The organism is Sphingobacterium sp. UBA5996 (assembly GCF_002429765.1).
Taxonomy (GTDB): Bacteria; Bacteroidota; Bacteroidia; order Sphingobacteriales; family Sphingobacteriaceae; genus Sphingobacterium.
In genome coordinates this window covers 57,672-108,676 of the sequence record NZ_DJAS01000025.1, presented here as the reverse complement: position 1 = coordinate 108,676, position 51,005 = coordinate 57,672, and the positions used below count along the sequence as shown (strand labels likewise).

General features: G+C 39.5%; 43 protein-coding genes and 1 tRNA gene (1 of these 44 only partly in view). 16 read left to right on the top strand and 28 right to left on the bottom strand.

The genetic code is table 11. The features are described 5' to 3' along the window. Window positions 1-61 precede the first annotated feature (61 nt). Window positions 62-967 (top strand): CorA family divalent cation transporter, encoded by a 906-nt coding sequence (locus B3E00_RS19885; RefSeq protein WP_293884315.1) that lies wholly within the window; start codon window positions 62-64, stop codon window positions 965-967. Here B3E00_RS19885 and tsaB read toward each other — a convergent pair. The 5 genes from tsaB to mscL form a co-directional block, all read right to left on the bottom strand. Further along, window positions 962-1,669, bottom strand: coding sequence for a tRNA (adenosine(37)-N6)-threonylcarbamoyltransferase complex dimerization subunit type 1 TsaB (tsaB, locus tag B3E00_RS19880; RefSeq protein ID WP_293939788.1), 708 nt, complete (start codon window positions 1,667-1,669; stop codon window positions 962-964). The genes B3E00_RS19885 and tsaB overlap by 6 nt on opposite strands. A gap of 14 nt (window positions 1,670-1,683) precedes the next feature. Next, window positions 1,684-1,938, bottom strand: a complete 255-nt coding sequence (gene yidD / locus B3E00_RS19875) for a membrane protein insertion efficiency factor YidD (RefSeq protein ID WP_209576635.1) — start codon at window positions 1,936-1,938, stop codon at window positions 1,684-1,686. Then, window positions 1,901-2,317, bottom strand: a complete 417-nt coding sequence (locus B3E00_RS19870; protein WP_293939786.1) for a ribonuclease P protein component — start codon at window positions 2,315-2,317, stop codon at window positions 1,901-1,903. The genes yidD and B3E00_RS19870 overlap by 38 nt, the downstream gene beginning before the upstream one ends. Window positions 2,318-2,378: 61 nt before the next feature. After that, window positions 2,379-2,537: a 50S ribosomal protein L34 gene (rpmH, locus tag B3E00_RS19865; protein WP_075991291.1), complete on the bottom strand. Its 159-nt coding sequence runs from the start codon at window positions 2,535-2,537 to the stop codon at window positions 2,379-2,381. A gap of 229 nt (window positions 2,538-2,766) precedes the next feature. Next, a complete protein-coding gene (gene mscL / locus B3E00_RS19860) occupies window positions 2,767-3,174 on the bottom strand; it encodes a large-conductance mechanosensitive channel protein MscL (RefSeq protein WP_293939784.1) in 408 nt (135 codons plus the stop codon). Between the two features lie 278 nt (window positions 3,175-3,452). On the opposite strand from mscL, the gene B3E00_RS19855 reads away from it, so the two are divergent. Next, window positions 3,453-4,094 (top strand): response regulator transcription factor, encoded by a 642-nt coding sequence (locus tag B3E00_RS19855; RefSeq protein ID WP_209576641.1) that lies wholly within the window; start codon window positions 3,453-3,455, stop codon window positions 4,092-4,094. Between the two features lie 29 nt (window positions 4,095-4,123). On the opposite strand, the gene B3E00_RS19850 is transcribed toward B3E00_RS19855, so the two are convergent. From B3E00_RS19850 to mraZ, 14 genes are all read right to left on the bottom strand, one after another. Beyond that, entirely contained in the window at window positions 4,124-5,266 is a 1,143-nt protein-coding gene (locus B3E00_RS19850) for a sugar phosphate isomerase/epimerase family protein (protein WP_293939783.1), read from the bottom strand. An 85-nt stretch (window positions 5,267-5,351) separates the two neighbouring features. Beyond that, window positions 5,352-7,052: a cell division protein FtsZ gene (ftsZ, locus tag B3E00_RS19845; RefSeq protein WP_293886351.1), complete on the bottom strand. Its 1,701-nt coding sequence runs from the start codon at window positions 7,050-7,052 to the stop codon at window positions 5,352-5,354. A 140-nt stretch (window positions 7,053-7,192) separates the two neighbouring features. After that, entirely contained in the window at window positions 7,193-8,569 is a 1,377-nt protein-coding gene (gene ftsA / locus B3E00_RS19840) for a cell division protein FtsA (RefSeq protein ID WP_293939781.1), read from the bottom strand. Between the two features lie 25 nt (window positions 8,570-8,594). After that, entirely contained in the window at window positions 8,595-9,431 is an 837-nt protein-coding gene (locus tag B3E00_RS19835; protein ID WP_293939779.1) for a cell division protein FtsQ/DivIB, read from the bottom strand. Continuing rightward, on the bottom strand, window positions 9,424-10,779 hold the full coding sequence (murC, locus tag B3E00_RS19830) for a UDP-N-acetylmuramate--L-alanine ligase (protein WP_293939778.1): 1,356 nt from the start codon (window positions 10,777-10,779) through the stop codon (window positions 9,424-9,426). The genes B3E00_RS19835 and murC overlap by 8 nt, the downstream gene beginning before the upstream one ends. 9 nt (window positions 10,780-10,788) lie before the next feature. Continuing rightward, window positions 10,789-11,892, bottom strand: coding sequence for an undecaprenyldiphospho-muramoylpentapeptide beta-N-acetylglucosaminyltransferase (gene murG / locus B3E00_RS19825; RefSeq protein WP_293939777.1), 1,104 nt, complete (start codon window positions 11,890-11,892; stop codon window positions 10,789-10,791). 10 nt (window positions 11,893-11,902) lie between these two features. Next, window positions 11,903-13,105: an FtsW/RodA/SpoVE family cell cycle protein gene (locus tag B3E00_RS19820; protein WP_209576655.1), complete on the bottom strand. Its 1,203-nt coding sequence runs from the start codon at window positions 13,103-13,105 to the stop codon at window positions 11,903-11,905. 30 nt (window positions 13,106-13,135) lie between these two features. After that, complete coding sequence (gene murD / locus B3E00_RS19815) at window positions 13,136-14,509, bottom strand: UDP-N-acetylmuramoyl-L-alanine--D-glutamate ligase (RefSeq protein WP_209576832.1); 1,374 nt, start codon at window positions 14,507-14,509, stop codon at window positions 13,136-13,138. 2 nt (window positions 14,510-14,511) lie between these two features. Further along, window positions 14,512-15,756, bottom strand: coding sequence for a phospho-N-acetylmuramoyl-pentapeptide-transferase (mraY, locus tag B3E00_RS19810; protein ID WP_209576658.1), 1,245 nt, complete (start codon window positions 15,754-15,756; stop codon window positions 14,512-14,514). Between the two features lie 4 nt (window positions 15,757-15,760). Beyond that, window positions 15,761-17,221 (bottom strand): UDP-N-acetylmuramoyl-L-alanyl-D-glutamate--2,6-diaminopimelate ligase, encoded by a 1,461-nt coding sequence (locus tag B3E00_RS19805; protein WP_293884338.1) that lies wholly within the window; start codon window positions 17,219-17,221, stop codon window positions 15,761-15,763. Next, a complete protein-coding gene (locus tag B3E00_RS19800) occupies window positions 17,221-19,338 on the bottom strand; it encodes a penicillin-binding protein (protein WP_293884340.1) in 2,118 nt (705 codons plus the stop codon). Before B3E00_RS19800 ends, B3E00_RS19805 begins: the two co-directional genes overlap by 1 nt. 8 nt (window positions 19,339-19,346) lie before the next feature. Next, complete coding sequence (locus tag B3E00_RS19795; RefSeq protein ID WP_209576664.1) at window positions 19,347-19,760, bottom strand: FtsL-like putative cell division protein; 414 nt, start codon at window positions 19,758-19,760, stop codon at window positions 19,347-19,349. 15 nt (window positions 19,761-19,775) lie between these two features. Continuing rightward, a complete protein-coding gene (gene rsmH / locus B3E00_RS19790) occupies window positions 19,776-20,690 on the bottom strand; it encodes a 16S rRNA (cytosine(1402)-N(4))-methyltransferase RsmH (protein WP_293939775.1) in 915 nt (304 codons plus the stop codon). A gap of 4 nt (window positions 20,691-20,694) precedes the next feature. After that, on the bottom strand, window positions 20,695-21,156 hold the full coding sequence (gene mraZ, locus B3E00_RS19785; protein ID WP_293886343.1) for a division/cell wall cluster transcriptional repressor MraZ: 462 nt from the start codon (window positions 21,154-21,156) through the stop codon (window positions 20,695-20,697). A gap of 434 nt (window positions 21,157-21,590) precedes the next feature. Here mraZ and aspS point away from each other — a divergent pair, with 434 nt between their 5' ends. Both aspS and B3E00_RS19775 read left to right on the top strand, forming a co-directional pair. Continuing rightward, complete coding sequence (aspS, locus tag B3E00_RS19780; protein ID WP_293939773.1) at window positions 21,591-23,342, top strand: aspartate--tRNA ligase; 1,752 nt, start codon at window positions 21,591-21,593, stop codon at window positions 23,340-23,342. A 96-nt stretch (window positions 23,343-23,438) separates the two neighbouring features. Next, window positions 23,439-24,827, top strand: a complete 1,389-nt coding sequence (locus tag B3E00_RS19775; RefSeq protein WP_293939772.1) for a LutB/LldF family L-lactate oxidation iron-sulfur protein — start codon at window positions 23,439-23,441, stop codon at window positions 24,825-24,827. Window positions 24,828-24,909: 82 nt separating this feature from the next. Here the strand turns inward: B3E00_RS19775 and B3E00_RS19770 are convergent, their stop codons facing one another. Continuing rightward, window positions 24,910-25,416, bottom strand: coding sequence for a hypothetical protein (locus tag B3E00_RS19770; protein WP_293939770.1), 507 nt, complete (start codon window positions 25,414-25,416; stop codon window positions 24,910-24,912). A gap of 128 nt (window positions 25,417-25,544) precedes the next feature. Further along, window positions 25,545-26,453: an energy transducer TonB gene (locus B3E00_RS19765; protein WP_293939768.1), complete on the bottom strand. Its 909-nt coding sequence runs from the start codon at window positions 26,451-26,453 to the stop codon at window positions 25,545-25,547. A gap of 72 nt (window positions 26,454-26,525) precedes the next feature. On the opposite strand from B3E00_RS19765, the gene B3E00_RS19760 reads away from it, so the two are divergent. Then, window positions 26,526-27,347, top strand: a complete 822-nt coding sequence (locus B3E00_RS19760; protein ID WP_293886338.1) for a hypothetical protein — start codon at window positions 26,526-26,528, stop codon at window positions 27,345-27,347. A gap of 69 nt (window positions 27,348-27,416) precedes the next feature. Here B3E00_RS19760 and tsaD read toward each other — a convergent pair whose 3' ends face one another. After that, window positions 27,417-28,418 (bottom strand): tRNA (adenosine(37)-N6)-threonylcarbamoyltransferase complex transferase subunit TsaD, encoded by a 1,002-nt coding sequence (gene tsaD / locus B3E00_RS19755; RefSeq protein WP_293939766.1) that lies wholly within the window; start codon window positions 28,416-28,418, stop codon window positions 27,417-27,419. 52 nt (window positions 28,419-28,470) lie between these two features. On the opposite strand from tsaD, the gene B3E00_RS19750 reads away from it, so the two are divergent. Beyond that, the gene (locus B3E00_RS19750; protein WP_293939765.1) at window positions 28,471-32,850 is read left to right on the top strand and encodes a translocation/assembly module TamB domain-containing protein; all 4,380 of its coding nucleotides are present in this window, start codon (window positions 28,471-28,473) and stop codon (window positions 32,848-32,850) included. A gap of 27 nt (window positions 32,851-32,877) precedes the next feature. Here B3E00_RS19750 and B3E00_RS19745 read toward each other — a convergent pair whose 3' ends face one another. From B3E00_RS19745 to B3E00_RS19735, 3 genes are all read right to left on the bottom strand, one after another. Further along, window positions 32,878-33,030, bottom strand: a complete 153-nt coding sequence (locus B3E00_RS19745; protein ID WP_293939763.1) for a hypothetical protein — start codon at window positions 33,028-33,030, stop codon at window positions 32,878-32,880. Window positions 33,031-33,205: 175 nt separating this feature from the next. After that, window positions 33,206-34,531 (bottom strand): trigger factor, encoded by a 1,326-nt coding sequence (locus B3E00_RS19740; protein WP_293939762.1) that lies wholly within the window; start codon window positions 34,529-34,531, stop codon window positions 33,206-33,208. 68 nt (window positions 34,532-34,599) lie between these two features. Further along, window positions 34,600-34,681, bottom strand: a tRNA-Leu gene (locus B3E00_RS19735). A gap of 149 nt (window positions 34,682-34,830) precedes the next feature. Here B3E00_RS19735 and B3E00_RS19730 point away from each other — a divergent pair. The 5 genes from B3E00_RS19730 to B3E00_RS19710 all read left to right on the top strand — a co-directional run bounded on the left by B3E00_RS19730 (window position 34,831) and on the right by B3E00_RS19710 (window position 39,968). Then, entirely contained in the window at window positions 34,831-35,442 is a 612-nt protein-coding gene (locus tag B3E00_RS19730; protein ID WP_293939760.1) for a hypothetical protein, read from the top strand. Next, complete coding sequence (locus tag B3E00_RS19725; RefSeq protein ID WP_293884368.1) at window positions 35,439-35,741, top strand: winged helix-turn-helix domain-containing protein; 303 nt, start codon at window positions 35,439-35,441, stop codon at window positions 35,739-35,741. The genes B3E00_RS19730 and B3E00_RS19725 overlap by 4 nt, the downstream gene beginning before the upstream one ends. Window positions 35,742-35,792: 51 nt before the next feature. Further along, entirely contained in the window at window positions 35,793-36,284 is a 492-nt protein-coding gene (locus B3E00_RS19720) for a hypothetical protein (RefSeq protein ID WP_293939758.1), read from the top strand. A 4-nt stretch (window positions 36,285-36,288) separates the two neighbouring features. After that, window positions 36,289-37,764 (top strand): cell envelope integrity protein CreD, encoded by a 1,476-nt coding sequence (creD, locus tag B3E00_RS19715; RefSeq protein ID WP_293939756.1) that lies wholly within the window; start codon window positions 36,289-36,291, stop codon window positions 37,762-37,764. A gap of 161 nt (window positions 37,765-37,925) precedes the next feature. Next, window positions 37,926-39,968 (top strand): S9 family peptidase, encoded by a 2,043-nt coding sequence (locus B3E00_RS19710; RefSeq protein WP_293884374.1) that lies wholly within the window; start codon window positions 37,926-37,928, stop codon window positions 39,966-39,968. A 426-nt stretch (window positions 39,969-40,394) separates the two neighbouring features. Here the strand turns inward: B3E00_RS19710 and B3E00_RS19705 are convergent, their stop codons facing one another. Beyond that, window positions 40,395-41,342: an MlaD family protein gene (locus B3E00_RS19705; protein ID WP_209576696.1), complete on the bottom strand. Its 948-nt coding sequence runs from the start codon at window positions 41,340-41,342 to the stop codon at window positions 40,395-40,397. 61 nt (window positions 41,343-41,403) lie between these two features. Beyond that, the gene (locus B3E00_RS19700; RefSeq protein WP_293884378.1) at window positions 41,404-42,204 is read right to left on the bottom strand and encodes an N-acetylmuramoyl-L-alanine amidase family protein; all 801 of its coding nucleotides are present in this window, start codon (window positions 42,202-42,204) and stop codon (window positions 41,404-41,406) included. A 156-nt stretch (window positions 42,205-42,360) separates the two neighbouring features. Here B3E00_RS19700 and B3E00_RS19695 point away from each other — a divergent pair, with 156 nt between their 5' ends. The 3 genes from B3E00_RS19695 to B3E00_RS19685 all read left to right on the top strand — a co-directional run bounded on the left by B3E00_RS19695 (window position 42,361) and on the right by B3E00_RS19685 (window position 48,090). Further along, window positions 42,361-45,036: a putative LPS assembly protein LptD gene (locus B3E00_RS19695; RefSeq protein ID WP_293939755.1), complete on the top strand. Its 2,676-nt coding sequence runs from the start codon at window positions 42,361-42,363 to the stop codon at window positions 45,034-45,036. A gap of 332 nt (window positions 45,037-45,368) precedes the next feature. Next, a complete protein-coding gene (locus B3E00_RS19690; RefSeq protein ID WP_293888061.1) occupies window positions 45,369-46,628 on the top strand; it encodes a competence/damage-inducible protein A in 1,260 nt (419 codons plus the stop codon). Window positions 46,629-46,740: 112 nt separating this feature from the next. Beyond that, window positions 46,741-48,090, top strand: coding sequence for a dihydrolipoamide acetyltransferase family protein (locus tag B3E00_RS19685; RefSeq protein ID WP_293939753.1), 1,350 nt, complete (start codon window positions 46,741-46,743; stop codon window positions 48,088-48,090). A gap of 76 nt (window positions 48,091-48,166) precedes the next feature. Here the strand turns inward: B3E00_RS19685 and B3E00_RS19680 are convergent, their stop codons facing one another. Then, window positions 48,167-49,543, bottom strand: coding sequence for an MATE family efflux transporter (locus B3E00_RS19680; protein WP_209576702.1), 1,377 nt, complete (start codon window positions 49,541-49,543; stop codon window positions 48,167-48,169). A gap of 240 nt (window positions 49,544-49,783) precedes the next feature. On the opposite strand from B3E00_RS19680, the gene B3E00_RS19675 reads away from it, so the two are divergent. Further along, a complete protein-coding gene (locus B3E00_RS19675; protein ID WP_209576704.1) occupies window positions 49,784-50,305 on the top strand; it encodes a Sec-independent protein translocase subunit TatA/TatB in 522 nt (173 codons plus the stop codon). Between the two features lie 85 nt (window positions 50,306-50,390). Beyond that, window positions 50,391-51,005 carry the start of a Tex family protein gene (locus tag B3E00_RS19670; RefSeq protein WP_293939751.1) on the top strand. Its footprint extends 1,623 nt past the window's final position, so only the first 615 of its 2,238 coding nucleotides appear in the window; the start codon lies at window positions 50,391-50,393; its stop codon lies beyond the right edge, outside the window.

The window sequence follows — 51,005 nt, the reverse complement described above, 5'->3', positions numbered from 1 at the left end:
TTTTGAGACAGCCTCTTTTTTTTATTTTCTTTCTTATCTTGTCTTTCATAAAATTAGATGTATGATCAGAACGATTGTTGAAAAAGAAATCGCAAACTACGAATGGATAGATATAGCTGAGCCAACGTCAGAAGACTTCACTTTTATTAAACAGCGTTTTAATTTAAATGAAGCTTCGATTAAGGACTCCAAAGAACCAGAACATCTGCCTAAAATTGAAGAATTTGAGAATTATACCTTTGTGATCCTCCGCGTCATGTCAGACAATTTCAAAGAGAATTCAGACAGTATCGGAGAAATCACCGACCGCCTCACCATCTTCTACGGAAGTGATTTTGTCGTTACTGTACACAAACGTCGCATCGAATTTCTAGAAAAGCTCAAGAATATTGAATTCACATCCATCAAAACAAAAAACAGCCGTAAACTGGCCGTATTTATCACGACGGCGGCTGTATTTACCTTTAGCCAAACCCTGGAGCAACTTTCAACACGCATCGATGCATACGAAGAATTGATATTCCTGAAACGTATGAGACAACAGCCAGTACTGAAAAATCTTTATTTTATCAAAAGACAGATTGATGTCGCACGTAAAGTGATCTTTCTCTACAAAGAGGTTGTTGAGCATTTTCATTCATCTTCAAAAAAGGATGTATACACACGGGATCTTAAAGATCTACAGATTCGAACAGCGACATTATATGAAAACTTATCTGAAAATGTAGCTCAGCTACTGAATGTTTATTTCAATATCTCGTCCAATCACACCAACGAAATCATGCGCATCCTCACAATTTTCTCTGTATTTTTTATGCCCATTACTTTTGTTGCAGGAATTTATGGCATGAATTTCAAAAATATGCCCGAACTCGAATGGTACTATGGATATCCGGTCGCCATAGCGATCATGATCGCCATATCCCTTGCGATTTATCTCTGGTTCAAAAGAAAAGGTTGGTTATGATAAGCCAACCTTTTTCTTTGCAGTAGTCACTACAAAATCTTTAAGATAGAATGGCTCAAAATAAGCAACATCCTCAAATAGCTTTCGTTCAAATTTTTCAAATGCCAATGGTGATAAAAAAGCCGCAGAATCTTTGAAACCACTCAAGATATTGACTCGCTCCGTTGAACTGAACAAAGTTTCGAATTTATCAGCTCCCGAACCAAACAATTGGACACGATCGTAGTCTAACAACAATCCATTGAAATATTCTATATCTATAATCTCCGCTGAGGTTGCCCTTACCAAGGCAGCATCGTGATTGTAAACAGCTGTATAGACTTCCATACGGCGTGCATCGAGCATCGGAAGATAGGCCTCACCTACTGTAACACCAAATTGACTTTTATACCCGAGAAATAAAGCCTCCAATGTATTAATAGCAATTAACGGAATATCTAATGCATAGCAGAGCCCCTTGGCGGTAGACACTCCTATACGCAGTCCAGTATAAGAACCCGGCCCCATACTCACCGCCACCGCGCTCAAATCCTGCATCTTTCGACCTGTTTGTTTGAGAATTTCCTCGATCAAAATAGTTAGTTTGGCTGCGTGTGCATTCGGTTCATCGAGATTGATAACGTGTAATGTTTGACCGTTTTCACTCAGGCCAACCGAACATACAGTGGTTGATGTATCTATCTGTAAAATTAAATTATTCATCGTCTTTATAGAAATCAAGGTACAGGATCATGCCCGTGACCACCCCAAGGGTTGCAACGTGCTATTCGTTTCAAAGCCATCCAACCACCTTTAAAAGGACCGTATTTTATAATAGCTTCCTTACCGTACTGAGAACAGGTAGGCGTATATCGACAACTGGCGCCTAAAAATGGCGAAATAAAAACTTGGTAGAAACGAATAATAATTAAGAAAATAAAACTAAACAGGGGGCTAATCCCCTTTTTCCAAATAAGCTTCAGCACATTCATCCTGCAATTTTTTCAGCATTTTATTCATTGCGACACGAAACACATCATATGCCAAGATCTCCTTGCCCACATATTGAATAGCTAAATACAAAGTTACATTATGTTTCAACAAAAATGGAATCAAATCATTCGATTTTTGCAAACGGTAACTTTCACGCATCATCCGCTTAATTGAATTGCGGTCAACTGCTCTTTTAAACCTACGTTTGGATACAGAAATTATAGACTGACAAGAAGGGGTATGGTCAGCTATATTGTTTTTATCAAAAATAAAAACAACTCTAAAGGGATACAAAACAAAAGAAGAACCGTTTTTAAAAAGCGTATCAATACGCCTTTTCGCACATAACCGTTCTTCTTTTGTAAATGTATTTTTCATACGATGACTTAATCTTATTTAGAAAAAGCTCTTATAAGTAGCCACCGATCTTGGTCAAAGATTAACCTTTGTGACGGTATTCGTCAGACACTGTAAGACGTTTTCTACCTTTGGCTCTACGTGAAGCTAATACTCTTCTACCGTTTGCAGAGCTCATACGCTCTCTAAAACCGTGTTTGTTTCTTCTTTTTCTTTGCGATGGCTGAAATGTTCTTTTCATGACGCTATTATGCTAATTTGTTCTTACTTCAATTAATACAAAACTCCCCAAGAGGAATGCAAAAGTAAAGTTTATTTTAGACAAAAACAAACAATATTCAGAACATTTAAAGTTAATATGCAGTAAGCAGGCTAATCTATTCAGCTACAGCTAAAAAAAACAACTTTCAATGTTCACAAAATAAAAAAACACCAAGGTCCGAATGCGCTGCTTTTTAGAATACCTGACACTATTTATTTTTTAGAATATCTCTGATCTCTGTCAACAGTGTTTCTTCCTTAGTTGGCGCCGCTGGTGCCGCAGGCTTTGCTTCTTCCTTACGTTTTAACGAATTTAAAGCCTTAACAACACAAAAAATACAGAATGCTACAATTAAAAATTGAATAACTACGTTGATAAAATTTCCGTAATTAATAGATACCTCTGCTTGTTTTGTAGCCTCATCAGCGGCCTTCAAAATCAATTTTTTAGATGAAAAATCAACACCACCTGTTAAGTACCCTATCGGTGGCATGATGATATCTTCGACCAATGAGGTAACGATCTTACCAAAAGCTCCACCTATAATAACACCGACAGCCAAATCGACTACACTGCCGCGCATTGCAAACTCTTTAAACTCTTTTAGAAATCCCATATTCAATTTTTTTAGTGTATAAATATTAACAAAACTAGTAATTGTCACATAAATCTAATTAAAATATGCTAATTTTTTATCGTTAAACTAACATTGACCCGTATTAATTGAGTTTATATCCATTTTTCATAAAAATGCGCTCAACTTGCCGCTATCTAATTTTTATTAACTTAATTTCTTATATTTGCACGTTAACTAGTAAAATATCAAGATATATTGTATATTGTTAGTACTTTATTTCATACGGTAATTAAAGCCCAGCATCAGATAGCAAATCTATGAAAAAGATTCTTATAGCAGACGACCATGGCATTGTACGGTTAGGAGCCTCCGTTATTATTAAAGAAACTCTTCAGAAAGCAGAAATATTCCAAGCCGAAACCTTTGACGAGGTTCTCGACAAGATAAAGGTAGAAGATTTCGACCTACTATTGCTGGATATTAATATGCCTGGAGGAAATAATATACGCGTTGTTGAGGAAATCCTTCAAATTCGTCCAAGCATCAAGATTTTAATTTTTTCGTCTTATGACGAATCGCTATATGCCTTACGCTATATCGAAGCTGGGGCAGTAGGCTATCTCAATAAAACAACAGCAATGGCTGAACTTTCGAATGCTATTTTGGCTATTCAGGATAGAGGAAAGTATATGTCGAGCAACGTACAGGATTTATATATTCAGAAACTGACACAAAGTAAATCTGAACTGACGAAATTAAACCCTTTGGCACGTTTGTCAAATAGAGAAGTAGATGTCGCTAAGCAATTGATCAAAGGGCTTGGTATCATTGAAGTATCTGGTTTATTGGAGTTAAGTCCATCAACCGTAAGTACTTATAAAAGCAGAATATTCGAAAAACTCAATGTCTCCAATATCCCAGAATTGATCGAACTTTTTAGAATACACTCCAACAATTAGTGATGTTGTTGGAGTGCTTTTTTAGTATATTAGCTCAATTTGTCGATCGTAACAACCGGAATATCTTTTACATTCAAATCTTTTAAAGGCTCACATTTCTTGAAAGAATACCCCACTTCCGCTTCTAAATCCCACAACATCGGTGCTAAGAAATTGAGGCAGGTAGTGAATCCTTGAACCGTAGCTGAGAAATCACCCGTATCTTTCGAATTCTTAGCTTCATTTTCTATCTCAAAAGGACCACTGAAACCACGTTCTTGCAATAGGTCGACAAATCCTCGCCAATCCATACTGTCAGAACCGCCAAAGCCAGGTAACATCGCTTCGTAGTGATGTCTATCCCAGTCATGCCCTGGAATACTTACATTGGCTTTTTTAGCCAATTCCATATCAACATGTTGCATTGGATACATACCGCCCCAATCAATACGTGCGGCTGTCTGTAAATTACGTGTGGTCTTCACATGGATACGCTGCAGACGCGCAATATCCGTATTACGGATTACCTCAATTGGATTTGTATTTTGCCAGACATCATGTGAAGGATCATAGATCTCGCCATGAGCCTTACTTGGTATCATCGCATACATTAATTTTCGTGCGGCCAACACAGCTGGCAGATTATTGTAGGTTGAGCTATAACGTGACGATCGCCATCCCTCCATGGGGCAATTCTCGTAAAGAATGGTTACGCCTAAACTCTCTGCATAGTCAACAATGGGAGCAAATACACGCTTGTATTCTTCAAGATTCTTTTGAAATCCATCAATTTGATTACCCAATTCATGATTGTAGCCCACAAATGTTCCCACTTTGATATTATTTTCGTCGCCGCCAAGCAGATGGGCAATACGAATTAATTTTAATAAATGATTTTGATTTTTCACCCGCTGCTCAGGATCCCCACCAATCATATTTTCAAAAGCACCAAGCGAAAGCTTTAAGTCAGCTTGATTGAACAGATCGATAACTTCCCTCGCTTTTGCGGGAGTAAAATCGTCATAATCCAAGTGAGTCGCTGTATGGTCTTCACGGGTACCATCTTTTCTAAAGACACAAAGGTCTATACCACCGGCTCCAATTCTCTTGGTTGTCTGAATCAACTCCGGTAAGGATAATTTATCAAATGCAGAACTCATCACCCATACAGGGTTATTTAATTTTGTCGTCATAGCTTATATAGTTGTCTTTCGATATTTAAAGATACTAAAAAAGCCGTCTTTGTGGACGGCTTTCTATTATTTAATAGCGAATCAATTAATCTACATTATCATGTAGAAAAGAATTATTCGGTCGAATTTCCGTATTTCCATCTTCAAAAGAAAGTGTGAAACGAGACACCTGAGACTGTGAAGAATGTGGTGTATCCTCCAGTGACATTTGCTTTCTTTTATAAGCCGGCTCATTTTCTAACTCATGAAGACCATTAGAAGATTTTAGCTTCATACTTAACTCCTTTAAACGTAGAATTCGTTCTTTAGTGCGCACCAATTGATCTTCAAATGAAACCTGCTCTTCTTCAACCTGAGGAACTTCAACCTGTTCATTTGTCGTACTTGATGAAAATGTCGGCTTCTCCTCATACGCTGACGCTGAAGGGGTAGTATAGGAATCAAAAACTGTTGGCATCTGGAATTGAAAGACAGATGGTGAAGTTTTCAATTGAAAATCCGTATCTCCAAATGACGTCTCTTCTTCATAATCATTATCAAATCCTAAGTCATGACGTATAACCTGTGGTTCTTCAACAGCAACATGCTGTTGTTGTGCGGCATTTCTTGGCGAAGTAAACAAGTCGGATTGCAAATTATTCGGAGTTGTAGTACTTGAAGAAGGCGCCGGTGTATCCACACGTTGAACCGGAGTTACAAAGCTATTCGTAGCTGGAACTTCTCTAGGCGCTACCTGAGAAACAGGCTTGATAAAAGAATTTGAAGGCTCAGATGTTAAAGGCAGAGACACTTTTGTATTTTCACGCTCTTTATCACGTTCCTCTGATGTCTGAAAACCTGTTGCAATAATTGTTACTGACAACTCATCCTCAAAATTTTCATCAATACAGTTACCCCAGATCAAATCAGCTGACAAGCCAGCTTTTTCCTGAATATAATCCGTAATGATTGCAACCTCATCCATCGTTACCTCTTTGGTACCAGAAGTAATATTCAACAAAATATAGCGAGCTCCCTCAATTTCATTATCTTTCAATAGCGGTGACGCCAAAGCACCCTCAACGGCGCGCAATGCACGGTCTTCACCTTCAGCAACAGCATTTCCCATAATGGCAACACCACTATCATTCATTACTGTGCGTACATCTTTAAAATCCACGTTTACATAACCAGGGATTGTGATAATTTCGGCAATACCTTTTGCAGCTGTTGTTAAGATATCATCGGCTTTCGCGAAAGCCGCAGTCATTGTTAAATTACCAAAAATCTCACGAAGGCGATCATTCGAGATGACAAGATAAGAATCGACATACTTACGTAACTCAGACAACCCTTCTTCAGCTTGTGAACGACGACGTTTACCTTCAAAAGTAAATGGCGTAGTGACGATAGCAACAGTTAAAATACCCAACTCTTTAGCTGCTTTGGCCAACACAGGACTAGCGCCTGTACCGGTACCACCACCCATACCAGCTGTAATAAATAGCATCTTTGTATTGGTGCCAAGCATACGCTTGATATCCTCAATACTTTCGATTGCCGAATTTTCTCCGACATCAGGATCTGCCCCAGCTCCCATACCTTCGGTTAGACTTATCCCCAATTGAACTTTATTTGGAATCGGGCTCAATTCTAATGCTTGTGCATCAGTATTACACACGATAAAATCCACACCACTAATTCCTTGTTTATACATGTGGTTTACGGCATTGCCGCCACCGCCACCAACCCCAATAACCTTGATTATTGAAGATTGTTCTTTTAACATTTCAAACTGTATTGACATAACTTATCCCTATTTAACTTACAATGAAGATGATATCAAAATGAACCAAACCCACTATATGTAATGTAATAATAATATAATTTCAACAAAAGTTTTCCACATCTGTTAAATTGTGGAAAACTTCAACTATTGTGGAAAACTTACTTTTTGTCTAAAAAAGTTGCATCATCGATTTCGTTACCATCTTTGATAAAACGTTTAAACCATGATAGCAATCCTTGCTCTTTTTGTTGTTGTTCTGAAACCTCTTTTGTTGTCATCGTAGCTGCCTGCACTTTTTTCGATGGGGCGTGCATTTCTCTACGGCTGTCTTCTTCATCCTCATGGGATTGGATTCCTTTAATTAACAAACCGATACTTGTCGCATATAGCGGGCTTTTCAATTCTTCAAATAGCGGTTTCGGTAAAACCTCATTCTTAGAAAGATATTCATTCGGAAAGCCAATACGACAATCTATTCCGGTAATATATTCAACAAGTTGTACTAAATGCTTTAATTGAGCACCACCACCGGTGATAACAATACCACCAATCAGTTTATTCTCGTATCCAGAAGATTTGATTTCATAGTATACATGTTCAATAATTTCCTCCATTCTAGCTTGAATAATATAAGCCAAATTTTTAACCGAAATCTCTTTGGGTTCACGACCTTTTAATCCTGGCACACAGATCACTTCGTTTTCTTTGTTTTCATCAGCCAAAGCCGATCCGAAACGAGTTTTCAATAATTCAGCCTGCGAGCGCAAAACAGAACATCCCTGACGAATATCTTCCGTCACAATATTACCGCCTAAAGGAATTACAGCAGTATGACGAATAATCCCCTCATGGAAGATGGCAACATCTGTGGTTCCACCACCGATATCTACTAATACAACACCAGCATTTTTTTCGTCTTCATCCAATACAGCTTCAGAAGACGCTAGAGGCTCGAGAATCAATTCTGCAACTTCAAGATTGGAATTATCAATACATTTTTTGATGTTTTTAATATCAGTTACCCGACCCGATATAATATGGAAATTCGCTTCAATACGACGACCAGCCATGCCAATTGGTTCGCGAATACCGGGTTCGTTATCTACCGTAAACTCTTGAGGTAGAACATGTATAATTTCTTCTCCTGGAGGCAGTACCAGTTTATACATATCCGAAATCAATCGTTCAATATCGCGTCGAACGATTTCATCATCACCATCAGTTTTGGTAAATATTCCACGGTGTTGAATACTTTTGATGTGTTGGCCAGCAATTCCCACATTCACTACTTTAATATCCACATTAGACTGTGCTTCGGCTATCTCGACAGCCTCTAAAATACTTCCCACAGTTTTCTGGATATTAGCCACCACTCCACGGCTTACACCAGCAGAATCAGCTTTCCCCACACCTAATAATTCAATTTTGTTTCCTGAGCTACGTCTCCCAACCGTAACACAAATTTTGGTAGTACCAATATCGAGTCCCACGATAATTGGGTTTTCTCTTTCAATTTCTGCTGCCTTTGAGTTCATAATTTCCTGTATTGTTGCTGTATTACTATAATGTATTATTTGCTATTTTTTTTGTTTGATCATCCGAAAAACTCCAGTTCCCACGCTTTTCACAGATAATCTGACCGCTATATTTTACGTTGACAACACCATAAGCGTTTATACCCACCTTTGGCATGATCTGCGTATAAAAGGTCTTTAATAATTCAAATTTTTGTGCTAAAGAATCTGCCGATCCAACAATCAACTGTTGCGTCCCTATGCGTGGTACAAGTTCAATATCCTTATCTCCATTAACATATATCTGCACCACTTGATTAGTCCATAACTCATCGCTTTTTATAAATTCAACAACCTTCACCAAATCCTTAACCAATGGGGTTGAGATGGTATCCAGTGCTTCATTATATCCTTCAGCGATGTTGCCGGTAGCAACCATAATGTGTGGGATATATTTCAATGTTGTCGGTATCTTTAAACCATTAGGATCGACATAAAACTCCTTTCCATTTTTATTGATGACCCGCATTACAGCCTCGCGCTGACTAATGTTAATTCTGATCGTACCATCCATATCAGCATGTATACTGGCATTGGAAACATAAGGTAGTTTACGCAAGGTTTTTTCAACCTTATGAAAAGGGATTCCATTTACTTTCTTTCCAACGAAACTACCGTAGTTCTGTTCGATCAATTTGGAGATATCTGCCTGATCTATAAAAGCCTCGGTTCCTTCAATAACAATTTTTATATCTTTGCAAAGCTGTTGTTCATCACGTTTACCAACAATATTCATAATCACGACGACGACTATTACACCGATAAAAAAAAGCGTAAAGTACAGTACACGATTCCATTGTATGTCACGTAATCTTTTAAGCATACTCCAAAATTGTCTGTAACGGTTTAACCAATTTGTCAATATCACCCGCCCCCACTGTAACTATCAGCTCTGGCTTTTCATTCCGTGCAAATTCCAAGACCTCTTCGGGAGTCACAATGCGCTTTTTCTCAGCCGTAATTTTATCCAATAACCAACTGGAGTTTATGCCTTCAATCGGAAGCTCCCGTGCTGGATAGATTTCCATTAACAACAGATTGTCTGCCATGGATAACACCTCTGCAAAACCGTCGACAAAGTCGCGCGTACGCGTAAATAAGTGCGGCTGAAAGACCACATTTAACGTTTGAGTCGGATACAATTTTCGCATCGAAGTCAAAAATGCACGCAGTTCTTCTGGATGATGTGCATAGTCATCAATATACACAGCTCCAGGTCGACGAACAATATATTCAAACCTTCTTTTCACGCCTCTAAATGTCGTCAATGCTTTCTTAATAGCCCCGTCTGCAATCCCAAGTAAACGTGCTACTGCAATCGCAGCTACTGCATTTTCAACATTGTGGATACCAGGGATACCCAGATGAATATCATCTATCCGTCCATTGGTATCTTGGTAGTCAAAAAAGAACTCTCCATCGCGTACATGCACATTGGAAGCATATGCATCAGCGACTTCATGGCCTGAATAACTGATTTGCCCCGCAAACTCGAGGCCTTTTTTTATAATACGTGTTCCCCCTTCAACGATTTTATTCAAGAACAATCGAAACGATTCAAGCAAATGACTCCGATCGCCATAAATGTCCAAATGATCAGCATCAGAAGAAGTTACGATTGCGATATTGGGGTGAAGTGTCAAAAATGAACGATCAAATTCATCAGCCTCAACCACAACTGTATTGTTATCACCGTAAAGCACATTGGTACCATAGTTAGAACTGATCCCGCCTAAAAATGCAGAACAATCGTAACCCGAATCCTTCAATACGTGTGCCACCATTGTAGAGGTAGTCGTCTTACCATGTGTACCGGCGACGGCTACCGTAAATCGACTTTCGCTGATGATCCCAAGCACCTGAGACCGCTTATAAAGAATGTGTCCCTGCGATTCCATAAAAGCCTTGATCTTCGAATCTTTCGGAATTGCCGGTGTAAAAATGACCAATGTCTCTGTTTTAGGAGCATGAAAAATAGTATCAATCGTATCGACATCATCTTGATATGATATCGCAATACCTTCATTGACCAATGTTTTAGTCAATTCGGTTTCTGTTCGATCATAGCCATTCACCTCACAGCCCAAATGCTTGAAATAGCGCGCAAGACCACTCATCCCTATCCCACCTATTCCAATCAAGTATACTTGTTTTATTGCATCTAGATTCATACGCTTCCTCTATTTTTTATTAATCAATTTATACACCTCCTCGGCAATCTGTACATCAGCATTCAACTTACCGAGTTTTTTTATATTTTCACTTAATCGCGCAACACGATCGGCTTCATTTAATAAATCTAAAGCAGCGGGTATCAAATCCTTTTTTGCCTCACTGTCCTTAACCAAAAGTGCTGCTTCTTTATTGACCAATGCCATCGCATTCTTAGTCTGATGATCTTCAGCAACATTGGGAGACGGCACAAGAATAACAGGTTTTCCGACCACACAAAGTTCCGAGATAGTTCCTGCACCGGCCCGACTAATAATTAAATCAGCCGCAGCATAAGCATAATCCATGCGCTGGAGAAAAGCCATCATCCTAACATTTTCTGGAAGTCCCCCTGCAAGGTCCTCTGTTAACTTTTCTACATAGAAACTACCACATTGCCAGATCAGTTGAACTTCTTGTTTCTTTAACTCACTGAGATAGGCCAGCACACTTTCGTTTAATGTTTTAGCGCCCAGACTACCTCCGAGTACCAAAACTGTTTTCTTGTGCGGATCCAACTCAAAGAAGGCCAATGCCTCCTCCCTTTTACCCGCTATCGCAATAGACTCGCGTCTTATCGGATTTCCCGTGATCAATACTTTGTCAGCAGGAAAAAACTGCTCCATCCCTTCATAAGCGACACAGATCTTTGCGGCTTTTGCTCCAACTTTTTTATTGGTCACCCCTGCATAGGAATTTTGTTCCTGCACAACTGTTGGTATACCCAATTTATTAGCCATCATTAACAATGGACCCGAAGCAAAACCTCCTACGCCCACAGCTACATCAGGTCTAAATTCTTTAATTACACTTTTCGCCTTATTCAAACTTTTCATCAGCTTAAACGGCAAAAAAATATTCTTCCACAGTTGCTTTCTATTGATCCCTTGGATATCAAGTCCAACAATACGATATCCAGCAGCTGGTACTTTATCCATTTCCATCCGGCCATTAGCACCCACAAATAATATTTCATTTGAAGGATCCATTGCCTTCAAAGCATTTGCAATCGAAATCGCCGGAAAAATATGTCCGCCGGTCCCCCCTCCACTAATAATTACGCGAATCGCCATGCTCAATTTATTATAATGCTGGAATAGATCCTACCACCACCTTTTTGGGCTTAGGTCTTTCATCCAATTGTTCTTTACCTTTTAACTCTTCAATATTTCTACTCACGCTGAGAATGATTCCCAGCGCCACACTCGTAAATAAAATAGATGTTCCTCCCATACTAACCAATGGAAGCGGAACTCCTGTAACCGGACCTAAACCTACAGCAACAGCCATATTCGCTAAAGCTTGGATAGTCAAACTAAATCCTAAACCAGCAGCTAGAAAGGTACCAAACGCCTTAGGACTCATCGTTACAATACGGATACATCGATACATAAATGCCAAATACAGAAATAGCAAGATTACTCCTCCTACAGTCCCATACTCCTCAATGATGATCGCATAAATAAAATCGGAATAAGGATGTGGCAACACGTTGCGCTGTACACTATTTCCCGGCCCTTTTCCAAAAAGCCCCCCTGTTGCTATCGCAATTTTTGCATTGTTTGCCTGATAGTTTTTATCATCCTGGAAGGATACCGTTTTATCAACCTTCTCGGTATGGAAAAATGACTTTACCCGGCTGATATACGTCGCCCTTCGGGGACCAAAGAAGATCACCATCATTAAAAGCACTCCCCCACCACAACACACAATGGCGATTTGCTTAAAACTAATCCGACCGATCAAGAGCAATAAAACACTCACGCCAAACAGCATCAATGCGGTGGATAAATTAGCCAAAGCGATCAGAATAAAAACGCCACATACAGATCCCATAATGGGTAAGAATGATTTTTTTACATCTTTGATCTCTTCCTGTTTCCGCGATAACATCCTTGCCAAAAAGACGATGAGTGACAGCTTCGCCAAATCTGAAGTTTGAAAGGTTAAACCTATACCCGGAATGGTCAACCAACGACTGGCCTCATTAACTTTACTACCAAATAAGAGCGTAAACAACAATAAAGGGATCGTAATACCCATCATTATTTTTGATATCCCGGCATAATACCTATAATCCAGCTTATGAGAAAGATACATTAGAATAAACCCAACAGCGATGATAGAAAAGTGCTTTAGCAAATACATTTCGGTACCCTTTCCCTCTTTGTAAGCCAAGGTGCCCACCGAACTATATACAGCCAAAAGTGACCATCCCGATAAGATAATCACAATGATCCATATCCATCGATCACCCTTCAATTTAGACATTATAGTCTGTAGCATATACTTCCTCCTTTTATTGGGTTATACCTTTTATAATTCCATGACAGCAGCCTTAAATTTATCGCCACGGTCTTCATAGTTCTTGAACCAATCAAAACTAGCACATGCGGGAGATAGCAATACCGTATCCCCTTTTTGAGCTAAATGCGAAGACAACACAACCGCATCTTGCATGGATGTACTATTTACAATAATCTCCACATCATGTTCAAATGCCTTATGAATCGCAGCTGTATCTTTTCCCAAACAAACAATAGCGCGTACTTTGTCTTTAACCAAATCAGCGAGCATACCGTAATCATTTCCTTTATCTACCCCACCCAATAACAACACGATTGGTGTAGAGAAACTTTCCAGCGCATACCAGACTGAATTGACATTCGTTGCCTTTGAATCGTTAATGTAATTTATACCGCCGATACAGGCCACATGCTCAAGCCGATGTGGAATGTTCACATACGATCCCATACTCTCCTTCATCACTTGATTTCTCAATTCCTGCACTTTCGCGATTAGCCCGGAAGCCATGCTATTATAAATATTATGCTTCCCCTGCAATGACAATTCCTCAGCTCTCATAGTGAATGTATCGTTATTTGGTGTATTGATAATTATTGTCTTATTGGCATTCAAATAAGCGCCCAATTCGACAAGTTGCTCTTGCGTAAAAGGTAAGTAAGTCCCTTTACTATGATGTCTTTCCAATCCTTTAATAGTTTCCGGATCGTCCAGACAGTATATAAAATAATCTTTCTCTGTTTGATTTTGAATCATCCTGAATTTTGAATCCACATAATTCTCCATTTTATGATCGTATCGATCCAAATGATCAGGAGTAATATTCAGTATAACAGCAACATCGGCCCTAAAGTGGTACATATCGTCTAACATAAAGCTCGATATTTCCAGTACATAGCAATCAAACTTTTCTTTAGCTACTTGTAATGCAAAACTTTTCCCGATGTTACCCGCCAATCCAACATTTAAGCCCCCACGTTTAAGGATCTCATAGGTTAACATGGTGGTCGTCGATTTCCCATTTGATCCAGTAATACAAATTAACTTTGCATCTGTATATTGTGCTGCAAACTCGATTTCAGCAATTACAGGGGTATTCTTTGCTTTCAATGCGACCACCAAAGGCACATGCTCCGGAATACCAGGACTCTTCACAACTAAAGCAGCTTTCAATATACGCTCCTCATCATGATTACCTTCTTCAAATGCTATTCCCTCAGCTTTCAACTGTTCCTTATAATGATCCGCTATAAGCCCTTTATCTGACACAAATACATCAAATCCCTTTTCTTTTCCGAGAATCGCCGTTCCAACGCCACTTTCGCCTGCGCCTAAAATGACCAAACTTCCAGATTGAGGATAATATGTTGTTGCAATATTTGACATCATTATCTAATTTTCAATGTTACGATAGTAAGAATAGCCAATATAATTCCTACAATGACAAAACGTGTTACTATTTTCGCTTCGTGATAGCCCTTCTTCTGAAAATGGTGATGCAATGGCGACATCAGGAAGATTCTTCTCCCCTCACCATATTTCTTTTTTGTGTATTTGAAATACGACACCTGAAGAATAACCGAAACATTCTCTAAAAGAAATACACCGCATAAAATCGGAATCAACAATTCTTTCCGGATCAGGATAGCAAAAGCAGCAATAATACCACCGATCGCCAAACTGCCTGTATCCCCCATAAAAACCTGAGCTGGGTACGTATTATACCACAAGAATCCGACACAGGCCCCTACGAATGCCCCAGCAAAAATGACGAGCTCACCCGAATTGGGGATATACATAATATTGAGGTAATCTGAAAAAATCACGTTACCAGACACATACGCTAGAATCGCTAGCGTGACACCAATTATAGCTGAAGTACTCGTGGCCAGACCATCAATGCCATCCGTGATATTTGCACCGTTTGATACTGCCGTTACGATGAAGATTACCACAACTAAAAAAACAAAAAAAGTTAAATAGTCACTTTGCAATCCAAACATCTTAAACACTTTGGCATAATCAAACTCGTTGTTTTTATAAAACGGAATATTTGTCTTCGAAGATTTAACGTTTTCTGCATAGGTCTTCTCCCCAGTGCCTTCGTTGATAACCACCTCAACGGGTTTGGTGGACGTAGGTTTATCTACCCCTTTTCGAACAACAATATCAGGATGAAAGTACATCGTACAAGCAATAATCGCTCCCAATCCAACTTGTCCAACGACCTTAAACTTACCAGCCAGACCTTCTTTATTATTTCTAAAAACCTTGATATAATCATCCAAAAAACCAATTGCTCCCATCCATAATGTAGTTACTATCATGATAATCACATAGATATTCGTCAATTTTGCAAATAACAAAGTGGGAATAAGAATACCTGCGATAATAATAATTCCCCCCATAGTCGGTGTACCAGCTTTCTTTTTTTCTCCCTCCAGTCCCAAATCACGAATTGTCTCTCCAACTTGCTTATTGTGTAAGAATTGAATCAATTTCCCCCCAAAAACCGTGGTAATGATCAATGAAACAATGACAGCCATAGATGTACGGAAGGAGATGTACTGAAACAAACCTCCTCCTGGTATATGAATGTATTCACTAAGCCACGTAAAAAGATGGTACAACATATTTCTATTTTTCGTTAAATGTATTCTCTAAAACTTCCTTATCATCGAAATGATGCTTCACACCATTTATATCCTGATACTTTTCATGTCCTTTTCCCGCCACCAGGATAATATCGCCCGGGTTCGCCAGCTGATAAGCCACCCTTATCGCTTCCTTACGATCGGCTATTGAGAGCGTCTTCGACTTTTGATCCTCCAGCACGCCCGCTTCAATATCTTTAATAATCTGGTATGGATCCTCGGTGCGCGGATTATCGGATGTAATCAAAAAGCGATCACTGTAACGTAAGGCCGCCTCCGCCATTTCAGGCCTTTTGGTCTTATCCCGATCGCCTCCACACCCTAAGACTGTAATGATTTTTTGTTCTGGCCGTCTCAGAGCGCTGATCGTTTTGAGTACATTTTCCACAGCATCAGGCGTGTGTGCATAGTCTACAATTCCAAAAATGCCCGTAGCCGATTTCAGTGTTTCAAACCTTCCTTCTGCACCTTTCAACGTGCTGAGTGCAGTCAACACTTTCACAGTTTCCTGTTCAAGTAAGATAGCAGCAGTATATACCGCCAAAAGATTGTATGCATTAAAATCACCGGTCAATTTTACCCACACTTCCTGTCCGTCAACACTCATCAGCATACCATCGAAATGGCTTTCAATAACCTTTGCTTTAAAATCTGCCCCCGAACGTAAGCCATAGCTTTTCCGATGTGCCACCGTATTTTGAAGCATGACCTGACCGTTTCGATCGTCCGCATTGGTCAAAGCAAAAGCATTTGCATCTAAATCGTCAAAGAACTTCTTTTTTGCCTTAATATAATTATCGAACGTTCCATGAAAATCCAGGTGATCATGCGTAATATTCGTGAATATAGCACCCGCAAACACTAAACCTGCGATACGTTCCTGAACTACAGCGTGTGAGCTAACTTCCATAAAGGCATAATCACAGCCATCATTAACCATATCATGCAGCAACTGATTCAGTTGAATAGGATCTGGGGTCGTATGCGTAGCCGGTATAATCTTCGTTCCGATCTGATTTTGCACGGTAGATAACAGCCCCACATGGTACCCCAATTCAGTAAACAACTGAAACAACAATGTAGCAACTGTCGTTTTACCATTCGTTCCTGTAACACCGACCAACTTAAGTTTTTCCGAAGGATTTCCGTAAAAATTAGCTGCGGCTACACCTAGTGCATAAGCAGAATCGGCGACTAAAATATACGCTACAGAGTCCAATATATCTTCTGGCAACTGCTCTACAATAACTGCTCTTGCTCCCGAAGTAATTGCCCTCTCTACAAATAGATGACCATCCGTTTGCACACCTCTCACAGCGATAAACAGACTTCCCAACGTTACTTTTCTGGAATCAAAGCACAAAGAGTGCACATCAACCTCTTCAAGGTTACCCACAACCTGCTGAACAGGGATGGCATGCAATACTTTTTTTAAATCCATCATTACTTAAGTTCTAAATTTATCCCCGTCCCAAAAGGCAGTTTCTGTCCAGCTACGAGTGACTGCATCGCCACTCTCCCTTTTCCAGTCACGCGCGCTTTAAAGCCTGCATTTTCTACCACATATAAGGCATCCATCAATCCCATTCCAACAACATTCGGAACAATTCCTTCTCTATATTTCAAATCTACAAATGGCACTCCCCGCGTAGACGTATCCACTTCTCCCCGTGCAATTGTATCCCAATTGACCGTATTAATCCCCAATCTATCGTACACTTTTTTACTCGCTTCTCTCGACCCCTGTAAAGTCAACGGCATTCTTCCACCTACATTGACCGCTTTAAACGTCTTTTTTCCTTTCATCTCCATATCGTTCGCGTACACCATATCGGCAAGCTCTTTAAAGACAGGCCCCGCAACTGATCCGCCATAATATCCATTTCTCGGGTTACGGATCACCACAATGATGGAATATTTCGGATCCTCAGCTGGAAAATATCCTGCAAAGGAAGATTGGTAGCGTCTCGCACCATATCCTCTCGAACCATCTGCCATCTGCGCCGTACCAGTTTTTCCACCAGAACTATACAGCGGGCTAGCTACGCTTTTACCCGTCCCTTCAATCATCACCCCTTCCATCATTCCCCTCACTTCTGATAAAGCATGGTCCGACGCTATCTTTTCGTTGAGGACTTTAGCCTTAAACGTTTGAATCGTATTCCCCAAATGCCTAATTTCCTTAACAAAGAGTGGCGCTATCAATTTACCGTTATTCGCAACAGCATTATAAAACGTCAACGTTTGCAACGGGGTAATCTTCATTTCATAGCCATAAGCCATCTGTACCAAAGACAATCCACTCCAGCTCTTACTCTTCGACGATTTTACCAGAGGCACCCCTTCTCCCGGAATCTGTAGACCTAATGTTTTCCCGAAACCGAAAGAATGCAGCTTCGAGGTAAATTGATCTGGATTATCTTTATAGGCTTGGTAAACAAATTTAGTAACGCCCACATTCGACGATTCCTCAAAAGCCCTTTTAGCCGAAATTATCGACTTCTTGGGCGCATGTGAATCCCGAATGGTATGTTTGTAAATTGGCCAATTACCATTACCAATATTCACAGTTGTGCTCGAATCTATTTTTTTATCATCAATCAAAGCTAAATAAGAAGCTAACTTAAATGTTGACCCCGGATCCGCACTCTGCGCAATGGCAAGATTGAACTTTTCACGATAGACTCCATCCTTATCACGCATAAAGTTGGCCACCGCTCGCACTTCCCCTGTTTTCACCTCCATCATCACAACACAGCCCTCATCCGCATTACTCGTAATCATCTGCTTCTCTAGCGCCCTTTGCGCCATATCCTGCATATTTACATCAATGGTAGAGATAATATCAGACCCATCAACTGGAGCAACCTCGATATCTTTGTTGACAGGAATCCATACACCTCCTGCGATGCGCTGCATCAATCTTTTCCCACTTTTTCCGTCGATATATTCTCCATATGCACCTTCCAGTCCAACATGAATATTTTCTTTCACATTTTTATAACCGATGGTTCTTGCAGCAAGATTGACAAAAGGCAAAATACGTTTGTTTTGGCGATCTGTAATCAAACAACTTGGAAAACGCTCCTTATTGACGCGAGCAGATTTAAGCAGAGGAAATTGCTTTACACGTTTCAAATCCTGATGCGACACATTACGTTTAAGCAACAAATAGCGCTGCTTTTTATTCCGTGCTTGCTTTAATAATGTCAAATACTGCCGAGATGATTTATCTTTAAAGAAATCAGCAAGCTTAATCGCCAAGGAGTCAACTTTTAAGTTGAAATACTCTTCATCCTCCTCCGGAATAGCCATAGCATCAAAACGAAGTTCATATTCAGGCACTGAAGTAGCCAGCAAACTCCCGTCATTCGAATAAATATTCCCACGAGCAGCTTCCACCTCCCGTTCCTGAATAGAAAGGCTATCCGCTAAAGCTTTCCAATGCTGTCCATCGACATACTGCAACTTTGCCATTTTTCCAAACACCAAAAACGCAAGCAACACGATAAGCCCAAAAGCAAAGTAGACACGAACAAGAATCGTATTTCTGATACTCATAACTCTTCCTATTTATCTTCTTTATTCTCTATAACTTCGATCTTGATTGGTGGTTCCACTCGCTCTTTCAAACCCAAAGAATCTACACGCTTAGCAATTTCCGTTTGTGTAGACATTTTCATCAGTTCAGCAGATAGAGACTTATGATCCCACCCCAATTCTTTTACCTCTTTACTCACTTTATCGATACTCCGAATAGTTCGCTCGGCAAAATGACGATTGGAAATATACAATAGCATCAGAAAGGCTATAAATGCTCCAAATGGCAAGTAATGCAATATTCTGTTTAACGAAAGGTCTCCAACGGTAAAAAGCGTTTTAATAAACGCTTCTGTTTGTTCGGCCTTTTCTTCGACAGTTTCTTGCAGTTCCTCTTGAACTTCTTCACTCAACTCTTTCTGTCTTATCGTATTTCTGCTCATCCTCTCGCTCCATTTTTAAGACACACCCAACTTTTCAGCAATGCGCAGTTTCGCACTGCGCGATCTATTATTTGAAGCCAGTTCCTCTGCAGAAGCCGTAATCGCTTTACGGCTAAGCACAAGAAATGGCTTAATTTCATTTCCAAAAAAATCTTTCTCAACCTCTCCTTTGAACTTACCTTTGGCCATAAAATTTTTAACCAAACGATCTTCCAAAGAATGATAGGACATAACAACCAATCGCCCACCCACGTTGAGCACGTCCACCGTCTGCAACAAAAATTCCTGTAAAGCATCCAACTCACGATTCACCTCGATACGAAGCGCCTGAAACACCTGCGCATGATACTTATGTTCCTTACCCTTCGGAACCATCCGTTGAATCACCTCTTTTAATTCTGAAACAGTTTGAATCGGTTGAACCAAACGCGCCGTAACAATTGTTTTCGCAAGCGACTTAGCGTTCATGATCTCTCCGTACATACCAAAAATGCGATGGAGATCTTCCTCTGCATAGGTGGCTAAGAGTGACTTCGCGTCTAGATCACCAACCTGATCCATACGCATATCCAGATCAGCATCAAAGCGAATAGAAAAACCACGGTCCGCAGCATCAAATTGATGTGAAGAAACTCCTAAATCTGCCAAAATCCCATCTACTGCACGCACACCTTCCAAACGAAGACTATTCTTTAAAAACCTAAAGTTCTGATGTATCAATGTAAAGCGAGGATCGTCGATCGCATTCTTCAATGCATCCGGATCCTGATCAAAAGCAAACAGCTTCCCTTCTGGCCCCAATCTCTTTAAAATCTCGCGAGAATGACCACCACCACCAAAAGTCACATCCACATAGACGCCATTCGGCTTAATCGCCAACGAATCCATGCATTCTTGTAACATGACCGGAACATGATAGACATTTTCCATACGCTTATAGTCCAAAATTAATATCTCCCATTACCTCTGCCGCCAAAGATGATATATCCTCCACACCACCGTCGCTCATCAACTCCTCATACCCTTCCTTAGACCAAACCTCAATCTTATTAAACTGACAGGCCAAAACCAATTCGGCCTGTATACCCGCAAACTCCAACAAGCTTTTCGGCAACAAAACACGACCTGCAGCATCCAAAGTTAATTCGGTTGCACCGCGTGTAAAAGCACGCACAAACGCACGAACCTTGGGATCGAATTGATTTAATTTCGCCAGTTTAGCTGTCATCAAATCCCATTCTTCCCGTGGATAAAAAACCAGATGTTTCTCAAAACCGCGATTCACAACAAGACCATCCCGCTCTACATGAGGCATTTGCCTCTTGAGCGCAGCTGGCAACACCATTCTTCCTTTGGCGTCTAACTTGCATTCAAATTCACCGATTAACTGAGTCATATCGTCAATTATCCTATTCTAATTTAAATGTAAAAGTATACACTTTCTCCCACTTTCCCCCACTTTATAACATAAAAAAGTTTTCCACATCGATAAATAGCTACAACAAACAAAATATCCTTTAAATAAAAAATCCTGCAAAACCTAATTTACAAGCAGTTAAACCCCTATCAACTTATAAAATCCCATGCGATAGAACAGTTTATTTTCCATACTTTTCGCCAAAAAATTAGAAATGAATTGTAAAAATTCTAGACCTATCAACTTAATTTCAACCACTTTTTTAGTAAAAAGGGGATAAAGTGGGAGCCATAAAAAAGACCATAGAGTATTGTGGAAGAAAGTGGGAGAAGGTCGTTCAAATAACCAAAGTAGAATTCGTTATTGTCGAGTAAAACCAATAATTTTGCGTCAAATATAATTTTCATAACGATATGCACAGAACACACACTTGTGGAGAATTAACACTAGCTGACTTAGGGAAGACGGTTACCCTAAGTGGATGGGTTCAAAAATCCCGCGATTTAGGCGGTATGACTTTCATCGATGTTAGAGACCGATATGGTATCACACAATTAACGTTCAATGCAGATGATGATGCGTCTTTACGCGCCAGTGCCCGTGAACTCGGAAGAGAATATGTCATCAAGGTAACTGGAGAGGTTATCGAACGCTCGAATAAAAATGCTAAAATCCCCACTGGAGATATTGAAATCAAGGTTTTAAATCTTGAAATACTAAATGCCGCTAAATTACCTCCTTTTACCATAGAAGATGAAACAGATGGTGGCGATGATATTCGAATGAAGTTCAGATACCTGGATTTACGCCGTAACCCAGTACGCGAAAACCTTATTTTACGCCATAAAACTTCACAAGAGATCCGCCGTTATCTTGACTCCCAAAATTTTCTGGAAGTTGAGACCCCTTATCTAATTAAATCAACTCCCGAGGGAGCACGTGACTTTGTCGTCCCTTCTCGGATGAATCCTGGAGAATTTTATGCCTTACCGCAATCACCTCAAACCTTCAAGCAACTCTTGATGGTCTCAGGTTTCGACCGCTATTTTCAAATTGTAAAATGTTTTCGTGATGAGGATTTGCGCGCAGATCGCCAACCCGAATTCACGCAAATAGACTGTGAAATGTCTTTTGTAGAACAGGAAGATGTCTTAAATATCTTTGAAGGTCTTGCAAAACACATCTTCAAAATAATCAAGGGGATTGATCTGGGTACCGTTCCACGTATGACTTACGCAGATGCGATGCGCCTTTACGGATCAGACAAACCAGATATTCGCTTTGGAATGCAGTTTTTTGAACTAAATGACGTTGCCAAAGGAAAAGGTTTCCCTGTATTTGATGCCGCAGAATTAGTGGTAGGGATAAATGCTGAAAACTGTGCCCATTACACCAGGAAACAATTGGATGCACTGACAGAATTCATCAAACGTCCACAGATCGGTGCAACGGGATTGGTCTATGCTCGTGTTAATGAAGATGGCTCAGTAAAGTCCTCTGTGGATAAATTTTTCACGCCAGAACAGCTGTCAGCAATTGCAGATGCGTTCCACGCGAAACCTGGCGACCTATTGTTAATTATGGCTGGGGGAACAGACAAAGTGCGCAAACAGCTCAATGAACTACGCCTTGAAGTTGCTGCACAATTGGGTTTCCGCAACAAAGAAACCTTTGCACCATTATGGGTCGTTGATTTCCCACTATTGGAATGGGACGAAGAAAGTGGCCGTTACCACGCCATGCACCACCCATTCACTTCACCAAAACCGGAGGATATCCCGCTTTTAGATACCAATCCTGGAGAAGTGAGAGCAAATGCCTATGACTTTGTTTTAAACGGGGTAGAAGTAGGTGGTGGATCAATCCGTATCCATGACAGAGATCTCCAATCGCTCATGTTCAAACATTTAGGATTCAGCCCTGAAGAAGCAAAAAAACAGTTCGGATTCCTGATGGAAGCTTTTACCTATGGCGCCCCTCCACATGGCGGATTGGCTTTTGGTTTTGACCGCCTGGTATCTTTATTGGCTGGCTTAGACACCATCCGCGATGTCATCGCCTTCCCAAAAAACAACTCGGGAAGAGATGTTATGATTGACGCACCGTCAACCATCCACCAAGAACAGTTGGACGAGCTCAGCTTAAATATTGCGATAAAAGCATAAATTTTTACCTCGATTTTCGAGAAACAATTTATTAACAGTATATTTAAAAGTTGGTAATTTTTACCAACTTTTTTTTGTGAAAAACCAGCAGATTAGATGGCAGAGAGTACCGCTAATGCATTTATAAAGGAAAGTGCGCAAAAAGCATTTGACACCAAACACCGCGATATTATCAATTACAATATCGACAAATACAGCATGGCTTTCGAAAAAGGCAAGAGTAAATTTGCAGATCTTGAAAATAGCAAGATAAAAGCCAATTTGATTAAGTGGAAGGTCATGGAAAATCTCGACCGCTACCTGTTGCAGTTTGAAGCCAATTTCACTGCCCGAGGTGGAAAAGTCATCTGGGCAAACGACGCCACTGAAGCGTTGGAAGAGATCTATGCAATCATTCAGCGTAAAAAGGCAAAGTCTGTAGTCAAGTCTAAATCGATGGCAACAGAAGAGATTGAGCTCAACCATTTTCTGGCTTCCAAAAATATTGATGCAATAGAAACCGATCTGGGCGAATATATTATACAGCTGCTCGATCAAAAACCCTATCACTTTGTTACCCCAGCCATGCACTTGAGCCTGGAAGATATTGCTAAGCTTTTCCATGAAAAATTTGACACTGCATTGGATGCTTCCGCAGAGCAACTGACAATGAAGGCGCGTGAACTACTTCGTGATCGCTACTTATCAGCAGAAGTCGGAATTACAGGAGCTAATTTTCTGATCGCTGAAACTGGTAGCCTAGCGATTACTGAAAATGAAGGAAATGCCCGATTGACATCGACGTTCCCGAAAACACATATCGCTGTAGTTGGAATAGAAAAAATAATTCCCAACCTACAAGATTTAGAGATCTTTTGGCCGCTTTTATCTACGCACGGTACTGGTCAGAATTTAACGGTTTACAATACACTACTTACCGGGCCTAAACAGGCTTACGAATCTGACGGTCCCGAAGAGATGTATGTCATTCTGCTAGACAATGGCCGCAGCAAACTTCTCGCTCAGAAAGAACAGCGTCAGGGCTTATATTGCATCCGTTGCGGTGCCTGTCTGAATGTATGCCCAATCTATCAGAACATCGGTGGCCATACTTATGAAACAACTTATCAAGGCCCAATTGGATCACTCATATCACCTCATTTAAATGGGATGAAGGAATTTAAACACCTGAGCTACGCCTCTACACTCTGTGGAAAATGTACTGAGGTCTGTCCGGTAGGTATTGACATACAACGCATGCTTCTTGTGAACAGAAAAGATTCAGTTGATCAAGGTCTAGCTTCAAAAACGGAACAAAAAGCCTGGCAATGGTTCACTTATGGAATTATGCGAAGAAAATTGGTCGATTTTTTCGGTGGAAAATTCAAAAATTTTTTCATCCGAAAATTCTTTCAGAAAACATGGGGGCATCAGCGTGAATTACCTAAGTTGTCAGAAAAATCATTCTCCAAACAGTGGAAAGAACAACAAAAAAATAAAGAGTAAAAAAAAGAAAGAGGGAACCAACGGTTCCCTCCTCTACTAACACTCACCAATATTTAATATGAAAACTATCCTTGTTTAATGTTTATGATGCTTTTATGTCGGCGTCATTTGTTTTATTCAGTTCTCCTTTTTTAACGTCTTTTCTTTTGAGCTGTCTGTCTTTTTTCCAATGCTCTTTGTGCATTTTTCGATTTTCAGCGTAAGAATCTTTTAACGTTTTTTGTTGCTCTGGGGTTAACATTCCCATCATTTTTTCATGTTCCGCCACACGTTGCTTTTTCATTTTTGCACGATGTTCCTTTCGTTCAGCGGCCATTTTTTGATGATCCTGTGCTTGCTTCAAATGAAATGCATAGATATCCTTACGCTGTTTATCCGTAAATTTCAGCTTTTGATCCATGCGATCAGTTTTCATCTTAGCTACTTCCTTAGGAGTTTTATTTTTAAAACCATCTTGCATCCTTCCGCTTTTATGTTTATGCATGGAAGTTTGCATTTCTTTCAATTCTGGTTTAACATCTTTTTTTTCTTGAGCGAAACCGGCTAACATCAATCCAGATAAAGCCAAACTTAACATCAATTTTTTCATTTCTTTATTTTTTTAAAACCAACAATCATTTTTTTAATAAGTACTCTTTTTCAACTTATTTATTAGTAAGAGCCGTATCGGCTATCAAAAGTTTAATTGATGATTTGTTAAATAAAGTTAAGAAGAGCTTATTGGCTTACAGCACTTAAACGGATCGGTAACGTATATGCCACACGCACTTTAAGTCCATTCTGTACACCAGGTTTCCATTTTTTCGCTTTCTTCAATAAGTTTATAGCAGCCTCCCCGGTACCAAATTTCATATCACGTTTGACAGCAATATCTGTCAATGACCCATCTTTCTCAACGACAAAAGAAACCTCTATAACACCAGAAACCCCTTGATCTAAAGCCTGTTGCGGAAAGTTATAATTCTCGGCAATCCATTTCATAAACGCGGGCAGCCCTCCTACAGGTATTGGCATAATCTCCACCGATGTAAATGTATTGTTAGCATCACCATCAGTTCCACCGCCGGATACCGAACCAATCCCGGAGCCAGTAATATCACCATCTCTTTTCGAAGAACCAAATTCACCGCGCGCAATATATGTACCCGATGGACTTGCCTTCAATGTAATCCTTGAAGTCATCGTATTGGGATTCTTCAGTTCATCCTGACTCACAAGTTCTTCCGTAACTTGATTTGCTTTGGCCACTTTTATATCAGGCATTCTAACCAGATCAAATTTGGATACATCTTGGGCAACTTGCTGCGGGGCCTTCTCCTGCATCATGACAGGTTCTTCAGGAACCTCTTCTTTCTCCTCTACCTTCTTTTGAATTTCTTCCAGCATGTCGGGTCCCATATCTTGTACTTTATAAATCACGGTCGGAACAGTTTGCTTAAAATATGTATTATATGCATAGGATCCTGCGATCAGCAAAACTGCAAAAGAAACCACAATTCCCAAACCCACATTCGTTGCTTTATCAGAGAGATTTCGCAACTCGTAAGCGCCGTACATTTTGTTACGACCAGCAAAAATAACATCCAGCCATTCTTTGCGGTAAATATTCAATTTGGAGTTCATCATAATATTAAAGTTTAAATCTTTTCATTATGATGCACGAAAGCCTTATATTTCACAAAAAAAATATAGATGCTTATGAAGTCATTTTTTTCAGCTATTATTCTACTTACAGTATATGCTTGTGGCAACAATCAACATCAATCCAAGACTGCAATTAAGCATGAAAATACGGAAGAAACAATTTCACCATACTTTGGCTTTTTGAACCAGCAAATGGACTCACTTATTGCTCTTCCGATGGATCAGGCAATGGAAAGTCCCGAAAAATATAATTATGTTATCGTAGAAGACCAAGTCAGCCCCCTTGAGTTTGTTGAGAATAAAACAGATAGTAAGGGGAGCAACGGTAGACAGACCGCACAGAACTTTGCAAATAGTGAAGGTTCATTATTTAAAATTAGCGCTGCAATTAAATCCGGTGAATTTGGTATGCTGGTCAACAAGGCTTTTATAGATCAGTATAAAATCGAGAAGTTTACACAAGTTCAAAGAGAAACTTCCACAAATATTAGGGAGCAACTTGAAAAAAAATACAACAGAAAGATTAACAAAAGTACAACCATAGCGATACTCAGCGATGAGTCGGAGTTTAATCTTACGGTTTTTGAAAATCAACAAGACTCTGCCTTAGCCGTATTTTCGTACGCCAAGGACGAAGAGTTGATCAATTTGGATTTTCCAGCCTTGTATGATGACATCAGTACCTGGCGTGTTGATGACGGCGGCCAATTTGACAACGATGCTTTTCACATACTAACAGTATTACGATCAGCACAAGGGATCAGTTTTATCAGTATCTTTTGGGGAGCTGAAGGTTATGAACTGAATTTCTACCAGCCTAAGAAAAACGTATTTACCTCGGCAGCACAAGCCTATGGATATAGTTCGCCATTATAAGATAGTAACTATACTAAGTTTCCCATGACCAATGAAATTGCCGTGGGAAACTTGAAACACCCTACTTGATTATAGATGCATTCTAGCCATAGGAGCCACATCCTGACCCACAAAATCTTTCTTTAAAAATTTATGGTAACCCGCAATCGCAATCATCGCTGCATTATCCGTACAATATTCAAATTTTGGTATGAATACCCTCCAATTGTATTTTTCACCCATTTCAATCAAGCTCTGTCGGAGACCAGAATTAGCCGAAACACCCCCTGCGATAGCGATATCCATTACACCAGTTTCCTTTGCCGCTTTCTTTAATTTATTCAACAGAATAGATACAATACGCGATTGCACACTGGCACACAGGTCGGCCATATTGTCTGTCAGAAAATCTGGATTCAGCTTCAATTGGTCTTGAACCAAATAGAGTATTGCCGTTTTCAATCCTGAAAAACTGAAATTTAAACCTGGGATTTGTGGCTCAGGAAGCCTATAAGCGGTCGGATTTCCATCTTTGGAATATTTATCTATAAGCGGTCCACCCGGATAAGGAAGATTTAAGATTTTAGCGGTCTTATCAAAAGCCTCCCCCGCTGCGTCATCCAATGTCTCCCCCAAAAGTTCCATTTCAAAATAATCTTTCACCAATACAATTTGTGTATGACCACCGGAAACTGTAAGACATAAAAAAGGAAAGTTTGGCTTCGGATCTTCAATAAAATGAGCTAAAATATGCGCCTGCATATGGTTTATATCAATTAAAGGAATATTTTGCGCTAGTGCAAATGACTTAGCAAAAGACGTTCCTACCAAAAGTGCACCTAATAATCCCGGCCCCCGTGTAAAACTCACTGCATCTATTTGATTTTTGCTTACTTTTGCTTGGCGAATGGCTTCGTCCACTGTTGGAATAATATTTTGTTGATGAGCGCGAGAAGCCAACTCGGGAACTACTCCACCATATTTCGCGTGGATTGCCTGAGTGGCGATAACATTTGAGCGAATTTCACCGTTTATACAGATAGAAGCGGAGGTTTCATCACAAGAGGATTCGATCCCTAAAATAATAGCCATAGCTGGAGGTAATAAATTTTAATACAAAAGTATCAAAAAAATAATTAAAATAGTGTCAATAGTCCTGGGTAGTATAGTCATTATACTGCTTGCATTGGCATTGTCCCTGCAGTTGAAGCCCGTACAAAACTATGTTGCACAAAAAGCTGTAGACTATTTATCAAAGGAACTAAATACCAAAATAAGTCTCAAGAGCATCTATTTTAAGCCCTTCAAATCTATTGTAGTAGAAGATTTTCAACTCTATAGTCCGCAAGGAAAAAAAATAGTACATTCAGGCAAGCTAGAAGCTAATGTCAACCTCTCTGAGTTCATTGAGTCGAACAAGATTGTAATCAATAAATTAACAATTGAAGATACTGAAGCTTCCTTTGAACAATTTCAGGATAGCAGTAATATTTCATTCTTAATTCGGTATTTCAACCCACCAAAAAAAGAAAAAAAGAAAAGTTCAAAAAAACTCATCTTTGCGATCAAAGAAGTTATCATCAAAAACAATGCGTTCAACTACACTGACCACAAACGCAAGCATTACAATAAAGTGGTCGATTTTGGAGATTTAGGAATCTCCAAATTAAACGCTCATCTTGATAATATTAAAATGGATTCCAATCAATTTTCAGCAGATATTAAGACCTTTAATCTGCATGAAAAGAAAGGATTGGTTATTAAAGGTCTTCTTGCACGTACGACGATAAGCAATACGGCTATTGAACTCAGTGAACTGATGTTGGCAACCAACCGTTCTACATTTAAGAATTATATCAAACTTAGTTATAAAAGCTTTGACGACTTTTCAGACTTCATCAATAAGGTTCACATACAACTTCGAGCGCGAGATTCACGTATTCATTCCGAAGACATTGCTTTCTTCTCCTCCCCCATGCACCAGGTCCAGTTTGATGTCCATATTAAAAAAGCAAATTTGGAAGGTACGGTATCGGCAATCAACGCCAGTCAGGTCGATTTAACAATCGGTAAGAAGACAAGCTTAGCAGGTGATCTACAAATTATTGGACTACCTGACATCGATAAAACAGATTTCATCATTCCACAGGTAGCAATTTCATCCGAATATCAAGACTTAAATCGGGTTATTGCCGATTTAGGAAATCTAAAAAACTTTAAACTCCCGGAAATTGTTCAGCTTTTCAATAGATTTTCTTTCAAAGGAAGTCTACATGGACTGTACAATAAATTTAAAACAAAGGGAATTTTCACGACCGATATTGGTGATGTTACAGCGGATGGATTGCTGGATATCCAGAAAGAAACCAAATATGCAGGTAGCTTCCAATCGAAAAAATTCGATGTAGGAGCGATTACAAAAGTAAAAGATTTAGGAACAACAGGGTTCAATCTACAAGTAGACGGAGCAGGTACTGATCCCAAAATGCTAGCTTTGATGATAAAAGGTAATTTGACAAATTTCAACTTTAAGAATTACAGCTATCAAGATGTACAGATTGAGGGAAAAACAGAAAAGAAACTTTTCGTCGGATCCGGAAGTATATCCGATCCAAATTTAAAATTACAGTTTACAACAGATATTGATTGGTCCGCCAAACCCAATTATCATCTAGATGCTGATATTCAGCAAGCTAATCTAAAAAAAATCAACTTCTTTCAAGGGGATTCCATCAACATTAAGAACACAAAATTCCATACCAGCTTAATTGGGGACAATATCAATAATATTACCGGTGAGTTTAAATCAGACAGTGTAAGCTTCAGTTCTTCGAAAGGGCAATTTGTTATACGAAACATCAATTTTCTAGCAGAAGGAGATGAAAATGCACGCTCGTTAACCTTGCAGTCGGCTATCGGACATATTGATCTCAAAGGAAGAATAGACCTCAATACGATAGTTCCTTATTTTAAAGCTTTAGCGATGCGCTATGCCCCCGCTATTGGTTTTGAGAAGGACATGTTTAACCGCCAAGACTTTGACCTCAATATTAATATTACTTATTTCAAGCCTATCGCAACGTTCTTTAAAAAAGATATTGCGCTGGACAGTGGTGCAACATTGAACGCCAAATTTGAAAGTGAAAAACAAACGGCTAATTTTAATTTTTACGCGCCTGAATTGAAGTACAATGGTATCCGACTCACTCACCTGATTATCGATCAAAATGCCAATTTGAAAAATATGGAACTGCAAACCTCCATTGATCGAATTAACTTTACCGACAGTACCTATATTAAAAACGTCAATATTTCAAACACGCTGGCAAACGATAGTTTACAATTCAACATCAAAATGTCGGAACTAGAGGCAAGCAACAGTCTAGATCTGAATGGAGTCATCCGTTTTGCTCATGCCAAACCTGCCTATATCAATTTCTATCCGTCGAATATCTTGATCAATAGAGAGAGCTGGCTAGTCAATAATGATGCACAGCTGAAAATATCGAAAGGCAAATGGTACTTTGAAAAACTAACGCTAAGTCATGATAACCAAAAGGTCCACATTGACGGTATACTTTCCAATGAAGAAAGTGATCAGATCAATCTTAAATTTCAGGACTTTAACCTCACCTCCTTAAATGGTATAACCAAGCCTTACGGCATCAATCTCTCCGGAAATATGAACGGAAATATTGAAGTTAACGCTGTGTTTAAATCTCCCTTTGTTGTAGCCAATATAAAGACTTCTCCTATCCTCTATAACAATATTCCCATCGGTTCACTGGCGCTTAGTGCTAATTACGACCCCGAAAATCAACACGTAAAACTAGAGAGCAAAATCGAAGAAGGTAATAAATTGATTCAGCTACAAGGTTCTTATAATCACTTAAATGAAAATAATAAGCTTAATCTTAAAGCCAAACTCGCAAATACAGATGTATTCATTTTTCAGCCATTTTTAAGAAGCTTAGTATCCAATATTCAGGGAAAAGTGAACGCAGATCTTACGATTGAAGGTGACATTCTAAATCCCAAAATTACAGGCGAGGGCAAATTAGAAAATGCTTCTATGGTTATCAATTATCTAAAAACCCCCTATCGGCTTTCTGATAAAATTGAGCTTACCAACAATCGAATCTTTCTAAAAGGATTAAAAGTATATGATCCCAAAAACAATGTAGCGACCATTGATGGGGTTGTCGACCTCAACAAATTAAGTGACCCTGATATAGATATTACTGCAGAAGCCAAGAATTTTTTAGTATTAAATACCACAATTAAGGACAATGACATATATTACGGAACGGCTTACGCCTCGGGCAATTTCAAGTTTAAGGGACTTACCTCAGCAATGAATATCAATATCCGTGCTAAATCCGAAGAAAATACTGTTATCAATATCCCTTTCAACAACGCGAGCACCATATCAGATACCGACTTTATTTACTTTATCGAGAAAGACTCCACAAAAATCAAGAAAAACACAAAAAAACGAGATTTCAACGGTCTGACTATGAATATGGATCTCCTAATCAACCCCAATGCAGAGATCAATTTATTCTCCAGTATGGGCGAATTATCGGGACGTGGAAATAGCAATCTTAATATGCGAATATCCTCTTTGGGCGATTTTGAAATGTTTGGGGATTTTATCATCAACAGTGGAAAATTTAATTTCACAGCCCAAGATTATATCAATAAAATCTTTGATCTCAAAGAAGGTGGAACAGTGCGATGGGCTGGAAATCCCACAGAAGCCAATATCAATATCAACGCCATCTATCAACAAAGAACGAGCTTAGCACCGCTTTATAATGCAGCCGGACGTGAAGAAAATCCCGAACGCGTATTGGCACAGGCCGACATGATCTTAAAAGGTCAATTAAGTCAGCCTGAGATCACCTTCGACATCAATTTCCCACAGAACCCCGGCGTTAAGGATGAGTTGCAAGGTTATTTTTCAGATGCCAACAATGTCAATCAACAAGCACTTAGTCTGATTGTTCGAAGGAGTTTTACCCCTGGCACACAAACTGACTTCGGTAAAGAAGTGAACAATACTTTGTTATCTGCGGGAACTGAGATAGCATTCAACCAAATCAACAACATTATAGCCCAATCGCTCAACATCAATTTCTTTGATATTAATATTAAGTCTTTAAATGATGCTTCCGCCTCGCTACGCTTATTTAATGACAGACTTGTCTTGACCGGAGGGATCTCGGATCGCAGAAGTCAGGCCCTTACGGATTTAAATGTTTTTTCAGATCGGGTCTCTACAGATGCTGAAGCGATGTTTTATTTAAGAAAAGATGGGCGTTTAGTCCTCAGGGCCTCAAACAGATTAAACACCCGAAATTTTCTTCTTAGCCCCAATGATGGCGAGTATATAAGCGCTTTCGGATTACTGTATCGACAGGAATTCAACAGCTTCTCCGAGTTCTTAAAACGGCTATTTCCATTTGGCAAGAAAACGATTACGACAACTCCTTCTGAAACAAATAAAGGCAAGGTCAATTAACCCTTTCCGTCTAATTCTTTGGGTAGTTCAACCAGTCTCTTCAAACTCAAGAAAACCTCTTTCAATTCCGGAATACCTCTTTAAGCTAAGACAGACCTCGTCCATCTCAATCGGACCCTTTTCATCTCCTAATAGCCCAACTCCCGTTCCAACGGCATTGTCCCCATTCCATGAATTCATGTCGATTTCAACAGCAGCGCTTTTGTATTTCAGCTCCATATAACTGCCGAGTCAAGCGATTTGTGGAAGATCTGAACAACAAAAAAATAGTTTAAAAGCTGCGGCCACGCTGCGATGAAAATAAAAAAAGTCCCTTCAGTAGATTGAAGGGACTTCCTTTTTATTTAAAAATCGCTTAGGATAATTTCTCGAATTCTTTGTATTCGATTTCTTCCGAATTCAATTTAACTAAACCCTTCAAGTGATCAAATACCTTCAAAGCTTTAGCTTCTTCAAACAAACGATTACCTTGTTCGCGGTCTTGCAATAATTGAATTGCAAATTGGTTCAACTGCTCATCAGAAGGCTCTTCATTGATGTTATACATCTTGATTTGTGCATAAATGCGTTCCTTCGCTAAATTGATCACTTCATCATATTTAACTTCAAGACCGTTTTCTGTAACCACACGATTTTCAATGATCGTCCATTTCAAGTTGTTTAAGAAATCGGCAAATCCTTCGTTTAATTCTTCTTCAGCAATACTTGGATTAGTTGCTTTCAACCATCTTTTTAAGAACTCTTCAGGGAAAGCTACATCAACCTTTTCCATACCAAAAGTATACATGTCATTACGTAACTTTTGATCAGAATTTTGTTTGAATAAGTTTTCAACTTCTTCTCTCACTTTTTCTGTGAATTGAGCTTCTTCCGTCACTTCACCTTCAGTGAATAACTTATCGAAAAATTCCTGATTAAGATCAGCTTCCTCTAAACGGTTGATATTCTTAACAGTCAATTCAAATTTAGTTACGTCTAAAGCAGTTGCTTCCTCTTCGGTAATACCTAATATCCGTGCTAAATCTTCCGTTTTAAATGCTTTTTTAACGTCAATCTTAACAACATCGTCCTTCTTAAGACCAACCAATGATTTTTTGACCTTAGCATCTTCTACGATATCAGTACGTATAGAAGTCGTTTTCTCTAAACCATCCTCTTTATCTTGCTTCAATGTTGCATACAATACATCACCTTCTTCAGAAACTTCTGGATTAGTCATTTTTCCATAGCTACGACGCAAGTTCTTGATACGATCTGCCAATGTTTCTTCATCAGCTTTGATTTCGTAAGAAGTAAATTCAGTCTCAGCAGTGAAAGGCAATTCAAACGCCGGAGCAAGACCAATTTCATATTTAAAGTTGAAATTGTCTTTATAATCCCAGCTGTACTGCGCGTCATCTTCCAAAGGAAGTGGCTGACCTAAAACTTCTAATTTATTTTCAGTAATGTAATTGGTGATTTTTTCATTCACTAATTTATTGACCTCATCAAATAAAATAGACTTACCATAAGTACGTCTGATATGTCCAACAGGAACTTGACCTGGACGGAACCCTGGCAATTTTGCTTTTTTAGCTTGCGCTTTAATCTCTTTGTCGACTTGAGGATTATAATCTTCAGGTGCTAATGCGACGTTGACTACCGCATTGATTGCATCTACATTCTCGTGTGAAATATTCATACTCTTTTTAGCTATATCGCATTCATAAAAAAATCCTCCCGAGGTTTTAAGTTCGGGAGGACATCAAGTGCGGAAGAAGGGACTCGAACCCCCACGCCTTGCGGCGCCAGATCCTAAGTCTGGTGCGGCTACCAATTACGCCACTTCCGCATTAGGATTTCTTTTGATGCCACAAAGATAGAAACCAAACGTATATCCTGCAAGTATTTTCTACTCTTTTTTTTATTTTTTTTCAATACTCGCCTAGGCTCTTGCATAATTCATTATTATTCATTTACTTTGAATATCAAAGTACTTTTATGGAACAGAAAGATTTATATAAAGAGCTTGGGCAGATCAGATCATTAATGGAAAAATCGTCCAAATTTGTTTCAATTAGCGGATTATCGGGCGTCCTTATGGGTTGCTATGCGCTCGTGGGAACACTATTAGGATACTATATTATATATCAACCTCAAAGTGCCGTGCTATTAGGGGGCAATAATTTGGAAAGATCCCAAGTGCTTTTGATCATTGCGCTGACCATTTTATTCTTATCCTTAGTGACTGGTTTTGTCATGGCGCGTAGAAAGGCGAGAAAAAATAAACAGTCCATTTGGAACATGACAAGCAAATCACTTTTATTTGCAGTTTCAATTCCATTGCTTGCAGGTGGCTTCGTATCGGCGCTGTTTTTTATCCAAGGATACTACCAGCTGGTTGCCGCTATGCTGCTCATATTTTATGGACTAGCACTGACCGCAGGGAGTATTTATACATTTGCCGAAGTAAAAGCACTAGGCATAATAGAAATCTGCCTAGGCCTGATCGTGCTAGCTTTTCCGGATAAAGGATTACTTTTGTGGGGATTGGGATTTGGTGTGTTACACATCATCTATGGTTTTATCGTTTACAAAAAATACGAATCGTGAAATTAGATCTTTCTCTATATGACAAAATATTTGAAAACAGAGTACGACTCCAGATAATGAGTGTTCTCGCGGCAAATGAGCAGTACGATTTCAATTCTTTGAAAGAATTGTTGGAGGTAACGGATGGTAACCTTGCCTCCAATCTGAAAACGTTGGAAAAAGAAGAATATATTGTTGTCGAGAAAAGCTTTGTCGAACGAAAGCCAAATACCCGATATAAAAGAACTGCTAAAGGACTAAAAGCATTTGAAAATCACCTTGCTGCACTCGAAAATTTAATAAAACAACAATACAAATAATTTTTTTATCCACATACTTTGAAAACCAAAGTACTTTTAAAAAAAATAAATATGAAAAAAATCCGATTAAAACTCATGTTGCACCTCTACGACTGGTCCTCCAAAATCTATGCGACAGTCTTTAAATGGAATAAAAAGGCTTGGGGAATTCGCAAGGAAGAATTTCTAAATTATCCTGTCAGAAGCATTGGTCACTCGCTTGGCCTTTTTTACGAAAGTAAGGGCTTCGAAGTGATGCCTAAATTAGAAAACCATGACGTTTTTCACATTCTGACCGAAACTGGAACAGAAATCCAAGACGAAATTGCGATGCAGTATTTGTTGTTGGGTAATGGAAAGATCAGCTTATACCTTTTTGGGATGGTCCTCATTGGCGGAATACTGTTCCCAGAATACTTCAGTTATTACAAAAAGAACTTTCAAAAAGGCCGAACACTTCAGCGATTTCATCATTTAGAATTTAAGGACATGTTACAGTTACAGCTCACCGAACTTCAAATCGCACTGTATAGCAAAAACATTCAAATAAACCTAAACAGCTAAAACCATGGACAACAACAATTCATCTCCAATGGAGCCCTCTTCATTGTTTGAGAAAATCAGCAATTCCACTGTACTAAAACTATTCGTCATCTTATTTCTTTCTTTAATCTTGCTTATCCCTCTTGCATTAATTCGTGATTTAATTGAAGAAAGAAAATCAAGGGAACAGGGAGTGTCCGGAGGCATCGCCCTCAATTGGGGAAAAGACCAAGTAGTGTCCAGTCCAGTACTTGCCATCCCCTATCGCGAAACGGTCCCTTTATCGGCCGAAAAAACTGAAAAATCTAACCTGAGAGAAGAGACTAAATGGATATTTGTCTTACCTAAAACTTCCAATATCGTTACAGCTATTTCTCCCCAACATCTTTCAAGAGGAATTTATACTTCTGTAGTTTACAGCAGCAACATTACCGTGGAAGGAAATTTTGGCAAATTAAACCCAGAAAAACTGGAGATTCCAGTCGAAAATATTGACTGGAAAGGCAGTAAGCTTATTTTTGGCATCCAAGATTTTAAAGGACTCGGAAAGCGCCCAACATTGAACTGGGATGGTCAGGATATAGTTTTCGATCCAGATTTCAATAATCTCAATCTGTTTAATCAAAATTTGGTTTGTGCTGTACCATTAACCCCTCAGGACGATAATAATCATTTCAAGATCAAACTGGATTTAAAAGGATCGAAGTCCCTCAACTTTTTGCCCCTTAGCGACCAAACAAATATCCAAGCAAAAGGAAACTGGGCTAATCCAAGTTTTACAGGTGCGTTTCTACCAAGCAAACGAAATACGGAAGCTTCAAATTTTTCCGCATCCTGGGAAATTCCATCTTTCAGCCGCAAACTTCCACAACAATGGGTCGGTGACGCTCACAACATCTATCGCTTTGACGCCAACATAGAAAACGCCAACGATACCAACGATACCAACGAACCAACAACGCCACAAACTACCACTCCGCCGGGCACTTCCGCAAACAATTTATTGGACAATACAGATATGATTACCATTCATTTTTTACCCGACATCAACAACTATCAAAAGACAACCAGAGTTGCCAAATACGGCATTTTGATCATTATCCTCACCTTTACTTCACTCCTATTTACGGAAGTAATCAAGAAAAAAAGAGTTCATATCATTCAATACATACTAATCGGCGCAGCCATGGTGCTTTTCTACACTTTGCTGTTGGCCTTATCAGAACATATCGGCTTTAATTTGGCTTATGTGACAGCAACAATGGCGACAGTCTTACTTATTGGCAGTTTTATCAAAGCTATTACCAAGGATGCGAAGACCGCAGCGCTTCTCAGTTCGATATTAGGCATATTTTATCTCTTTATTTATGTATTGATGCAGCTCAGAGATTATTCGTTAATCGCCGGAACTATTGGAATCTTTATTATTCTGGCCATTCTCATGCGTGTTTCGACAAAAATAAATTGGTATCAATTTGACAATGACCATGCAGATCAATAGACAACATTTTAAAATATACTGGGTACTTATCGAAGTATTTCTAAAAAAATAAAAATTTCCCTTTATAGCCATTAACATACAGATTGATGGCTATTTTTTGCTTTCCTTAAGTTTTATTGGCAAAATCTGTAACTTGCAAAGATATTTTTCAGCATAACAATATGAAAAAACTTACAATATTTGCATTAGCAATGATAACATGCAATTTAAGCAACGCCCAAACCTCCAAACAACCCATGAACCCAACTACACTTTGGGAACTTGGACGTGTATCAGCAGAGGGACTTTCAGCAGACGGCAAAACACTGGTGTATGGTGTTTCCAATTATAACCTGGAAAGTAATTCAAGTGAAAAAAATCTATATACGGTTTCACTTACAAATGGAGCCGTTAATCAGTTCACCGATCAGAAAGGTGGCGAGTCTGTGGTTCAAATCGAAAAAAATGGCGATGTTATCTACTTGTCCAAAGGTCAACTCTGGAAAAAAAATCTGTCAAAAGGAGAAGCAGTACAATTGACGTCTGGTGACATGGAATTGGAAAATGTTAAGTTTTCACCCGACGGAAAACAAATACTCTTCAGCCAGTCCGTTCTTGTAAAAAAATACCACAGCACAGACAAATATCCCGAATTACCAAAATCAGACGCTTATATCTATGACAACTTAGACTATAGACATTGGGACACCTTCAATGATGGCAAGTTCAGTCATCCTTTTGTAGCGAGTTTTGTTGATGGTAAAGTTGGTGAGCCGGTAGACCTGTTGAAGGACCAACCCTTCTATAGCCCGCAAGCACCATTTGGTGGCGCCGAAGATTTTGCCTGGTCTCCAGATAGCAAGGCCGTGCTGTATGTCTGTAAAAAGAAATTCGGAACAGACTATGCCGTTAGTACCAATACCGATATTTATCGCTATGATATCGCCAGCGGAACGACTTCCAACCTGACAGAAGGAATGAATGGGTATGATACAGCCCCAACCTATTCTCCCGATGGAAAGAGCCTAACTTGGCTCAGCATGAAGACCGATGGTTATGAATCGGACAAAAATAACATCATCTTATTCGATAAAAACAGTTCAATCCGTCTTAACTTAACGGCGCATTGGGATGGTACAGTCAATAGCTTTATTTGGAGCAATGACAATCGAAAAATCTATTTCACCGCTGCTACGAAAGGCACCGTACAATTATTTGAACTTGAAGTCCCTACAAATATCAAAACAAAAGGCTTACCTAAGATCCATCAAATTTCGGAAGGCGACTTTGATATTACGGGCATTATTGGTCAGGTAAATGATAAATTGATCGTCAGTTCAACAAAATTTACCCGCGCAACCGAAATCTTTAGTTTTGATCTGAAAAGCAAGTCCTTAACTCCGGTCACCAAAGTCAATGATGCTAAGTATGCAAATATTAGCGAAAACAAAATTGAGAAACGTACCACCAAGGCATCCGATGGAGCAGATCTATTTTCATGGGTCATCTATCCCCCAAACTTTAACCCCGAAAAAAAATATCCAACTATACTTTACTGTGAAGGTGGCCCTCAGTCTGCCCTTACTCAATTTTATTCATTCCGCTGGAACCTACAGTTAATTGCATCGCAAGGTTATATTGTGATCGCGCCAAACCGTAGAGGGATGCCTGGTTGGGGTGTAAAATGGAATGAGGCTATTTCTCAAGACTGGGGCGGTCAGCCTATCCGGGATTACTTAGCAGCCATAGACGATATCTCCAAAGAATCTTACGTGGATACCGCACGTCGTGCGGCTATTGGAGCCAGTTACGGTGGCTATTCTGTTTACCAATTAGCGGGCGTACACCAAAACCGTTTCAAGACCTTCATTGCCCACAATGGTTTGTTCGATATGAGAAGTTGGTATGGAACCACAGAAGAACTATTTTTTGCTAACCATGAATTAGGGGGGGGATACTGGGATAGCAAAAATGAAAAATCCTACACAGCGTTCAATCCGATTGAAAAAGCAAATAATTGGCACACCCCGATTTTAATCTTTCAAGGTGGAAGAGATTACCGTGTTCCAATCGGACAGGGGCTGGCGGCATTCCAATTAGCTCAGCTCAAAAAGATTAAGAGCCGTCTAGTCTACCTTCCTGATGAAAATCACTGGGTACTGTCCGGGCAAAATGCACAGGTCTGGCAAAACGAATTTTTTAACTGGCTGAAAGAAACGCTATAGATAGGAAAGTGAAATCGTCAATCAACTTCTGATTTTGTTACCAAAAATGCCACGCCATGCGTGGCGTTTTTGTTTCGATTCCTAATTGACCGTATCTAGTCCTATTAACCATGGATTAATGTCACCTTGTACATTAGCTAGGGGTTAACAGGGGGTTAACAGGGGTATAACAGGGGGTCTACAGGGGTTTACCCCTATTAATCCAGTGTTAACCCTCTGTAAAAATGGAGTTAAAACGGTCTTAATGGAGAACGTGGTGAAAGCTTGTTAACAAGAAAGCATGGATCAGCAAGCACACAATGCAAGGGAGCAAATTTAGGACATTGAGTCGGCCGACGGATTACCATACCAAAAGTAAACCTCCTGAAAACAGAAAAGCCTGCAATATGCAGGCTTTTTCTATAAGACTATTGTATTTTCTAAACACTACTTTTCTCCCTTTTTTCCAAAAATAGAAAGCTTGATATATTTTCCAGGATTCTCTTTAACATCCTTCATCAAATAATCCATTTCTTTTGAAGCGTTATTCAGATTATTATATAAAGCTTCATCATTAAGCAATAATCCGATAGAGCCCTTACCGCTGTTAATCTTCCCGGTAATCTCCTGAAAATCATTAACGGCGGTATTTACTTTGTTCATGGTGTGTTCAAAATCCAATCTGGCCGCTTTGTCCGTTATATTATTTAAATTGGACATAATCGAATTGATCTTCTCTCCATTTTGTGAAAAGTTGGATGTAATTGACTCCATGTTGGCCATGATGCGATTGAGTCTTCCCTTTTCGTTTCCAACTAGACCTTCTACATCTTTTGTGATTCCTTCCACATTTTTCAATGAGGTAGATATACTATGAATACTGTTTTTAAAGTCGTCCTGAAACTGCTTATCTAAAACATTATTCACAACGGACAATGTTGAATCCAGTTTAATGGTAATGGTTTCGATTCTCTTTTGAATAGGCTCAACCTTATCCATAATATTCGGTTGGACACCCGAAGCTAAAAAATCGCCGTCCTTTGCCAATTCCTTACTGTTGCCCATTTCAAAGACAATCGCTTTACTCCCCAGCAAATCTGTACTTGAAATTCTAGCAATTGTGTTTTTCGGCACGGCGTAATCAGCGTGAATTTTAAACTCAGTTTTAATTTTGCCATCAGGTTGAAGAATCATCTTCGATACACGTCCGATTTGATACCCATTCACTAAAACAGGCTTGGAGGGAGTTAATCCATCAACAGTCTCGTAGGTTGTGTAATAGGTGTTATCGCTACTAAAAACATCATTCCCTTTTAGAAAGCTATAACCAATAAATAATAAAACTATTGCAACCGTTGCTAATATGCCGACCTTTGTCTCGTTTGATATTTTCACGAATAATCTATTTAGTAATGATCATTAATTTAAGTTTAAAACAGCACAAAAGCAAATCTGTTTAGCGTTCTACGGAATTTTTATAGATTTTTATAGCAGAAACCAGATTATCAACAATCTCTTGTTGTCCCGCATCAGACAATAAGTAGCTCTCCTCTTCTCTATTACTAATAAATCCAATCTCGGTCAATACTGCTGGCATACCCGCTTCCGCAAGTACAGCTAACCCTTTCTCCCAGAAACCTCTACTGTATCGGCCAGCTTTCACGTACTCGCCCTCTATCATTTGCGCAAGACGTATACTTTTTTCACGAAATCGATTTTTCATCAACGAGAAGATGATCGCACTTTCGGGATCTTTAGGATCAAATCCCTGATAGTTCTCTTTATAATTGGATTCCAGTAATAAGGATGCATTTTCACGAACAGCAGCATCCTGTTGGCCTAAACGATGCGAACCAGAAACCAATGTTTCGGTACCATGTGCACTCGAACCACTGGAATTACAGTGAATTGATATAAATAAATCTGCTTTATTAGCATTCGCTAAACGTATACGTTTATAAAGCTCCACAAATTCATCGGTCGTTCTCGTGTAGATGATCTTAATACCTGGAATATCTTTCTGAATCTGCTTTCCTAATTTTAAAGCGACATCTAAAGCGACATTTTTTTCCAAAGATCGTCTTCCTTGTGCACCAGTATCCTTACCGCCATGGCCAGCATCAATTACGATTGTCCTTATTTGGTAGTCCGGAGGCTCGGGCTGCCCATTGTTTAATTTGAAAGAATTCAATAAAAAAAATCCCAAAGTAGCTAACATGACGCTACACCATTTTCTAATTCTTAAATCTGATTTCATTGAATAATTATTTGCTCTACTATAAACGAATCAAAATGAGTCAATATTATTTGTTGAATAGATAACGATATTTAACATATTTTCTATTGCTTTTTTGACTAATTTTGTCTCTCGAAGTTTAACATTATTTCACAAAAATAACATTTGTCTTTAATTTTGAAGTCGTTAATCAACATTTTAACACTATTTATCATTCTTGCGGTGAGCACTGCTAGTCATGCTCAAAGTAGTATTCCATTAAAACAGAACGGACTTCAAGGTAAGAATCCTATTTCTGCGACCAATAAGTTGCAAGATACCAGTAAGACTAAAGCGGGCGATACGACAAAATCTGTCCGGGATACCACCAAGAAAAAAGGAAGTGGCCTACAGGCAGAAGTCAGCATTATTGCTGTGGATTCGCAAAAATCTGAAGTTGCAAAAAACATCAGTCACCTTTATCGTGGTGCAAAGGTTAAATATCAGGATTTTGAACTTTCTGCTGATTATATCCGTCTTGACCGAAACAAGAAAAAGATTTTTGCTTCCGGAATTTATGACAAAACCGGCAAATATGTAGGACGTCCTATCGTGATTATGGGAAATGGCGAATCACCTAAAACTGTGGATTCACTCTATTATGATTACGAGAAACAGGAAGGAAACACTTATGGTATTATGACCGAGGTGGATGGTGGATATATCCAGGCCAATATTGTTAGAAAGAACATTTACGACGAAATGTCTATCTATAAGGGGCTTTACAGTACTTGTAATCTGCCCTACCCACATACCCATTTTGGTATCCATATTACCAAGGGTATTGTCACTAAAAACCAAATTATTTCAGGACCAGCTTATCTAGTGGTTATGGGCGTACCAATGCCAGTGGCATTTCCCTTCGCATTCTTTCCAAAACCGGATAAAAGGGCTTCTGGCTTTCTCTTTCCTTCTTTTGGAGAAGATTACACTAGAGGGTTTTCCATGCGGGATTTAGGCTGGTATTTGGCCTTCAATGATTATTGGGATAGTGAAATTCGAGGTTCATTGTACTCAAAAGGTTCGTGGGAAGCCTCCATCAATACACGCTATACCGTCAATTATAAATTTAACGGTGGTTTTAATATCCGTTATGCCAATACCAAAACAGGCACCGAAGGAACCCGAGATTATGGTTCCAATAAAGATTTTAACGTCACCTGGAACCACACCCAGCGCCAAGAAGCCAATCCCGGAACGTCTTTCTCCGCCAGTGTAAACTTTGGTACATCATCATTCTATAGAAATACCGGTACAAGTAGTAACCAGACAACCTATCAGAATCTGGCGCAAAACAGAATGGCTTCCTCAATTAGTTATGGGAAAGTATTTGCAGACGGTAAGGTAAACCTGACAGCCAGCTTAACCCATAATCAAAACATGGCGGATAGAAGTATACAAATGAGTTTACCGAACATCAGCTTAAACGTCTCTTCTTTCAATCCATTTGACAGCAAGGACCGTGTCGGTGAACAAAAATGGTATCAGCGTATCAATGTAGGTTATAGTTTCCAGGCACAGAACTCGGTCAGTACTATTGATACCTTGTTATTTAAACCGGGGGGCTTCAAAAAATTCCAAAATGGTTTCCAACACAACATCCCGATCAGTTTGTCGCTAAACGCGTTTAAATATTTTCAGTTTAACACCAGTGTCAATTATACAGAGCGCTGGTATTTGCAAAGCACCAGACAACGCTTTGATAATACAGCTGCCGGTTATACACAACGTATTGACACCGTACAGGGATTCAATCGTGCTTACGATTACTCCGTATCCACCGGACTTTCGACCAAGATCTATGGTATGTATCCTAAGATCGGTAAAATTCAGGCCATCCGACACGTGGTTACACCGTCGATCAACCTGAACTATAGGCCCGACTTTTCCGATCCAAAATATGGATTCTATCAGCAGTATAACGACCAATATGGAAATAGAAATGTATACTCCATTTTTAGTCAGGGTGTGTATGGCTCCCCTTCCGCAGGAAAATCAGCAGGTATAGGTTTTTCCATCGACAATAACATCGAAGCCAAAGTCAAAAGTAAATCGGATACCACAGATGGAGGGTTTAAGAAAATCCCTATTCTCCAGGGTCTAACCTTCAGCGGAAATTACAATTTCGTTGCCGATTCGCTTAAATTGTCCCCTATCACCTTCTCTGGCCGTACCGCTTTTTTCGACCAAAAGATGAATGTCAACTTCAACGGTACTTTTGACCCCTATTCAGTGAATGAAAATGGTGTTCGCGTCAATCGATATGCCATAAAGGATGGTAGCCTGGCGCGTCTGACAAATTTCGGTCTTTCCTTTGACTATAGCCTGAATCCCAAAGCTGCAAAATCACGTAATAATAACATCGATTCGTTAAGAAAAGAAATGTCTGGCGCAGGTATGACTCCCGAACAGGCACAGGCCTTAGCTCGAATCAGCTCAGATCCAAATGCATTCGTAGATTTTAATATTCCTTGGAACCTTGCGGCATCGTTCAGTTTCAATACGTCCAAATCATTCAACTCGAGCACGCGTAGAATGGAGAGCCAATTTACAAGTACCTTAAACTTACATGGTGACTTCAGCGTTACGCCAAAATGGAAAGTTACTTTTCAATCGGGATACGATTTTAAACAAAAGGAAGTGGTCATGACCTCTTTCAATATCTATCGTGATCTGCATTGCTGGGATATGTCGTTCGGCTGGATGCCTTTTGGGCGATACCGAAGTTATAATGTGACGATACGGGCTAAGGCCTCAATCTTACAAGATCTTAAGCTCACAAAAAGAGCAAGTTCAGGAGGCAGTTATTTTTAAAATAGCTGCTTTTTTTTGAAAATATCTAATCCTATTTGCCAGAAAAAACTTTCTCGCTTTCTTAACTATGACGATTTCGATATCATGAAGGTCGTATTTTATTCTCTAGCTTTTACCTTTGCGATAGCATACGACTCCCCATATCAAATGCATATTAATGGTCCCACCGAATCACAATTTTATGTAAGTTTATATCCTGAATCGTCCGATGTTGATTTTTTATTTTTAAGCCTTGGCGGAAGAAAACTGAACGCTGAAAGATTAGGAAGATCAAACAATATACCCATATGTATATAATCCATTATGGCGAAGTGTTACATAATTATAACAAGATGAAAGCAGAGATTATTACCATAGGCGATGAGATCCTCATCGGTCAGATCATTGATACCAATTCGGGCTGGATTGCCAAACAACTGCTCCGATTCGAAGTGGATATCGTTCAAATGACATCGATCCCTGATACAGAAGAAGCTATTTCAAAAACGCTGAAAGACGCCTCTTCCCGGGCAGATTTGATTTTAATCACCGGAGGCCTAGGTCCAACCAAAGATGATGTTACGAAAAAAACAGCTGCAAAATATTTTGAAACGACCTTGGTTCGCGACGAAAATGTACTTCGTCATGTGACGAACATCTTTGAATCGCGTAAGTTAAAAATGCTTGACATCAATCTGCAGCAGGCCGATGTACTCGCAAATTGTGAAGTCTTATTTAATGACTATGGTACTGCGCCCGGCATGCTGGTAAACCAAGGCGAAAAGCGGTTTATATTTATGCCCGGAGTTCCCTTTGAGATGAAATTTCTGATGGAAAAACACGTACTCCCTTTATTAGCAACACAAGATCCAGACCTATTTATCTGTCATGAAACGATCTTGGTGGGAGGTATCGGTGAATCCTATTTAGCAGAAGAAATAAAAGATATCGAAAGCGAACTGCCACCTAGCATAAAATTAGCCTATCTACCGACATTGGCATTTATCCGGTTAAGACTATCCGGAAAAAGTAGAAACAAGTCTGATATTATGCTTCAGGTTGCTCTTTTCAAAAAGAAACTTATCCATCGTCTACAGCAGTATATTGTAGCAGATTATGATACGGGCATAGAGTCCCATCTGATTAAAGAGCTTACTCATCGGGGCAGTACCCTGACTACGGCTGAAAGTTGTACTGGTGGTAGTCTCGCCGCTTCGATCACTTCAGTAGCGGGAAGTAGTGCTGTATTTCTTGGCGGCACGATTCCCTATTCCAACAGATTAAAACACCAACTGCTCAACGTCAATGAAGAAACATTGGCTCAATATGGTGCCGTAAGTGAACAGACCGCAGTCGAAATGGCCTCGGGCTCAAAAGCAGCGTTCTCTTCGGACTATGCCATCGCAACGACTGGAATAGCCGGTCCAGGTGGGGGCACAGCTGAAAAACCTGTTGGAACGATCTGGGTGGCTGTCGCCGGAAAAAAAGAAATTATAACCAAAAAGTTTCAATTTGACAATGACAGGCTCATCAACATCGAACGTACACGAATGAATGCCCTTTTATTATTATGGCAATTGTTATTAAAAGAAAAAGAACAAGAAGCACAATAGGATAAAATAATGTTTTAAAAAAACCGCTATTTAAGGAATAATATTTTAAATTGTTGAAAGTAAACCACAATTTAATTAACTTCGTTTTTCTATAACGAGATTGCTAAAAAATATGGCTTTATATAAACTCTTACTCCCAAAAATGGGAGAAAGTGTATCCGAGGCAACAATCACAAAATGGTTAAAACAACCTGGTGACCGGATTGATGAAGATGACACTTTATTGGAAATCGCAACTGACAAAGTTGATTCAGAGGTACCTTCTCCCGTAAAAGGCGTTCTAAAAGAGCAACGTTATACCGTAGACCAGACAGTCCAAGTGGGGGAAGTCGTTGCAATTATAGAAATTGAAGGCGAAGAGGAAGAACTTACGCCTCCTCAGCAAGAAATTACAATTCCTTCAACGACAAGCTCCGAAGAGCGTTTAGATTTGAACATACCAGGTGTCGAACAGTTGCCCAATGTCGGTGTTGACACTTCTTCTGCTCAGTATGAGAGCACGCTTCGTTTCTATTCACCTTTAGTAAAGAATATTGCTCGTCACGAAGGATTGTCTCAAGATGAACTTGACCGTATACAGGGTACTGGAGCAGAAGGAAGAGTGACGAAGGAGGATATTTTAACGTATGTAGCGCATAGGGATTCGTCATCCAAATCTGAAACACCTCTTCAGACCGATCAGGCTGAAACACGCACGGAGTCGCCCAAAATAATCGTAACAGCTCCATCCCATGTTCATACCGTTGCAAATGGCAATGATGAAATCATTGAAATGGATCGCATGCGAAGAATGATTGCAGACCATATGGTCAAAAGCACGCAGATCTCCCCCCATGTATGTTCATTTGTTGAAGCAGATGTAACGAATTTGGTTTTGTGGCGCAATAAAGTTAAAGATGCCTATAAAAAGCGCGAGGGAGAAAATATTACGTTTACCCCTTTATTCATTGAGGCTATCAGCAAGGCACTTAAAGATTTCCCATTGGTCAATATCTCGATCGATGGCTACAATATCATTAAGAAGAAAAATATCAATATCGGTATGGCCGCCGCATTGCCTAATGGAAATCTTATCGTACCAGTAATCAAAAATGCGGATCAATTGAGCTTAGTCGGATTGAGTAAAAGTGTAAACGACCTTGCACAACGGTCGAGAGCAAATAAGTTGAAACCAGACGACACACAAGATGGGACATTTACATTCACCAATATCGGCGCTTTCGGTAATATAATGGGTACGCCCATCATTAATCAGCCGCAAGCTGCAATCTTGGCAGTAGGTTCAATAACAAAAAAACCAGCAGTCATAGAAACGGAATATGGCGATATGATTGGCATTAGACATATGATGTATCTATCCCTCTCCTATGACCATCGCGCAATTGATGGAGCACTTGGAGGTACATTCTTAAAACGCGTTGCAGATTATTTGGAAAATTGGGATACGAATAGGGTAATCTAACATCCAAAATCGATCAATAGAAAAGGCTCTGTCAGTTGTTACTGACAGAGCCTTTTTTTGATGAGTATATACTTTTCTATTTCAACAAACTTTGTTCAAACTGCATTTTCTTCTTCTTGATTACCCGTTGAAATCGCAGATAGAGTAAAAGAGAAGACGTCAACAAACCTAATGTCAGCCCATACCATATCCCCTGGATGCCCCAGTTAAATACTATTCCCATTAGATAGCCGCTTGGCAAACCAATAATCCAATACGCAACAAATGTAATAATGGTGGGAATATTGACATCCCCCATGCCCCGTAATACCCCAAGACCGACCACTTGTGTGCCATCAAACAATTGGAAAAGTCCCGCTATGATCAACAGTTGAGAAGCAATAATGACGACGGCATGATCTGATGTAAAAATATAAGGCAGAAAATTATTCAGCAATGCAAACAAGGAAGCCGTAATCAACATAAAGATCAATACCAACTGGTATGAAGTAATCGCAAACCGTTCAAGACGGAAAAGATTTCTATTCCCATAGCTATTCCCCACCTTGATCGTGGCAGCAGCAGCAATCCCGCTCGCCATCATATACGTCATGGCGGCCAGTTGTATGGCTACCTGATGGGAAGCTTGCGCCGTAGCACTTATTGTACCGGCTAAGAGCGATGCCCCCGCAAAAGCCCCAATTTCAAAAACATATTGCATTGCTACTGGCGCTCCAATCCGCAATATTTTAAGCAGTCGATCCCAATCGATCAGGGTCACTTTAAAATATTGGATATACCCCTTGAATTTCTGCGATCGTAACACATAGGTCATCATGACAGTCATCATGAGCACACGGTCAATCAATGTACTATATCCAACCCCTTTGACTCCCATTGGACTGATGCCAAACATCCCTTTGACAAAGATGATTGCCAAAATAATATTCAGTACATTTCCCCAAATAGTTACATTCATGGCTTGCTTGGTAAATCCTAATCCCTCGGCAAATTGCTTGAATGTACTGAACACCATCAGTGGAAGCATCGATAAGCTAAGGATAAGCAAATAAGGCTTCGCTTCCTTCACCACCGCCGGATCTTGGTCGAGGTGATCGATAGCCAACATAGAACCAAAGTAAACTAAAGCAAACAGTAAAAGACCCGATAGAAGATTTAACCAAAAGCTATTAGATAACAAGATGGCACACTCTTTCTTATTATCACGACCATTCTCTTGCGCAATCAATGGCGTGATGCCATACGCGATACCTAATCCGATAACCATAACAACCATGAAAACAGCATGCACTAATGAAACTGCTGCCAGTGGAATAGTTCCTGCAAAATGTCCTACGATCACACTATCTGCGGTATGGACCAATGTATGTCCCAATTGTGATATCACGACTGGCCCCGCCAATACCATCGTACTTTTGTAATACGGCTTGAAAGTTTTAAATTTTCCCAACATAATCGATTTCTCAAAAAATAGCCACAAAAGTACGAAGATATTTCTGTCCTATCGTCATATTATAAAATATTTAGCAAAAATACAACAATTTACAGGCGCTAGACACGTACCGCGTGTTAAGTAATTTTTATGTTTCAAATACCTTAAAAATATCTTAAATTTACTTTTGGGTCTAAGAACTATAGAAATATAAATGTAACTTAGCATCTAGTTAGTAATCAAAAGAAGAGGAAAAAGAGTATGTACAATCCAGTAATAGCATTTCTAAACATCGGCACGCAGGAGATGATCTTAATTGTGTTTGCAATCTTGTTACTTTTTGGAGGCAAAAAGCTTCCTGAATTGGCGAGGGGTTTAGGAAGAGGGATACGTGAATTTAAAGATGCGTCAGAAGGTATAAAACGTGAGATTTCAGATCAAATCAATAATTTCGAAAAAGACATAGACGTTAAGCCAGAAGTAAAAGAAGAAGCTGTTCCTAATGACGTACGTCTGGCGGAAGAAAAGGTCCAGACAGCGCACCAAGAAGAGGTTAAACCAAATGAAACTGCACAGGGATCAGAAATAGAACAGCCAAAGAAAAAATATGAGTTCACCACTCCCGCCGGTGTCGTCGAACACAATCCCCATAAGCAACCGGATTACGGAGAAGAACCATCTCATATCACTTACGGATATAATGATCATTTTGCTGAAACTAAAAACAACGAAGTAGAAGATAAAAAAGTTCCTGAGCAGGACAATACCCATAAACCTGCCTAATTTTACTATTTTAGTTTATAATTAGATATACTTAGAGCTGTTGAATCACCATTCAACGGCTCTACTTTTTAAGATTAAACCATCAATGAGCTTATCAACACACGAAATTATTATTGCTAACGAGCTTTCTATTAGCGAAAAACAAGTTCGCACGACTATTGCACTATTAGACGAAGGTGCCACCGTTCCCTTTATCTCGCGCTACCGTAAGGAAATGACCGGAAGTCTAGATGAAGTTCAAATCACCGCCATCAGAGATCGTTTCCAGCAATTGCGGGACTTAGATAAACGCAAGGAAGCTGTTCTGAAATCAATAAACGATCAAGGGAAATTGACCCCAGCACTTGAACAACAAATATTAGGTGCCGAAACCATGGCCAGCTTGGAAGATATTTACCTCCCTTACAAACCTAAGCGCAAAACGCGCGCAAGTGTGGCTCGTGAGAAAGGGTTGCAACCCTTAGCGGATCTTATTTTAGCACAAGAATCTGGCGATTTCCTTGCACTTGCCGAAAGTTTAGTGGATGCAGAAAAAGGCGTAAAAAATACGGAGGACGCGTTGGCAGGTGCTCGCGATATTATCGCGGAAATCATTGCAGAAGACGCTACTGTAAGAGCTAAATCGAGAGCTATTTTTCTCGAAAAAGGCTCATTTGTTTCAAAAGTAGTTCCTGGAAAAGAAGAAGCTGCAATAAAATAT

Bases quoted from the DNA above. Each gene is read 5' to 3' on its own strand.
- B3E00_RS19740 (WP_293939762.1), bottom strand. From the start codon at position 34,531: ATGAATATTTCACACGAGAATGTAGATGCAATCAATGCGGTAGTCAAC.
- B3E00_RS19850 (WP_293939783.1), bottom strand. From the start codon at position 5,266: ATGACGACAAAATTAAATAACCCTGTATGGGTGATGAGTTCTGCATTT.
- ftsZ (WP_293886351.1), bottom strand. From the start codon at position 7,052: ATGTCAATACAGTTTGAAATGTTAAAAGAACAATCTTCAATAATCAAG.
- B3E00_RS19765 (WP_293939768.1), bottom strand. From the start codon at position 26,453: ATGATGAACTCCAAATTGAATATTTACCGCAAAGAATGGCTGGATGTT.
- B3E00_RS19760 (WP_293886338.1), top strand. From the start codon at position 26,526: ATGAAGTCATTTTTTTCAGCTATTATTCTACTTACAGTATATGCTTGT.
- tsaB (WP_293939788.1), bottom strand. From the start codon at position 1,669: ATGAATAATTTAATTTTACAGATAGATACATCAACCACTGTATGTTCG.
- tsaD (WP_293939766.1), bottom strand. From the start codon at position 28,418: ATGGCTATTATTTTAGGGATCGAATCCTCTTGTGATGAAACCTCCGCT.
- B3E00_RS19700 (WP_293884378.1), bottom strand. From the start codon at position 42,204: ATGAAATCAGATTTAAGAATTAGAAAATGGTGTAGCGTCATGTTAGCT.
- B3E00_RS19720 (WP_293939758.1), top strand. From the start codon at position 35,793: ATGAAAAAAATCCGATTAAAACTCATGTTGCACCTCTACGACTGGTCC.
- yidD (WP_209576635.1), bottom strand. From the start codon at position 1,938: ATGAATGTGCTGAAGCTTATTTGGAAAAAGGGGATTAGCCCCCTGTTT.
- aspS (WP_293939773.1), top strand. From the start codon at position 21,591: ATGCACAGAACACACACTTGTGGAGAATTAACACTAGCTGACTTAGGG.
- B3E00_RS19800 (WP_293884340.1), bottom strand. From the start codon at position 19,338: ATGAGTATCAGAAATACGATTCTTGTTCGTGTCTACTTTGCTTTTGGG.
- B3E00_RS19675 (WP_209576704.1), top strand. From the start codon at position 49,784: ATGTACAATCCAGTAATAGCATTTCTAAACATCGGCACGCAGGAGATG.
- ftsA (WP_293939781.1), bottom strand. From the start codon at position 8,569: ATGAACTCAAAGGCAGCAGAAATTGAAAGAGAAAACCCAATTATCGTG.
- B3E00_RS19745 (WP_293939763.1), bottom strand. From the start codon at position 33,030: ATGAATTCATGGAATGGGGACAATGCCGTTGGAACGGGAGTTGGGCTA.
- murD (WP_209576832.1), bottom strand. From the start codon at position 14,509: ATGTCAAATATTGCAACAACATATTATCCTCAATCTGGAAGTTTGGTC.
- B3E00_RS19775 (WP_293939772.1), top strand. From the start codon at position 23,439: ATGGCAGAGAGTACCGCTAATGCATTTATAAAGGAAAGTGCGCAAAAA.
- creD (WP_293939756.1), top strand. From the start codon at position 36,289: ATGGACAACAACAATTCATCTCCAATGGAGCCCTCTTCATTGTTTGAG.
- B3E00_RS19870 (WP_293939786.1), bottom strand. From the start codon at position 2,317: ATGAAAAATACATTTACAAAAGAAGAACGGTTATGTGCGAAAAGGCGT.
- B3E00_RS19730 (WP_293939760.1), top strand. From the start codon at position 34,831: ATGGAACAGAAAGATTTATATAAAGAGCTTGGGCAGATCAGATCATTA.
- B3E00_RS19835 (WP_293939779.1), bottom strand. From the start codon at position 9,431: ATGCTTAAAAGATTACGTGACATACAATGGAATCGTGTACTGTACTTT.
- murG (WP_293939777.1), bottom strand. From the start codon at position 11,892: ATGGCGATTCGCGTAATTATTAGTGGAGGGGGGACCGGCGGACATATT.
- B3E00_RS19805 (WP_293884338.1), bottom strand. From the start codon at position 17,221: ATGATGGATTTAAAAAAAGTATTGCATGCCATCCCTGTTCAGCAGGTT.
- mscL (WP_293939784.1), bottom strand. From the start codon at position 3,174: ATGGGATTTCTAAAAGAGTTTAAAGAGTTTGCAATGCGCGGCAGTGTA.
- rsmH (WP_293939775.1), bottom strand. From the start codon at position 20,690: ATGGAAAATGTCTATCATGTTCCGGTCATGTTACAAGAATGCATGGAT.
- mraY (WP_209576658.1), bottom strand. From the start codon at position 15,756: ATGTTGTACCATCTTTTTACGTGGCTTAGTGAATACATTCATATACCA.
- B3E00_RS19685 (WP_293939753.1), top strand. From the start codon at position 46,741: ATGGCTTTATATAAACTCTTACTCCCAAAAATGGGAGAAAGTGTATCC.
- B3E00_RS19885 (WP_293884315.1), top strand. From the start codon at position 62: ATGATCAGAACGATTGTTGAAAAAGAAATCGCAAACTACGAATGGATA.
- B3E00_RS19795 (WP_209576664.1), bottom strand. From the start codon at position 19,760: ATGAGCAGAAATACGATAAGACAGAAAGAGTTGAGTGAAGAAGTTCAA.
- murC (WP_293939778.1), bottom strand. From the start codon at position 10,779: ATGAATCTAGATGCAATAAAACAAGTATACTTGATTGGAATAGGTGGG.
- rpmH (WP_075991291.1), bottom strand. From the start codon at position 2,537: ATGAAAAGAACATTTCAGCCATCGCAAAGAAAAAGAAGAAACAAACAC.
- B3E00_RS19770 (WP_293939770.1), bottom strand. From the start codon at position 25,416: ATGAAAAAATTGATGTTAAGTTTGGCTTTATCTGGATTGATGTTAGCC.
- mraZ (WP_293886343.1), bottom strand. From the start codon at position 21,156: ATGACTCAGTTAATCGGTGAATTTGAATGCAAGTTAGACGCCAAAGGA.
- B3E00_RS19690 (WP_293888061.1), top strand. From the start codon at position 45,369: ATGAAAGCAGAGATTATTACCATAGGCGATGAGATCCTCATCGGTCAG.
- B3E00_RS19710 (WP_293884374.1), top strand. From the start codon at position 37,926: ATGAAAAAACTTACAATATTTGCATTAGCAATGATAACATGCAATTTA.
- B3E00_RS19855 (WP_209576641.1), top strand. From the start codon at position 3,453: ATGAAAAAGATTCTTATAGCAGACGACCATGGCATTGTACGGTTAGGA.
- B3E00_RS19680 (WP_209576702.1), bottom strand. From the start codon at position 49,543: ATGTTGGGAAAATTTAAAACTTTCAAGCCGTATTACAAAAGTACGATG.
- B3E00_RS19820 (WP_209576655.1), bottom strand. From the start codon at position 13,105: ATGCTACAGACTATAATGTCTAAATTGAAGGGTGATCGATGGATATGG.